45 protein-coding genes and 3 tRNA genes (2 of these 48 only partly in view) are annotated in these 57671 nt (G+C 48.5%); 27 read left to right on the top strand and 21 right to left on the bottom strand.

Annotated features, from left to right (window positions below; genetic code table 11):
- Together S7335_RS01305 and S7335_RS01300 are read right to left on the bottom strand one after the other, a co-directional pair.
- A protein-coding gene (locus S7335_RS01305) for a glycosyltransferase (protein ID WP_006456489.1) crosses the window boundary here: on the bottom strand, positions 1-856 show its 5' portion. It extends 434 nt beyond the left edge of the window; only the first 856 of its 1290 coding nucleotides appear in the window; its start codon is at positions 854-856; its stop codon lies off the left edge, out of view.
- Between the two features lie 28 nt (positions 857-884).
- On the bottom strand, positions 885-1895 hold the full coding sequence (locus S7335_RS01300; protein WP_227499931.1) for a glycosyltransferase family A protein: 1011 nt from the start codon (positions 1893-1895) through the stop codon (positions 885-887).
- Between the two features lie 243 nt (positions 1896-2138).
- Between S7335_RS01300 and S7335_RS01295 the strand changes: the two genes are divergently transcribed.
- Positions 2139-3674, top strand: coding sequence for a GMC oxidoreductase (locus tag S7335_RS01295; protein ID WP_006457173.1), 1536 nt, complete (start codon positions 2139-2141; stop codon positions 3672-3674).
- A gap of 68 nt (positions 3675-3742) precedes the next feature.
- On the opposite strand, the gene S7335_RS01290 is transcribed toward S7335_RS01295, so the two are convergent.
- A complete protein-coding gene (locus S7335_RS01290; protein WP_006453457.1) occupies positions 3743-4021 on the bottom strand; it encodes a DUF4404 family protein in 279 nt (92 codons plus the stop codon).
- A gap of 373 nt (positions 4022-4394) precedes the next feature.
- Between S7335_RS01290 and S7335_RS01285 the strand changes: the two genes are divergently transcribed.
- From S7335_RS01285 to pruA, 3 genes are all read left to right on the top strand, one after another.
- Positions 4395-5225, top strand: coding sequence for a cyanophycinase (locus S7335_RS01285; RefSeq protein WP_227499930.1), 831 nt, complete (start codon positions 4395-4397; stop codon positions 5223-5225).
- 478 nt (positions 5226-5703) lie between these two features.
- Positions 5704-8481 carry a cyanophycin synthetase gene (cphA, locus tag S7335_RS01280; RefSeq protein ID WP_006453792.1) on the top strand — a complete coding sequence of 926 codons (2778 nt, stop codon included), beginning with the start codon at positions 5704-5706 and terminating at the stop codon, positions 8479-8481.
- 386 nt (positions 8482-8867) lie between these two features.
- A complete protein-coding gene (gene pruA, locus S7335_RS01275) occupies positions 8868-11921 on the top strand; it encodes an L-glutamate gamma-semialdehyde dehydrogenase (protein ID WP_006454275.1) in 3054 nt (1017 codons plus the stop codon).
- A 79-nt stretch (positions 11922-12000) separates the two neighbouring features.
- On the opposite strand, the gene S7335_RS01270 is transcribed toward pruA, so the two are convergent.
- Together S7335_RS01270 and S7335_RS01265 are read right to left on the bottom strand one after the other, a co-directional pair.
- A complete protein-coding gene (locus S7335_RS01270) occupies positions 12001-13482 on the bottom strand; it encodes a pitrilysin family protein (RefSeq protein ID WP_006456341.1) in 1482 nt (493 codons plus the stop codon).
- A gap of 108 nt (positions 13483-13590) precedes the next feature.
- A complete protein-coding gene (locus S7335_RS01265; RefSeq protein ID WP_006456120.1) occupies positions 13591-15420 on the bottom strand; it encodes a pitrilysin family protein in 1830 nt (609 codons plus the stop codon).
- Positions 15421-15772: 352 nt separating this feature from the next.
- Between S7335_RS01265 and S7335_RS01260 the strand changes: the two genes are divergently transcribed.
- Both S7335_RS01260 and S7335_RS01255 read left to right on the top strand, forming a co-directional pair.
- On the top strand, positions 15773-16567 hold the full coding sequence (locus tag S7335_RS01260; protein ID WP_006455562.1) for an MlaE family lipid ABC transporter permease subunit: 795 nt from the start codon (positions 15773-15775) through the stop codon (positions 16565-16567).
- Between the two features lie 65 nt (positions 16568-16632).
- Positions 16633-17019, top strand: a complete 387-nt coding sequence (locus S7335_RS01255; RefSeq protein ID WP_038015379.1) for a DUF3119 family protein — start codon at positions 16633-16635, stop codon at positions 17017-17019.
- A 17-nt stretch (positions 17020-17036) separates the two neighbouring features.
- On the opposite strand, the gene plsY is transcribed toward S7335_RS01255, so the two are convergent.
- The 10 genes from plsY to S7335_RS01205 form a co-directional block, all read right to left on the bottom strand.
- Positions 17037-17690, bottom strand: a complete 654-nt coding sequence (gene plsY / locus S7335_RS01250) for a glycerol-3-phosphate 1-O-acyltransferase PlsY (protein WP_006456968.1) — start codon at positions 17688-17690, stop codon at positions 17037-17039.
- Positions 17691-17732: 42 nt separating this feature from the next.
- Positions 17733-18839, bottom strand: a complete 1107-nt coding sequence (locus S7335_RS01245; protein ID WP_006454604.1) for a DUF3086 domain-containing protein — start codon at positions 18837-18839, stop codon at positions 17733-17735.
- An 86-nt stretch (positions 18840-18925) separates the two neighbouring features.
- Positions 18926-19756 (bottom strand): pyrroline-5-carboxylate reductase, encoded by an 831-nt coding sequence (gene proC, locus S7335_RS01240; protein WP_038016718.1) that lies wholly within the window; start codon positions 19754-19756, stop codon positions 18926-18928.
- Between the two features lie 362 nt (positions 19757-20118).
- Positions 20119-20730 (bottom strand): cell division protein SepF, encoded by a 612-nt coding sequence (locus S7335_RS29410; RefSeq protein WP_006456850.1) that lies wholly within the window; start codon positions 20728-20730, stop codon positions 20119-20121.
- Between the two features lie 609 nt (positions 20731-21339).
- The gene (locus tag S7335_RS01230; RefSeq protein ID WP_006454074.1) at positions 21340-22032 is read right to left on the bottom strand and encodes a YggS family pyridoxal phosphate-dependent enzyme; all 693 of its coding nucleotides are present in this window, start codon (positions 22030-22032) and stop codon (positions 21340-21342) included.
- A gap of 2 nt (positions 22033-22034) precedes the next feature.
- A complete protein-coding gene (gene pipX / locus S7335_RS01225; protein WP_006455362.1) occupies positions 22035-22301 on the bottom strand; it encodes a transcriptional coactivator PipX in 267 nt (88 codons plus the stop codon).
- A gap of 324 nt (positions 22302-22625) precedes the next feature.
- Positions 22626-24245 (bottom strand): chorismate-binding protein, encoded by a 1620-nt coding sequence (locus tag S7335_RS28710; protein ID WP_006454329.1) that lies wholly within the window; start codon positions 24243-24245, stop codon positions 22626-22628.
- Positions 24246-24283: 38 nt separating this feature from the next.
- The gene (locus S7335_RS01215; RefSeq protein ID WP_006454989.1) at positions 24284-25234 is read right to left on the bottom strand and encodes an energy-coupling factor transporter transmembrane protein EcfT; all 951 of its coding nucleotides are present in this window, start codon (positions 25232-25234) and stop codon (positions 24284-24286) included.
- An 85-nt stretch (positions 25235-25319) separates the two neighbouring features.
- A complete protein-coding gene (gene der / locus S7335_RS01210) occupies positions 25320-26720 on the bottom strand; it encodes a ribosome biogenesis GTPase Der (RefSeq protein ID WP_038015372.1) in 1401 nt (466 codons plus the stop codon).
- Between the two features lie 184 nt (positions 26721-26904).
- Complete coding sequence (locus S7335_RS01205; RefSeq protein ID WP_038016714.1) at positions 26905-27615, bottom strand: J domain-containing protein; 711 nt, start codon at positions 27613-27615, stop codon at positions 26905-26907.
- 163 nt (positions 27616-27778) lie between these two features.
- Between S7335_RS01205 and S7335_RS01200 the strand changes: the two genes are divergently transcribed.
- Together S7335_RS01200 and S7335_RS01195 are read left to right on the top strand one after the other, a co-directional pair.
- Positions 27779-27863, top strand: a tRNA-Tyr gene (locus tag S7335_RS01200).
- A 41-nt stretch (positions 27864-27904) separates the two neighbouring features.
- Positions 27905-27976 (top strand) — tRNA-Thr (locus tag S7335_RS01195).
- Positions 27977-28077: 101 nt separating this feature from the next.
- On the opposite strand, the gene rpe is transcribed toward S7335_RS01195, so the two are convergent.
- Positions 28078-28779: a ribulose-phosphate 3-epimerase gene (gene rpe, locus S7335_RS01190; RefSeq protein ID WP_006455729.1), complete on the bottom strand. Its 702-nt coding sequence runs from the start codon at positions 28777-28779 to the stop codon at positions 28078-28080.
- A 429-nt stretch (positions 28780-29208) separates the two neighbouring features.
- On the opposite strand from rpe, the gene S7335_RS01185 reads away from it, so the two are divergent.
- Both S7335_RS01185 and S7335_RS01180 read left to right on the top strand, forming a co-directional pair.
- Positions 29209-30843 carry a S8 family serine peptidase gene (locus S7335_RS01185; protein ID WP_050765754.1) on the top strand — a complete coding sequence of 545 codons (1635 nt, stop codon included), beginning with the start codon at positions 29209-29211 and terminating at the stop codon, positions 30841-30843.
- A 353-nt stretch (positions 30844-31196) separates the two neighbouring features.
- Positions 31197-31439 carry a PepSY domain-containing protein gene (locus S7335_RS01180; RefSeq protein ID WP_227499928.1) on the top strand — a complete coding sequence of 81 codons (243 nt, stop codon included), beginning with the start codon at positions 31197-31199 and terminating at the stop codon, positions 31437-31439.
- Positions 31440-31654: 215 nt separating this feature from the next.
- Here the strand turns inward: S7335_RS01180 and S7335_RS01175 are convergent.
- Positions 31655-31727: transfer RNA gene (locus S7335_RS01175), tRNA-His, on the bottom strand.
- Positions 31728-32086: 359 nt separating this feature from the next.
- On the opposite strand from S7335_RS01175, the gene S7335_RS01170 reads away from it, so the two are divergent.
- From S7335_RS01170 to S7335_RS28700, 4 genes are all read left to right on the top strand, one after another.
- Positions 32087-32953, top strand: coding sequence for a sirohydrochlorin chelatase (locus S7335_RS01170; RefSeq protein WP_038015369.1), 867 nt, complete (start codon positions 32087-32089; stop codon positions 32951-32953).
- Between the two features lie 142 nt (positions 32954-33095).
- Positions 33096-33938, top strand: coding sequence for a uroporphyrinogen-III C-methyltransferase (gene cobA / locus S7335_RS01165; RefSeq protein ID WP_083785024.1), 843 nt, complete (start codon positions 33096-33098; stop codon positions 33936-33938).
- Between the two features lie 78 nt (positions 33939-34016).
- Entirely contained in the window at positions 34017-34946 is a 930-nt protein-coding gene (locus tag S7335_RS01160; protein WP_006455868.1) for an RluA family pseudouridine synthase, read from the top strand.
- A gap of 188 nt (positions 34947-35134) precedes the next feature.
- Positions 35135-36415, top strand: coding sequence for a LuxR C-terminal-related transcriptional regulator (locus tag S7335_RS28700; protein WP_227499927.1), 1281 nt, complete (start codon positions 35135-35137; stop codon positions 36413-36415).
- Between the two features lie 47 nt (positions 36416-36462).
- Here the strand turns inward: S7335_RS28700 and S7335_RS01150 are convergent, their stop codons facing one another.
- On the bottom strand, positions 36463-37779 hold the full coding sequence (locus S7335_RS01150; RefSeq protein WP_006456842.1) for an MSMEG_0569 family flavin-dependent oxidoreductase: 1317 nt from the start codon (positions 37777-37779) through the stop codon (positions 36463-36465).
- Between the two features lie 344 nt (positions 37780-38123).
- Between S7335_RS01150 and S7335_RS01145 the strand changes: the two genes are divergently transcribed.
- The 8 genes from S7335_RS01145 to S7335_RS01110 all read left to right on the top strand — a co-directional run bounded on the left by S7335_RS01145 (position 38124) and on the right by S7335_RS01110 (position 44724).
- The gene (locus S7335_RS01145) at positions 38124-38606 is read left to right on the top strand and encodes an MSMEG_0572/Sll0783 family nitrogen starvation response protein (protein WP_006457039.1); all 483 of its coding nucleotides are present in this window, start codon (positions 38124-38126) and stop codon (positions 38604-38606) included.
- A gap of 105 nt (positions 38607-38711) precedes the next feature.
- Positions 38712-39806 carry a Nit6803 family nitrilase gene (locus S7335_RS01140; protein WP_006457294.1) on the top strand — a complete coding sequence of 365 codons (1095 nt, stop codon included), beginning with the start codon at positions 38712-38714 and terminating at the stop codon, positions 39804-39806.
- A gap of 88 nt (positions 39807-39894) precedes the next feature.
- Positions 39895-41025 (top strand): MSMEG_0568 family radical SAM protein, encoded by a 1131-nt coding sequence (locus tag S7335_RS01135; protein WP_006454622.1) that lies wholly within the window; start codon positions 39895-39897, stop codon positions 41023-41025.
- A gap of 125 nt (positions 41026-41150) precedes the next feature.
- Positions 41151-41663 carry an MSMEG_0567/Sll0786 family nitrogen starvation N-acetyltransferase gene (locus S7335_RS01130; RefSeq protein ID WP_006455735.1) on the top strand — a complete coding sequence of 171 codons (513 nt, stop codon included), beginning with the start codon at positions 41151-41153 and terminating at the stop codon, positions 41661-41663.
- Positions 41664-41669: 6 nt separating this feature from the next.
- Positions 41670-42659 (top strand): sll0787 family AIR synthase-like protein, encoded by a 990-nt coding sequence (locus S7335_RS01125; protein ID WP_006455920.1) that lies wholly within the window; start codon positions 41670-41672, stop codon positions 42657-42659.
- 261 nt (positions 42660-42920) lie between these two features.
- Positions 42921-43739, top strand: coding sequence for a hypothetical protein (locus S7335_RS01120; RefSeq protein WP_006456337.1), 819 nt, complete (start codon positions 42921-42923; stop codon positions 43737-43739).
- A gap of 149 nt (positions 43740-43888) precedes the next feature.
- Positions 43889-44257 (top strand): YMGG-like glycine zipper-containing protein, encoded by a 369-nt coding sequence (locus S7335_RS01115; protein WP_198011337.1) that lies wholly within the window; start codon positions 43889-43891, stop codon positions 44255-44257.
- A 128-nt stretch (positions 44258-44385) separates the two neighbouring features.
- The gene (locus tag S7335_RS01110; protein ID WP_006456343.1) at positions 44386-44724 is read left to right on the top strand and encodes an HdeA/HdeB family chaperone; all 339 of its coding nucleotides are present in this window, start codon (positions 44386-44388) and stop codon (positions 44722-44724) included.
- A 327-nt stretch (positions 44725-45051) separates the two neighbouring features.
- On the opposite strand, the gene S7335_RS01105 is transcribed toward S7335_RS01110, so the two are convergent.
- Positions 45052-45537, bottom strand: a complete 486-nt coding sequence (locus S7335_RS01105) for a hypothetical protein (protein WP_006455086.1) — start codon at positions 45535-45537, stop codon at positions 45052-45054.
- Between the two features lie 503 nt (positions 45538-46040).
- Between S7335_RS01105 and S7335_RS01100 the strand changes: the two genes are divergently transcribed.
- The 4 genes from S7335_RS01100 to S7335_RS01085 all read left to right on the top strand — a co-directional run bounded on the left by S7335_RS01100 (position 46041) and on the right by S7335_RS01085 (position 52127).
- Positions 46041-46580 carry a potassium channel family protein gene (locus tag S7335_RS01100; RefSeq protein ID WP_227499925.1) on the top strand — a complete coding sequence of 180 codons (540 nt, stop codon included), beginning with the start codon at positions 46041-46043 and terminating at the stop codon, positions 46578-46580.
- 558 nt (positions 46581-47138) lie between these two features.
- Complete coding sequence (locus tag S7335_RS01095) at positions 47139-48482, top strand: efflux RND transporter periplasmic adaptor subunit (RefSeq protein ID WP_006456193.1); 1344 nt, start codon at positions 47139-47141, stop codon at positions 48480-48482.
- A gap of 103 nt (positions 48483-48585) precedes the next feature.
- Positions 48586-51864 (top strand): efflux RND transporter permease subunit, encoded by a 3279-nt coding sequence (locus S7335_RS01090; protein WP_006456889.1) that lies wholly within the window; start codon positions 48586-48588, stop codon positions 51862-51864.
- A gap of 29 nt (positions 51865-51893) precedes the next feature.
- Entirely contained in the window at positions 51894-52127 is a 234-nt protein-coding gene (locus S7335_RS01085; RefSeq protein ID WP_006453524.1) for a hypothetical protein, read from the top strand.
- Between the two features lie 209 nt (positions 52128-52336).
- On the opposite strand, the gene S7335_RS01080 is transcribed toward S7335_RS01085, so the two are convergent.
- The gene (locus tag S7335_RS01080; RefSeq protein ID WP_006453557.1) at positions 52337-54868 is read right to left on the bottom strand and encodes an alpha/beta hydrolase; all 2532 of its coding nucleotides are present in this window, start codon (positions 54866-54868) and stop codon (positions 52337-52339) included.
- A 212-nt stretch (positions 54869-55080) separates the two neighbouring features.
- A complete protein-coding gene (locus S7335_RS01075; RefSeq protein WP_050765753.1) occupies positions 55081-56814 on the bottom strand; it encodes an alpha/beta hydrolase in 1734 nt (577 codons plus the stop codon).
- Between the two features lie 704 nt (positions 56815-57518).
- Here S7335_RS01075 and S7335_RS01065 point away from each other — a divergent pair.
- Positions 57519-57671: the 5' end (the start) of an IS982 family transposase gene (locus tag S7335_RS01065; RefSeq protein WP_006455578.1), read on the top strand. The gene runs 726 nt beyond the window's last position; only the first 153 of its 879 coding nucleotides appear in the window; the start codon lies at positions 57519-57521; its stop codon lies off the right edge, out of view.

Below are 57671 nucleotides of genomic sequence, written 5' to 3'. Positions count from 1 at the left end.
TGGTTTCTCGCATATTCAACGACTTAATTAAGGCCGATAGCTCATTCCGCAAAGGCCCATCGCCGATGATGTCAAACGTGATATGGGGGTAGCGTTCTGCTACTTTTGCGACTGCTCGGATACTGTATTCAAATCCCTTCTTTTCGACCAGTCGACCGGTGGCCGCAATCCGAACTTTTTCTGAAGACGATTTAGATCGCGCGCTCGGCGTAAACTTGCTACAGTCTAAGCCAGAATAATGGACTCTTATCTTGTCGGGCGAACAGCCTAGGGCCAGTAGCCTTTGTCGAAAGAAATCACAGTTGGTCAAAAAGAAGTCCGCCTGTTTGAACAGCGAGCTGTAGACATTCGGGCCGTTCGCCTGCACCTGCTGAGAGATGTCAAACCCGCGAAACATCACGACTAACCGCGCATCCTTACTGAGATCTTTCAATAGCAGCGACCTAAAGCCGAGATTGCCAAACTGAGCATGGATGATGTCGTAACTAGGCAGATCTAATGGAGGCAGTTCGGTAAATAGTGACCATAGGGAGGCAGCTCGAATGCCTCGACGGAAAACGTTGAGCGATCGCGCTACTTTCCTAGGATATCGGTAGCCGTGTTTAGCAATGATTGCGATCGCCTTTATCACTCGTACCGCATAGTTTTGGGGCACAGCTGGTAGTACCCGAGTGCGATCTAGTAAGTCATATCGATGTATATCTGGATGCACCTTATCGGTATCACCCAAGCGGTCAGTGTAGATATCAACTTCGCAGCCTCTGTCGATCAGACCCGTTGCTTGATTGATAATAAATGTCTCCGATAGGACTGGAAACTCGTGAACGACAAACGCAACCTTTAGCTTCTTGTCCATTACCTCTCGTCCATGCCGCTTGCTTCCTCTAACCGCGATGCGGAACTCCGCCAAATTTCAGCCGTGCCTTTTCAACTGCACTGACACAGCGCACCCACACAAGCACCAATGGCACTACTGACTTTTGCCCAAAACCGCGTAGCCGATCGTCTCTAAAAGCACTAATCGCAAAATTGACAGGTGGTATCAAATCGGCTAAGAGCATCTTAGTGAATGTCCAATTGCGCTGTAAAACACTTTGCTCGGGCCGAATAAGCCGGCCGAAGGAACCGCCTGCTAGGCGAAGTGTTCGGTGGTGTAACTGTTGAAGCGTGTATCTAGCCGGGTGAGACACACACACATCCGCTGCATAAAGCTGTTGATAACCCGCTGCAAACACTCGCTGTCCCCACTCTAGATCGCCTTGAGAACGCAGCTCAGCATTGAATGGGCCGACTTCATCCATCACCGAGCTAAAAGTGAAAACATTGGCTGTCGCAGCTCCTTTCTGCTGCTCTAGCAATCGCTGCTGCGGGAACGCAGTCACACTTTCGTACAGCTCTATTGGATTTGCCTTAGCCCCTCGAAAAAACAATTTGATTTGACCGGCAACCAATCCGCAGTGAGGACTCTTGATGAGATAGCTAACACCCTTTTCTATCCAATCTTTTGCAGGGATACAATCAGCATCAGTAAACGCCAGAATATCGCCTTTTGCCAAGGCCACCCCGCGATTGCGCGCAGCATAAGAGCCAGGTAATGACTCGTAGGCATAGACAGCGCAAGGAAACTCAGCGACCACATCCGAAATGTTCTCACTCGCTGCCGAAGCGTTGTCTACTACGATTACCTCGTAATCAGCCTTTCGATCGACCTGATGGCCTTCTACTTGGCCACCTTCTGCTTGAGCGCCCTCTCCATAAGCTCCATAAGTTTGTGCTGCAAGTGCCTGTAGACACAGGCGTAGTCGCGCCGCATCATTAAACACGGGTACGATTACAGATACAAACCGATCATCTGAACGCTTTGGCATTCCTATCGCATCTAAGTGGGTAAGCATGGGACAGTCTCGATGGTATAAGGGATTCCTTGTAGGCTGCAGGCTGATGGCCTAGCTTCATCATTTCTTTGTAGATTTGTAAATGGCTGGATTTAATACTGTTTGACGGATGCAGGAGTGCTCAAAAGAGAATATTGAAAAAAAATGACAGAGATATGAAGGCGGCGTGAAGCCTAGGCTAGGGCAATGGCCAGTCTAGTGACGCCTGGAATAAGGTACATCCTATAAGGTTCTAGAGGCTGTATGTTTACCGATATTTTAGACATGGGCGAGCAGGCGACACTTCGTCGGCAGGTTGTCGTGGTCGGTTCTGGAATTGCTGGCGCTGAAGTATCGACTTATTTAGCGCGTCATGGCCTAGAAGTCGTGCTAGTAGAAAGCGGTCGCGAGCAGTTTGACCCGGCTATTCAGGCTCTTAATGACGTCGTGTTCTTGGGCAAGCGTCATCGTGAACTCAATCCGAATTCTTACTATCATCGATACTTACCACCGGCGTTGCGGGGTGTTAGTCGGGTGCGTCAGTTCGGTGGAACTAGCAACGTTTGGACGGGTAAGTGGAAATATCTACAGCCTTCTGATTTCGAGGGAAGAGAGTGGGTACCAAACAGTGGTTGGCCAATTACATTTGAAGATCTTTTAGAACACTATCGCTCTGCAGCTAAAGACTATGGATTTGGTGACCTAGAAGCAGAAGCGATTCGCCCAGAAATTATGGCGTTTCGCTCGAAGATTGCAGCAGCAGGGTTGAAGGTCAGCAGTTTCTACTGGGAGCAAACACCAACCCGCACGGCTAAGCGCTTCGGTAAGGAAATGCGTCAGTCGAAGAATCTTCAGGTGCTGATGGGGGCGACTGCTACTGAATTGCTATTAGATGAGTCTAAGCAGCATGTGAGTGCGGTTGCCTGTCGGTCATTAGAAGGAAAAGAGCTCATGGTCGAGGGCGAGACCGTTGTGCTGGCAATGGGGGCGCTAGAATCCGCGCGGCTGCTATTGGCCTCCGACCGACAGCTACCAGGTGGCATTGGGAACGAACACGATCTAGTTGGGCGGTTTTATACCGATCACCCCAAGCACCACACAGGCACACTGCGACCAGGTGCCCTCACTAGGAAATATGCAAGGGAATTGCAGTACGCGCCTAAGCCTCGCTTTTGTACGTGCTTTGCATTGGACGATCAGACGCAGGAAGCAGAAGAGCTGCTAGAACACGTTTTGTACTTAAAGCCGATTTATGAAACGCGATTAGGAAGCCTACGTAGAATTTTGACTTTGCGCCCGACCTGTCAAGATGGCAACGGCATCGTCGATTCCTACCGCGTCAAGTTTGTTGTTGAGCAAGTCCCGCACAAAGATAGCCGCATTACGCTAAGTTCCGAATACGATTCGCTAGGTAAGAGAAGAATAGCACTCGACTGGCGGTTTACTGAGCAAGACAAACGCTCTATGGCGAAAACACTGCAACTTTTGACAAAGCGGTTCGAACAATCAGGCCTTGGGACTTTTAACTTTGGTGATGATCCGCCGACGTTAGAGACTATGACTGATGCAGCTCACCAAATGGGCACCACCCGAATGGCCAATTGCCCTGAAGCAGGCGTTGTTGATACGAACTGCCGGGTTTTTGGTACTGATAATCTCTATATTGCAAGCTCGGCAGTGTTCCCAACCGGACCATCTTATTCGCCCACATTCACGATACTGGCGCTAGCCCGTCGGCTAGGTGAACATTTGCGCCAAACAATTTCGCTTCAGTCGGTAGCAAACGTAGCTGTTCGGTAGAGGAGTTGTTTAGTGAAAAGGCCAGCTCCAGCTTAAGTAGCCTTTTAGGGGTACGCATCTAGGAATCGTTATATGCCCATACTGCTGAGCGTATTGAGCAATCGACCTAGCGTATTCGTCACTTTCGGATGATCGGCTTCAAACTGCTCAATTAGCGCTGGCAACTGCTGTAGGGTAGCCTTTCTGCTCCCTTCGCTATCAACTTCCTTATCAGGTTCTTGCAGCTGTCTTTCGACATCAGTTATCAGCGCGAGCAGCTTATCCTTAGCAGCGATATCAGTTGTTGCAACTTTGTCTAACTCGGCTCGAAGCGCTTCTATGGACTGGTTAATGTCTGCTTTGCTCATTTCTTTCTCTACCTAGAACCACAGCACTTTGTAAGCAACTGTCTTAGCTTGATGTCTATTGTACGACTACGTAACTGAATAGAAGCTCGAGTTTTCCCCAAGATATCTCCTTGACTTTGTGTAGCCTGAGATACAAATATTAGATGATTGCTATTGATAAGTTAAATGTTGAGCGAAAGGTCTTGATTGTTTTCACACAGACTAAAAGCGTTGCCTGATGATGCGGGTTCTGACCTGATCCAAATCGCACTGCGATCTGGCTCGCATCATGCCATACACGTTGCGATAGCTAAGGCTTTTATGGTAATTGCCTTTAATAAATAGCGAGGATAGCTCTATGCTGGAAGTGCAACCACTTTTAGCTCACAAGCCTATGACAGTTTCTACCCAGTACCCAGTGATGATCATTGGCGGGGCAGAAGACAAGACTAACGGATGCACTATATTAAACGCATTTGTTAAAAGCGCAGGCGGAAGCGACGCGACTATCGGTATTATTCCATCTGCATCTAGGGAACCAGCCATTGTTGGTGATAGATACTACCAGCTCTTCACAGCAATGGGCGCCCTGCGGGTGCAGATCCTAGACATCCGCTATCGCAGTGAGTGCGAGGAGGCGCGTTGGATAGAAGTGTTGAACGACTGTAGTGGAATATTTATTACTGGTGGGGATCAGCTTAGACTACGCGATCTAATCGGGGGCACTCGCCTTTTGCAGCTAATCAAAGAGAAGCTCGCCAAGTCTGAACTTGTACTAGCCGGTACCAGTGCGGGCGCAGCCGTCATGGGTGAGCAGATGATCGCAGGCGGTAGTAGCGGTGAGTCTCCTAATCAGAGCTTAGTAGATTTGACAGATGGATTGGGGTTTGTGCCCGAATTGCTAGTCGATCAGCACTTTCACAATCGCAATCGGATGGCACGCTTGTTGAGTGCGATCGCTGCTCATCCCAATAGACTAGGCGTGGGTATCGACGAAGACACCTGCATAGCCATTGCTAACGACGGCATTTTTCAAGTCCTGGGTAAAGGCACAATCACCGTGATAGATCCTGGCAATTTAACTCATACTAGCTATCCTGAAAGTCTAGAGACGTCCCCGCTGAGTTTGCACAATCTCAAGGTACATGTGCTCAATCAAGGCGATCGCTATGACTATAAAGCCCGCGCACTGATGCAGCTTCAAAGCAAAGCTGATTGGAGTTGAGTTGGTAAAGTTGAGTTGATTCAACTTGAAGAAGTAATCAGGATTATTCAGCTAGCTTCAGACGTCTGATAACCCTATACCTAAATGGTTATACCTAATAAGTTTCAATCTTCTATCCACGCACCCGTAAAAAGACCGTCATTAGGGAACCACTGTCAGAAAATAAGGGATAAAAACATAGGAATATCGAGGATACTGTTTCTAAGCCCTAAGCTCAAAGCAACAATATTGGTTAATACATCAATTTCATTTGATAGTAGTCGCTTAGTTAAACGCTCAGTTTGCCCTGGGTTGACTGCTAGTTCTTTTTAAGTAACCTCGCAAACCTACCAAATAAGAGGATCTCCGTTACTTAAGTCTGTTGGGGCGGAGGTCAGAGAGCGTATAAAATGCTATTAGCTTAAGCTAAGTTTTATTTAGTTTTCCTAAGCGTATCAAGCTTCAGTTTCTGCCGACCCGGTTCAACACACCTGCCACCATGAAAGTTCTTAAAACTCAGACGCTGCGCGGACCAAATTATTGGAGTATTCGATATGGGAAGCTAATTGTCGTTCGCCTTGATTTAGAAGATCTCGCTGAGCGCCCTTCAGATACTATCGATGGTTTCTACGATGGTCTAGTTTCAGCTTTGCCTAGCCTTGTAGAGCATTTCTGCTCTCCGGGCGTGCGGGGTGGGTTTCTTAGTCGGCTGCAGACTGGCACGATGATGGGTCATATCGTCGAGCACGTTGCTTTAGAACTGCAGACACTAGCTGGTATGCGAGTTGGGTTTGGTCGTACTCGGGAGACCTCTGATCCAGGTGTGTATCAGGTTGTTTTCCAATACGAGAATGAGGCTGCTGGGCGCTATGCAGCTAGAGCCGCTTTGAGGTTGTGTGAGAGCATTATCGAAACTGGCTTTTATCCAGACTCCGAAATTCGCAAAGACCTGGAAGACCTAAAGGAGTTGCGTGCCGCTGCTGCTCTAGGACCTAGCACTGAAGCTTTGGTGCGTGCGGCCGAAGCACGAAACGTTCCTTGGCTAGAGCTAGACGTTCGCAATCTGTTGCAGTTTGGCTACGGCGTCCATCAAAAGCGAGTGCAGGCATCGCTGACTTCCCACAGCAATATCTTGAGTGTGGAGCTTGCCTGTGATAAGGAAGCGACCAAGCGGATGTTGGGCAATGCGGGTATTCCGGTTCCCAAAGGAACCGTGGTCTATTCTCTGCGTGAACTTGAAGAGTCGCTCGATTATTTGGGAGGCTATCCGATTGTGGTCAAACCGCTAGATGGTAACCACGGCCGGGGAATAACTCTAAACATCAGTTCTTGGGAGCAGGCAGAAGCCGCCTACGATTTAGCTCGTCAGGTCTCTGATGGCGTGATTGTTGAACATCACTATCAGGGCCGAGATCATCGCATTCTAGTAGTTGATAACAAGATGGTGGCAGTGGCTGAGCGGGTACCTGCTCATGTCGTGGGCAATGGGATCGATACGATTGAGGCGTTAGTTGATCGCGAGAACCAAGATCCGCGTCGGGGCGAAGGCCATGATAATCTCCTGACTCAAATTAGGCTGGATCGAACAAGCGATCAGCTAATGGAGTCTCAGGGCTACAACCTAGATACCGTGCTTAGAAAAGGCGAGATTTGCTATCTAAGGGCGACTGCAAATTTGAGCACCGGTGGCATTGCTATCGATCGAACCGACGAGATTCACCCAGAGACGATTTGGATCGCCGAGCGAGCGGCTCGGTTGCTGGGTCTAGATGTGGCGGGCATTGATGTGGTGACAACAGATATTTCTAAGACCCTGGCGGTAGCTGATGGCGTAATTGTCGAAGTGAATGCCGCGCCTGGTTTGCGGATGCATGTTTCGCCTAGTCAGGGACTTGCTCGTAACGTTGGCGCACCTATCTTGGATATGCTGATACCGCCTGATCAGCCCAGTCGAATTCCAATTGTGGCGATTACTGGAACGAACGGAAAGACAACGACAACTCGGTTAACGGCGCATATTTTCCGCCAGGTCTACAGTATGGTCGGCTACACGACGACTGACGGTATCTATATTGGTAATCACTTAGTTGAAAAGGGCGATACGACTGGTCCACAGAGCGCGCGGTTGATCTTAGAAGATCCCACAGTCGAGATGGCTGTATTAGAGACCGCTAGGGGAGGGCTGCTCCGTTCTGGGCTTGCCTTCGATCAAAGCGATGTGGGTATTGTGCTAAACGTAGCAGCGGATCACTTGGGTATCGGAGACATTGATACGATCGACCAGCTAGCAAAGTTGAAGGCGGTAGTTGCTGAGTCGGTTGCTGGCAGTGGCTATGTGGTTCTGAACGCGGACGATCACCGAGTAGCTGCGATGGCAGAGCGGGTGAAGGCTGCAAAGGTAGCCTATTTCTCGATGGATTCAAAGAATCCTTTGGTGCGATCGCATCTTGCCAATGGTGGTATCGCTGCTGTGTATGAGGAGGGTTATCTCTCGATTATTCAGCAGGATTGGCTGCATCGCATTATCAAGGCCGAGAGGGTGCCATTGACGATGGGCGGACGTGCGCCTTTCATGATCGCTAATGCGTTAGCGGCTAGTTTGGCTGGTTTCGTCCAAGGCGTGAAGATTGAACAGATTCGAGCAGCCTTGCATAGTTTTCAGCCATCGGCTAGCCAGATTCCAGGGCGGATGAATTTGTTCGATATGGGCAACTATCACGCACTTGTGGACTACGCACACAATCCAGCTGGCTATGCGGCGATCGGCAGCTTTGTGAAGAACTGGCCAGGCCCTGCGATTGGGGTTGTTGGTGCACCGGGCGATCGCCGAGATGAAGATCTCATTGAGCTAGGTCAGCTCTCGGTCGATATCTTCGATCAAGTCATTATCAAAGAAGATAAAGATAGACGCGGTCGCTCACCGGGGGCGGTGGCAGCGCTGATTGAACAAGGGATTCTTCAGACCGATGAGAGCCAGCGTTCTACTGACTTTTCCTATCACATTGAGCTAGATGAATCTGAAGCCGTTAACCATGCTTTAGACAGCGCGCCGGACAATTGCCTAGTGGTGATTTTGCCAGAAAGTATCAGTCGAGCGATTTCCTTGATTTCGGCAAAAGGTCCCGTTTCTGAAGGATTTAGCCCCGCCAATTCATCTGGGCCAATTTTGAAGTCGGATTCTGACACTTCAGGGGCAGAGCCTGCCGAAGATCTAGATAATACTTCTAGAAAAGAGCTTCAGCTCTTTAACGGTGCGACTGCTTCTTCTATTTTGTAGCCTTTTTCTAGCCCATAGTTTTCATCGATAATCGGTACGCTACTAGAAACTACCAAGCGTTCGGCTTTGCCAGCTTTCGGCTTGGATTTAGACGAAGCTGGTCTGTCTTCCCCTACGCTATTAGTTTGAAGGTCTTTCCCTAGTTGTAGGCAATAGTTGTAGGAAACGTTTCCTTTAGCTCGTGTCGGTTCTAAGCGCTGTTACTGTACTTACCTCTACAGTCTTGTTTGCGTGACTTTTGCTATAGTTGCGTATTACAGCGGCTTTTAGAATTCGCCGCTAGCAGCACCGATTTCCAGTAATCAGGTTGCTGAAGCTGTTTGGGTTTAGGTGCTTTCTTTAGCTTTAGTGCTCTTAACTTAGTTGAGAGCGGTAGGAGAGTTTTAATGGTTATCAATGCATCTCGCGCGGTTACAGAGTCTTCGGCCCAGGCTGATTATGAAGAAAAAACTCAGGCGATCGCGCGTCAGCTATTATCTGATAGCCGAGGCAAGGGATCGCTTTTCTCGTCCGTTGTCACCAAGATGCGTGATCAGCTTCGGTGGGATGACAAGCTGCTAGCTTGGACGATGGAGAATCCGGGCCTGCGAGTGCAGATGTTTCGTCTGATCGACTGTTTACCAGCACTGACGACTAAGGCCGAAATCGCTAGCCATTTTCAAGAGTATTTAGGTGATGCCAGCGTAGAGCTACCCCAGGCGCTAAAGAGTCTGCTCAACTTCGCAGATCCTAACTCTATGCCCGCACAGGTGGCTGCTACGACCCTATCTGGAGCGGTAGAGACACTCGCTCGTAAGTATATTGCTGGTGAGAATATCAAACAGGCACTCAAGAGTATTGAGCAACTGCGAAAGCAGTCTATGGCGTTCACAATGGATTTGCTAGGTGAGGCAGTCGTTACCGAGCGCGAAGCCGAAGCTTATTTGAATCAGTATTTAGAGCTGATGGCGCAGCTTACCGAGGCCGCTGAAAGCTGGAAACCCGTTGCTAAGCTAGATGCTGCTGAAGGAAAGCCTTTGGCAAAAGTGCAGGTCTCTGTCAAGCTAACGGCCTTTTACTCTCAGTTTGATCCGCTAGATGTAGAAGGCTCTAAAGCCAAAGTTGGTGAACGCGTTCGGACGCTGTTACGCAGAGCCGAAGCGTTGGGTGTGGCTGTTCACTTTGATATGGAGCAGTATCGCTACAAGGACGCAACGCTAGCGGCTTTAAAGCAGCTTCTGATGGAAGAAGAGTTCCGCTCTCGCTCTGATATTGGCATGACGCTACAGGCATACTTACGCGATAGCTATCGCGACCTTGAAGATCTCATTGGATGGGCCAAAAGCCGAGGAACCCCTATCACGCTGCGTCTAGTTAAAGGCGCCTATTGGGATCAAGAAACCATCACAGCGCGGCAGAACTACTGGCCGACGCCAGTTTACAATCACAAATCTTCGACCGATGCCAACTTCGAGCGGATGACTCGGCTGCTGTTAGAGAATCATCAGTATCTGTATGCAGCTATTGGTAGCCATAACGTGCGATCGCAAGCGCTGGCTATGGCGATCACCCAAACGCTTGATATTCCTGCTCGCAATGTCGAGTTTCAAGTGCTGTACGGCATGGCCGATAGCCTTGCAAACGCGCTGGTAAAACAAGGTCATCGTGTCCGAGTTTACTGTCCCTATGGTGAGCTGATTCCCGGTATGGCTTACCTAATTCGCCGCCTTCTAGAAAATACGGCGAATAGTTCCTTCTTGCGACAAAACTTGGAAGAGCGCCCTGCTGAGGAGCTACTGGCGATTCCGCAGTGGGGGCCAGGCGATGCCGATAGCGATGCTGATAGTACGAGCGGCCTGACCCCAATCGCGCTGTCGGATTCTCCTGTGACCCGAATCAATCCTGCTGCTGATACAGACTACGCAGTCGCTCAAAAAAGAAGCGCTGCTGATGCTGCTCTAGAAGCGATTCAAAAACAGATTGGCAAAACCTACAGACCCCTGATTGACGGGGAGTATGTGCAGACTTCTGAAACAGTTCAGTCGGTGAATCCTTCTCGTCCAGCGCAGTTGGTAGGGACGGTAGGTCAAATCGATATTGAACAGGCAAATAGTGCGATCGCGTCGGCTAAAACGGCTTTTGAGACTTGGAAGCGTACGCCTGTAAAAGAGCGAGCGGCTATTATTAACCGGGCTGCGGATTTGCTAGAAGAGCGTCGTCATGAGCTGAATGCTTGGATGGTATTAGAAGGTGGAAAGCCTCTACAGCAGGCAGATGCAGAAGTATCAGAGGCCGCGGATTTCTGTCGGTATTACGCCGCCGAAATGGAGCGCCTAGACCAAGAGATTGACTACGATGTGGCAGGAGAGCGCGATCGCTACTTCTATCGGCCCAAAGGCATCGTGCTAGTCATCTCTCCCTGGAACTTTCCACTAGCGATTCCAACTGGTATGACCGTTGCCGCATTAGTTACTGGCAACTGTGCTCTGCTGAAGCCAGCAGCCGTCACTTCTGTGATTGCGGCTAAGCTGAGCGAGATATTTGTCGATGCGGGCATTCCTAAAGGGGTTTTCCAATACGTCCCTGGGCGGGGATCAACTGTGGGATCGCACATGGTCAAGCATCCTGATGTTCACATGATTGTGTTCACGGGTTCACAAGAAGTGGGCTGTCAAATCTATGCAGATGCGGCCATTTTGCAGCCAGGGCAGAAACACCTAAAGCGAGTCGTCGCGGAGATGGGGGGTAAGAACGCCATTATCGTGGACGAAAGCGCCGATCTTGATCAAGCCGTTCAAGGCGTTGTGTATTCTGCCTTTGGATACAGTGGACAAAAGTGTTCTGCGTGCTCTCGGGTGATTGTTGTTGCTTCTATTTACGAGACTTTTGTTGCCAGGGTGATCGAAGCGACAAAGTCTTTGAACGTAGGTGATGCGGTTCTGCCGAGTACCAAAGTAGGACCAGTGATTGATGCCGCTGCGCAGCAGCAGATTCGAGACTACATTGAGAAAGGCAAATCCGAGGCAACGCTTGCACTAGAACTCCCTTCGCCTGAGCCTGGATATTTTGTCGGTCCAGTGATTTTTACCGATGTCGATCCCCAATCAACGATTGCTCAAGAAGAAATCTTTGGACCGGTGCTAGCGGTGATCAAGGCGGACAGTTTTGAAGCGGGACTGGCGATCGCTAACAATACCAACTATGCCTTAACGGGTGGACTCTACTCTCGCACTCCCTCTCATATTGAGCGAGCATACGCCGACTTCGAAGTCGGCAATCTATACATCAACCGCACTATCACCGGTGCTATTGTTGCTCGCCAACCCTTTGGCGGCTTCAAACTCTCTGGGGTCGGTTCCAAAGCAGGCGGCCCAGACTATCTACTGCAGTTCCTTGATCCCCGCACTGTGACAGAAAATGTCCAGCGGCAGGGCTTTGCCCCCATTGAAGGCATGGATTAAAAATCCTACTAAGCAACTAAGTAGTAGGTGAGCTGGAACTATGTGCTGGAACTATGTAAGTTGAACCTGTGTCGGTCAACTATGTTGTTGGGTTTGGAATCGTCACATCAATTGCGACAGGGTCCATACCTAAGGTAGCTAGATCTGGTTCAATCTCTGCAGTGTTGCCTACCACAATCGTAATCAACTTCTGCGGATCTAAATTTACCTGAGCCGCCTCCAACACACTTGCTGTTGTTGCCTGTTCTACCCCCTCTCTAAACTGAAAAACAAAGTCAGTAGGATAGTCGTAATACTCGTAGCGAATCAACCGTGATAGGGTTTGGTTTGGCGTTTGGAAGTTAAAGACAAAGCTATTGAGCACAGAATCTTTGGCAAAGGCTAGTTCTGTCTCGCTAATGAGTTCTTTCTGTACTTTTTCCAGTTCTTGATACATTGACTGGATAAAAGGAACGGTGGCTTCTGAGCGCGTCGAGCCGCCACCAATAAAAATGCCGTTGTAGTCAAATCTAGGGCTCCAGAAAGCATACACACTGTAGGCTAGCCCTTGCCGCGAGCGGATTTCGTTGAAAAGACGTCCGCCGAAACCGTTAAGCACTTCATTGAGCACCGTCATTGAAGCGTGGTAGGGGTTACGCAGTTCACCGCCGATATGACCGATATGAATGGTGCTTTGGGTTAGCTGCGGCTGGTTAACAAAGAACAATCCTGTTTTTTGCTGCAGGCCTTCTGGAGGTGGGGCGATCACACTTCCATCCCCCGCTTGCCAATTCCCCAATGTCTGGGCGATTAGCGTCTTCATCTGGTCCGGATCAAAGTCACCTACAATCCCCAAAATTGTATTTTCAGGGGTGATGGTTCGCTCATAAAAGCTAACGATGTCCTCGTGGCTAATGTTCTCTAAGCTTTCATACTCAACCGTGCGAGCATATGGACTTTCATCGCCATAGATCAGCTTGCGAAACTCTCGTGATGCGATATCTGCTGGATCGTCGTTACGACGAGAAATGCTCCCTTCCGTTCTGCCTTCTATCAAGGCTATTTGCGTCTCATCGAAAGCCGGCTGCATGATCACGTCTGCATACAGCTCAAACACGGCTTCTAAATCCTCTGTCAGCGTAGAAAATCCAGCCGTACCAGACGTATCACCAATTGAGGTTTCTACCGATGCAGCCCTTTGTTCTAAAAGCTGATTGAGCTCGTCAGGTGCATGATTAACCGTTCCCCCTAGGCGCATTGCTTGGCCGGTGATGCCTGCTAACCCTGTCTGCTCAAAACTCTCTAGATAAGCGCCTGTTCGAAATGTCGCCGAGCCACTCACTAGAGGCAGGTCATGATCTTCCATCAGATAGACCACCAGCCCGTTGTCTAGCTCATAGCGCTCGTATTCGGGAATTTGAATCTCCCCTAAAGTCGGAAACACTAGCTCTTCATAAGGCTTGGGCTCTATTGCTTGAGCAGGCCTTGGCCATGATAGTGTCAGTAGCGCCGCACAGGTTGCCACCGCCAAAAACAACAGAGGGATAAAACGTTCGCGCGATCGCCCTGAGAATAAACCCATGAATTCCTCGAATAACCTTCAGATGACTATCAGAATAAAGTGAACAAACAGCTAGGGATAGACAACTCAAAAAGACCTACCCAACCGTGATGAAGCAATCATGCCAAACTACCAAAGTCCTCTAACTGGAGCTACTGGTGCTGTAGCTGAACGAGTAGCCGTGTCTTCGGCACTTGCCTCTTCAGCAACCTCCGAAGCAGCTTCATCATCCTCCAGCCCAGATGTCTCCGTTTCTGGTGTGAGTTCAGGGGTTGAAGTTTCAGATGATGTAGAACTTTGTGGTGCTGCCTCTTCAGCCGGGATCAGCTTGCCTACAGTTCGATTTTCAAGGCGAAATGTCTGTCTAGCAACCCGCTGTACATCCGAGGCCTCGACCGCTTCTATCAGCTGAAGCTCACGAAACACATTCCGCCAGTCACCAGTCTTGGCCTCATATTCTGTTAGCAGGCTAGCCATTCCTTGATTAGAATCTAGCTGCCGCAACAGTCCAGCGCGTGCCTGAGTCTTTACTCGATCTAGCGTCATGGTATCTACGGGCTCTTGCTGCAAACGCAATAGCTCGGCATCTAATCCCGCTGCTAACTCCTCTACCGTGTGGTTTGGCGCAGTCAACCCATAGAGCAGCATGATAGAAGATAGCTTGTCTCCAGGGAAGCCATTAGCGCTGCCGACATCCAGTGCGATTTGTGGCTCTACCAATGCCTTGTAGAGCCTAGCTGTGCGTCCACCTGTCAAGATGCTGTTGATAATTGCATACACCACATGGTCAGGATCGTTGATTCCCGGTCGGTGATAGCCTTCTAGATACCATGGCTGAGAAGCCAGTTGGAGGGTGAACGAACGAGGCTCGATCTGCTCAGGCTCATTGGCAACCAGCTCTGGCGGTTCTACCCTAGACTCGAAGCGGCCAAAGTAAGCGTCTGCTAGCTGCTTGATCTGCTCAGGATCTACATCGCCTACTACTGCTGCAATGAGATTGCTCGGACCATAGTAAGTATTAAAGAACGCTCGAACGTCAGCACGAGTTGCTTTGCGAAGGTCTTCTTGGTAGCCAATGACTGGACGACGATAAGGACTCTCACTGTAGGCAACCTCGGAAAATCGCTCGACCATCTGACCGATAGGGGAATTATCTACTCGGCTACGACGCTCTTCTAAGATCACCTCTTTCTCTTTGTAAAATTCTCTAAAAACCGGATCTAGGAAACGTTCGGACTCCAACGAGAACCACAGCTCTATCTTGTTCGAAGGTAGGTTGTAGAAATAGCGCGTGGCATCAGCGGAAGTCGTTGCGTTTAGTCCAGTACCGCCTGACTGCTCAATAATTTGACCAAACTTATTTTGCTCTACATAGGTGGCAGCCTCTTGTTGTAGCTGTGCAAACTGTTCAGTCAGTTCGCTTACCCTTTCCGCCTCTCCTGCAGCTTCAGCGGCAATCAGCTGATCGAAAACGTTGTCTAGCTGGTCTAGTACTACTCTTTCAGCTGCGTAGTCGCGAGTACCGATTCGAGTTGTTCCCTTAAAGGCCAGATGCTCTAGATAATGGGCAACTCCTGTCTTTCCATCTTCTTCATACGAAGCGCCGACGTTGGCATAGAGCATGACCGACGCAACAGGAGCATCATGCTGCTCTAGCACAATGAACTTCATACCGTTTGGTAGTGTAAACTCGGTTACCGCATCAGCTACTCTGTCTAAGTAGGGCTGGATGGAGTTCGTTGAGACATTAGCTTGCGCGATGACGCCAGATTGAGCAATAGGGTGAGTGTTCGTCCGAGCGCCTTGATACGTAATCGACGGTGCTACATACGGTGCCACATTGAGATTGAACGAACTTGCCAGAGCGGGTGAAGGAGAGGTACTAAAACTAAAGCCAACAATGAGCGCGATCGCAACTAGCCGAAGCCACACCGTGCGGCGTTGAACCCAAAAACCCATAGCACCTGAACTACCCTACTAAAAAAACACTGTTTACTAGCATAGTTTTTTTTGAAAAAATCAGGGACATTTAGCGACTTTGCTAGCAGGCACATTGGGTTATATCACTGAGCATTCATATCGGTTCTCGCCTACATCCGTATGTAGAGAGTTTTGATACATCGACGTACCTGAGCGAAAAATGTAATAAGGTAGCGTTGGATAGCTATACATTGCATCTGTCGTATCAGTTGGGACACTATCTCTGGCTAGAACCGCTGTAGGACAGCAGCCGAGATGGTTAGCGAAAACAGCCTTTAAGGCTTTGATTTTCATACAATGGTGATTACAACCGTCGCCAGCATCACAGCCTATGGCCCCCTCTCTTGTTCCGCAGAATCTTGCGATTTGGTTTCAGCGACTGCTCTCGGCTATTTTACTAGGTGGGCAGGTGATTATTCATGTCATCTCTAAACCCATTCATCGCCGCAACACAATAGAGCAAATGTCGGCAGTTGGTCCAGAGTCACTGCTGATTGCGCTAGTCACCTCTGTGTTTGTGGGGATGGTCTTTACTATTCAGGTTACTCGCGAATTTATTACATTTGGAGCGACTACAGCTATCGGCGGCGTGCTAGCGATCACGCTTTCTAGAGAGCTAGCACCCGTTCTTACCGCGGTGGTACTCGCTGGTCGGGTCGGCTCAGCCTTTGCTGCAGAGATTGGCACAATGAGAGTGACTGAGCAAATCGACGCGCTGCAAATGCTCAGAAGCGACCCAGTAGATTACTTAGTCATTCCTCGAGTCATCGCCTGCGCCCTGATGGTGCCAATGCTCAATGTGCTAGCTATTATCACTGGCTTACTAGGGGGCTTGGTTGTGGCTACGACGCTCTATGCCATTCCCTTTGCAGTGTTTCTCAATTCGGCTCGCAACTTCCTGACTATCTGGGACTTAGCCGCTTCTCTTATCAAATCATTGATTTTTGGCGTATTGATTGCTGTTATTGGCTCTAGCTGGGGATTGACAACAACAGGAGGCGCTAAGGGTGTTGGACAGTCAACAACGACAGCGGTGGTCACTTCGCTGCTGGCTATCTTTGTCAGCAATTTCTTTTTGTCCTGGATGATGTTCCAGGGTATGGGCGCAGCTTTCGTCGGTAATTAGTGAGCTATTAAATAAAGAGCCATTAAACTGAATTAAAAGCTCCTTACGTTCAGGATTTTTTCTCAGTGACTAGTACGACTAATGCCAATATCACGACAACACTAAGCCCTAGCTACAAACTACCAATCGCGATGGTTTTACTCTCTCTACCGCTGTTGTTTATCCAGCTAGCCGTCGGAGTCGTTTGGGCTTTGTTTAGTCTGTTTCTGCTTTACCAAACGAAAGTGATTCGGCTCTCGTTTACACCCACAGCACTAGATATCAGCCGTAACGAAAATCTGCTTAAAACCTTTCCCTATGCCGACTGGGAAAGTTGGAAAATCTTTTGGCCTACTGTTCCCATTTTGTTCTATTTCAAAGAGGTCAATAGTATTCACTTTCTACCGGTGCTGTATGATCCTCAACAGCTCAAAGAACAATTAGAGCTACGTAGCCCTGATTGCGCTGTTTGAAGATACGCTAGCTATCACTAGCTACCAAAGGTTTTAGGCTCAGTGCCTTCTAGCAGTCTGACGATGTTGCTACGATGACGAAGCACAACATATAGGCCACCTGCGATCGCTAGCCAAACATACGCTATCGGCTGACCGGTCAGCCACATAAACACTACCACGGACATTGCCGCTGCAATCGAGCCTACGGACACCGTTCGCGAAATGCCTACTGCAACGCCAAATACCGATGCAACACTCAAGGCTACAGGCCAGGTCAGCGCTAACAGCACACCTAATCCAGTTGCTGCCGACTTACCGCCTGTAAACCCTAACCAAACTGACTTACTATGACCAAGCACTGCCAGCGCTGCTGCTAAAACATAGGCCCAAGCCGCTGCTTGATCAGAGATCTCGCTTAGCCTAGAGCCGAATAGATCAGAATGAGTCACCAGCCAGCGCATCAATAGAACTGCTGTGATACCTTTTGATAAATCGATCACTAATGCTGCAATCCCAGCGCCTTTGCCCATCACCCTAAAGACATTGGTCGCACCTGTATTACCCGAACCGTGCTCTCGAATATCAATGCCTCGTAGTGCCTTAGCCAGCAAGAAGCCGGTTGGAATAGAGCCCAAAAGGTAGGCGATTAGCGAAGCTAGCGATAGGAGCGCAATCGTTGAGCCTGACATAATACTTTGCCCAGGTACGGGTGTAGAAATCATCAGCAGTCATTAGTAATAGTCATAATCGGTAGAGGAATTAGCAGGATCGGGCGCGAACCCAAGCCAAAGGGGATACTGCAACAAAGAAAAACTTACTTTTCTTTCTGCTTCATCCATGATCAAAAAAGGCAGTCTACCGTTGTCTATTAGCCGCTCAGCTCGCTGTGCCATTGGCTCTGCAGATTCAAATAGCATCACCCCTCGGTTCGTACCAAAATCGGCACGGGCAATACCCAAGCAGTCTTGCAGCCAGCGTCGCCACTCTCCTAAACGCTCAGGTGTTGTCGCCAGCACCAGTACGCATAGTCGCCGGTCGTACAGGGCATACAAACAAGAAATTGCAGCCGAAGCTACCAACACATTTTGCAGACGGCTACTCATACTTTTAACCGCGCCGCGTCCCCCTTGGGTGAAAAACCAGTTAGCAGTGCGTTCAGCGTGAATCGGCTCAAAGGTGCGCCTGAGCTGCCAGGGAGGGCCGTAATAATCAGGGCGAGTGCGGTATTGGTCTAACAAGCTATGAATGCGATCGCGCTGTTCAGCAAATCGCTGCGCTGCCAGAGGGATCACAGTCCCTTCCTGGGTAGCTTCTGGTATAGCAGCCGATGATATCTCAGCACTAGGCGCCGGTGGCTCTACTACGGGCTGAGAGACCAAATTGATCTGCTCAGCGGCCGTTGCCAAATCTTGTAGGCTGCCAATTAGGTAATCTTTGAAGCCTTGAACTCGAATAGCGATATCTTGAGATGAACCAGCGAAGCTAGAGCGCATTTCTTCTTCTAGTTCGGCCTTTTGTCGCTCTAACTGCTCAATCTCATACTGCAAAGCGCCTCGCCGTTTTTCTAGCTCGCGCAAACCCTGACGGACCATTTGGTCAATGGCTACTTGGCTATCAAATGGCTGAGTGCTTGATAGCTTAGCTCCTGTAGCTGACCCGCTAGAGGCTGGGGTGCGGCTGCTACGGATGCCTCGATCAGAGCGTTTAAGACCTAGCGGTGTACTGGCAGTAGGTGTCGGTGTCGATGAAGCCGAACTAGGTGCTTCTGAAGTAGCCTCATCAGAAGCACTGTCAATATTCTCTGTCTCTTCGTAAGGAGTAGTGTCTTCTGTGGGCACGGTCTCAGGCCAATTATCTTTACACTTTCGGATGGGTTTTGATCAGACTGTCTTCTTAAGCTAGCGTTTTATTTGCTCGGTGACTTTTAGCTAAGTGGCTTTCCATTCGCAGGCTTACCTAGCTCACGCGATCGCGAACTGGCTGTTCGTACCGCCTCGATCAAAGCAGAGCGCAATCCTAATTCCTCTAGACAGGCAATGCCCGCAATTGTTGTTCCACCAGGACTTGTTACCCGGTCTTTCAACTCAGCTGGATGCATCCCTGTTTTCTGAATCAGCTCAGCGGTCCCTAGTACAGTCTGCAATGCGAGCTGATTGGCAATAGCCCGGGGTAAGCCAGCAGCTACCCCGCCATCTGCTAGTGCTTCGATCACGATTGCCACATAGCCAGGGCCAGAGCCAGAGAGTCCGGTGACCGCATCTAACATGGCTTCGGGTACCTTCACCACTTGTCCCATCGCCGCGAAGATTTTCTGAGCGAGATCACCGTGTTCGGTAAGCGTACGAGTCCCGAGCGCGATCGCTGTCATCCCACGGCCTACTGTAGCAGGTGTATTCGGCATCGCTCGCACGACAGGCCAGCCAGGCATTGCCGATTCCAGCTTAGACAGGGGCACCCCAGCTAGAATAGAAAGGACCAAAGGCGGTATCTCACAGCGCACACCTTGAAAGTCCTTAGAAACTATGTCAAAAACTTGGGGCTTGATAGCAAGTAACACAACATTACTCGCCTCAAGGACTTCTCGATTGTTATCTGTTGTCTTGATTGAATGCTGCTCGAAGAGTACCTGCCGGCGTTCGGGCGAAGGCTCACTAAGTACCACTTCTTCAGCGGTATACAGGCCCTGACCAAGAAGGCGGGATAACAGGGCTTCGCCCATCACCCCGCCACCGATAATGCCAAGTCTTACAGACAAGAACACAGCCCTCACCAAATTTCATCCATAGCATACCGCGAATAGCCACTACATCAGGAGAAGTCATCCTATTGGTAACAGCGCTTTTCGAAGTATCTAAGAAATAAAGTGATAAAGCTCTTTGCTTTGCCAGACTGTGTTGGTTTGGTTTTGTCAGCTTATAAGCTAGCCTCTATGAAATCTCAATGCCTATTAGGCCTATTATCTATGAGCCTAATCTTAGAGTGACTTTAGCTTCACTCTGTGATACTAGAGTGAAGATACTGAAGTTAACCAAGCACTGGACAAACCTATTTTTTAGCTAGTTTGTTAGCTAGCCTAGCGAGCAGTCAGCGCTAGGCTGGCCATAGTACTATGCCAGTCTATGCCATCCGAACGATTTGCTCAGTTGCAGTTGCCCATGCAGGCGTCGGTATAGCCTCGTGAGAGTCGTTCTCAGTTTCTTGGTCGATAAAACTATCTTCGCTTCTGGTCGGCATACTGACTTGAACACAGCTAGGCGTGAAGAGGAAGATACTCTCGCCGATACGTTCCTGATGGCCATCCATAGCGTAGGTACCTCCTGCGACGAAGTCAACAGCGCGTTGAGCTTGGTCAGGATCTATGATAGTCAAGTTGAGCACGACAGACTTACGCTCGCGCAAAGCCCGAATGGCTTGTGGTACTTCTTCAAACGTGCGTGGTTCCATCACCATCACTTCGGACATTCCATTTGTTGTACCGGGCATACCAATCACGTTGTTCATTGACACCATTCCAGATTCAGTAGATAGCACTCTTTCACGAATACGTCGACGGGCAGGACGCTCCATCTCCTCAATAGGCATTGGGGGTACGTGGGCTTCAGACTCAGTATTCTCTTCTTCGTAGAGGTTTTGATACTCATCGCCTTCTACTTCTTCGTACTCATACTCGTAGTCTGCTAGACCATTCAATCCAACAAAATCCTTAATCTTCCCAACTAGACCACTCATTAACTTTTGCTCCAACACGATTATTGATGACCTGGCATGACCCTACGCGGTAACTAGGTTATTAAAAGCGCTACGTAGAATTGTGTCAATAAAACTAAGTTCTTCTGAATGGAATTCCCTCTTTACTAGCAGAATGTAGTCCATTCATCGCTAACAATAGTTGTTAACGTGGCCTACCAACGAGCCTCTAGCTACTAAGGTCAGCTAACAAGAAGACCGCTGTGTCCAAGTGAGAATTCGTAAATGACAGAAGTTTTGATTTATAGCCAAAGGTAGTCATCAAAGTTGAGCTAAAAATAAATTATTAGGAATAAAGTCCTGGATTTCTTTCTACTTTGACTACTTTGGCTTATAAAATTTTTTCCTACATACGACTGTGACATTTACATGCCAAAACGTATTAGAGGATACCGGAGTTAGCTACTTAGTTTTCTAGAACACTCAATTTTAGAGTCATCAGCATTACGCCATGGTTTTGATAATATGTCAAGAGTTTTTTGTGCGTTCTTTGCCACGTTTAGAAAAGAGACGTTAGCCGAAGTGCTATAAGGCGAAGTGCTATAAAGCTAAGAGAGTTTAGAGAAGCGTAGTCACAAAGTGTAGTCAATTTTATCGCTGCCCAAACAGCCCGCGGCCAATCCGAATCATAGTGGCACCAGCTGCGATCGCCTGCTCAAAATCGCCAGACATTCCCATCGAGAGCTGATCCATCTTTATATTGACTAGCGATCGCCCAGCAATCTCTTGTGCCAACGCTGCACCTTTTTCAAAGATTGCTCGAACTTGCACATTGGTTAGTCCGTATGGCGGAATCACCATTAGCCCGCGAATATCAAGCGCCGATAGCTGATCTAGATCGGCTAGTCCAGACAAGAGTGTTTCTATTTCAAATCCAGTTTTAGCTGGGTCCGGGGCTAGCTTAACTTGTAGACAGCAGCTAGGTCGCTTACCCAAAGACTTCGCCTGTCGATTGAGCCGTGCTGCTAGCTTTAGACTATCTACCGAGTGAATCCAGTCGAAGTTTTCGACTACTTTCAACGCTTTGTTCGACTGGATATGGCCGATGAAGTGCCAAGTGATATCCGTAAGATCACTTAGCTTAGCCTGTTTAGCTATTCCTTCTTGCACTTTGTTTTCCGCAAATTCTCTGAAGCCAGCGTCATAGGCTTGGCGAACAATATCAGACGAGAAAGTTTTGGTAACACCAATGATTCGCACAGAAGGGGGAACCTGCTGCCGAATGTGAGCTAACCGAGCAGATAACTCGTCTTTTGATCCTAAATGAGACGGCCCAAGGGACATACTTAGAAAGTCTGCTTATATGTTTTTTGTAGGTGCTCGTATTCTGTCTGATGGCCCGTACGACGAATAAGCCGTAATCGCTGCTCAATTATTTGCTTTGACTCAACTCGGCCAATCGGCTCGAATGATAGTCCACTCCTATCGTTTCTCACGATAAAAAACAGCCGATGGGCATATAGTGTCGCAAATAGCTCTTGTCCCTCACCAGCTATGCAAACTCTAAACAGTAGGCCAAAGTTTGGATGGTTTAGGTAGTTTTCGGTACTCATTCAAGCTTCGGGAGGTAGTGAGAACAAAGAAATGTTGAAATTTATTCTTCTAAGGTTGTCTCTATATGGCTTACGTAGCGTTGCTAAGGACATGCTCATGGCTAACCCGTTACAGGGCAACTGGCAACTTTACTGGCAAAGTAAGCATTCTTCTTTACTTTCCTATACTGCCCGTCGATGTTGTGTCGGTAGGCAGCTAATTGTATAGCTGTATCTTTGCATGAGTGGAGTTTACAGCGTTTTCCCCAGAATTTTGTAGAAATTACGTTACTAGCTAGCTTGACTGTGTCATTTAAGTCTCTTTAAAGGGTCTTCCTATGGTATCTACAGCCCTAGTGCCAGCAGTTGAGCTTTGGCTTTTTGCAAAGACTCAACCCACTCTTTTTCAGGCTCGCTGTCTGCGACGATGCCAGCCCCCACCTGTCCCCAAACGGTCGTTGCGCTATCTGGGCTATCCGATTTATCTAAGGTTGATAGTAACAGCGTCCGAATCAAGATATTGAGATCTAGCCGCCCCCGCCGATCCAAGTAACCACATGAGCCATAAAAGAGGCTGCGTCTGACAGGTTCTAGTGCCTCAATGATTTCCATACAGCGAACCTTCGGACAGCCTGTAATTGTCCCACCAGGGAACAGTGCCACAATAAGCTGTGCCATTGAACACTCCGGCGTTAGTTTGCCGACTATGTTGCTGACCAAATGCATCACATGGCTATAGCGTTCTATGGTCATCAGCTCTTCTACCTGTACCGTTCCCCACTGGCATACTCGGCCGAGGTCGTTGCGCTCTAGGTCAACTAGCATGATGTGCTCAGCCTGTTCTTTGCGATCGCCCCGTAGCTGCTTTGCATAGTTCTCATCCTCATATCGATGCTGCCCTCGAGGGCGCGTTCCCGCAATCGGCCTGGTCTGCGCTCTACCCCCTTCTGCCTGCACTAACCTTTCAGGAGAGCAGCTTACTACCGATCCCCACGGAGTATGCCAGTAGCTGGCAAAAGGTGAAGGATTGATAGTATGCAACGCCTGATACACACTCCAGCTATCAGCCGTTGTCTGCGCCTGAAACCGCAAAGAGTGATTAACTTGAAAAACATCGCCCGCTTTGATGTGAGCCTTTGCTTTGGCCACAGCCGCCATAAATTCTGCTTTTTGGGTCTCAAGTCTTAAACTTTGCGTCCTTTGCCCGCTCTGGTTGCGATCTTTGTTCTCTGCGTTTATATATTTCCAGCCTATGCCTTTATCTCTATCCCCTCTTCTATATCCCTCATATATAGATCCCTCATATATAGATGATGGGGATACTGGCGGCGAGGTCTTACCAAAGTCATCCTGCTCAGGAATCGAGCTGACTATAGATCCAGTTGATCCCACCTTGGTTGGCAACTTCGCATTGAGAAACTTTGTACTTAGATCAAAGAGCTGATCGATACTTTCCGCGGCTAACCACACTCGCTGCAATTGGTGATCAACCACAGCAAATTCAGTCGGTTCGTACCAAAAGGCAACAGGAAAGGGAAGGGCGTCTTCTTTTAGCCACGGTAGCTGCTCAATCTCCCAAGCTAAGTCATAGCCTAGCCATCCTAGCCATCCTCCGATGAAAGGCAACTGTTCTGGTAGGACATCTTTCGCTAATTTTTTCTCAATCAAGACAGCAGAGCGAGGTGCCTCTACCGTACCCAACTGTTCTAAGAAGGGAACAATATGCCCAATTTGAGGTGTCCAAAGCTGAGTTTGGCTATCTACGCTTCGAGGGGGGCCTGCACAGATTGAATAGCGAGCGAGCTTAGCTACTTGACTAGATACAGATTGATTGGATGAAAAATCATCTGGTAGCGGATGGGGACTTTCTAATAGAGTTGCGATGCCAGCAGGTCCTGGCTGAGCTGTTTGAGGCTCAAAAAGAACAGCAAAAACATCCGAACCCGTTCTTTCTTCTAGTGGCAAAGATTGCCAGTAATATATGGAGCAAGGAGATAGTCCTCTCAAGCTACGCCTCCGTAGGCTAGCCGGCTCCACCAAAATAATCCTAGTCCACTTAGCACCAGCCAATCCCGCCAGCTCAAACGCATTTGGTGCCAGACCACTCTGTGCGTATTCGGACTTGTGAACCCCCGGACCTGCATGGCACTAGAGATCTGTTCTGCCCGCAGCAGCAAATTTTGGATCAGCCGCTCGGCTACCATCAGCCAAATCTGCATCGCTCCTCGAACACCTAGCTTTTGCCATTTGATCGCTCTAGTGCGAATAGAACGGACTAGATTCTGCACTTCTTCTAAAACCAGCGGAATAAAGCGCAGGGCAAGCGTCAGCGTGAGGGCGATTTCAGTGACCGGTAGCTTGAATACTCGCAGTGGCCGCATCAGCAGTTCAAAGGCCTCCGTGATCTCTTCGGGGGCGGTGGTCAATAAAAACAAGGTAGTGGAGTAGAGCAGCGTGAATAGTAAGGTGCTGATTTTGATGGCGATTCGACGTGATCGCTGCGTGATCTGAATCGAAAAACTAAAGGGGGGAAGCTGAGTCAGCTGCCAATCGAAGAGATCGTATCGATAGTTAGTCGCAGTCGGCATCTCTGGCAATAGCTCAGGGGCCGCTAGCGGCTCTGGCCAAGCTTGAATCATCTGCTCGGTGGGAAGCCTTGGCTGCTGAGACACTGCAATACCATCAGGCATAATCAGCAGTAGGCCAGTCACTAACGCGCCTAATAATAGCAGCCATCCCATCTGCTGACGCCAGACCCGTAAAGGAATTCGAGCGCTGATGGTCAGTAATACCAAAAAAGCGACGATGGCCACTCGACAAGCTGAATTGGCCAAGATCGGCGCTAGCAGTATGCTCAGCAGCCAAGCTACTTTGACCCTAGGATCAAGCCTATGTAGCCAGGTGATTGGCTGTTCTAAATACAGACCAATAGGGAGCGATCGCAGTAAATCCATTTAGAACTCTTACTCACTCAAATCCTCAAGACTTAGCCGTTGATAACCCTTGGTTCTGATCAAACCGACTCTGCTGATCTAGCGACTAGCCTAGATAGCGAACCTTTGTCGCTCGGTTCGCCCCATTGCTAGAACTATGGGCGCGCTCTACATCACGCACGCTCTTGCCCCGCCACAGTAATCGAATCGGTGTACCGTCATACCCTAAGTTCTGGCGAAACTGCTTTTCAATGTATCGACGATAGCTTTCACCAAACAGTTTAGGATCGTTCACAAACAGTGCAAAAGAAGGCGGTTGCGATCGCACCTGCGTTCCATAGTAAATTCGTCCCTGTCGGCCTTGCCGGGTTGTCGGTGGCGTATGCCAGCTTACCGCATCTTCTAAAACTTCGTTGACTACAGACGTACTTACCCGGCGACGATGCTCGCTAACTGCCATATCTACCGCATCCAAAATCTTGGGCAGACGCTGTCCGGTCAACGCGCTGACATACAGCCGCTTCGCCCAGCCTAAAAAGTGAATCTTAGCCTCAATCTTTTTATCAAACTCATAGATAGTATGAGAGTCCTTGTCGATTGCGTCCCACTTATTGACCACAATCACGCAGGCTCGCCCTTCTTCTTCTATGCGGCCAGCTAATTTTTGGTCTTGCTCTGTAACCCCGTCTAAGGCATCGATAACGAGCAACACCACGTCCGCTCGTTTAATCGCTTTGAACGCTCGGTTGATGCCAAAATATTCTGGGCCAAAATCTACATTCTTTTTCTTGCGAATCCCGGCTGTATCGATCAATCGATAGCGTTTCTGGTCATCGCCGTCACCGCGAGTGACTACCATGTCGATCGCATCGCGCGTGGTGCCAGAAATAGGGCTAACGATCGACCGGTTTTCCCCGACAAAGGCATTAAGAATACTGGACTTGCCAACGTTAGGACGTCCGACGATAGCTACTCGGTATTCGTCTACCGTCTCGATCTGATCGGCAGGGGGCAGATGTTCTACTAGCGCATCAAGCAGCTCGCCCGTGCCGCTACCATGAATGGCTGAAACAGCGTAGGGTTCACCTAGGCCTAATTCCCAAAACTGAGCAGCCTGGATAATGCCTTCATCAGGCGATTCGCATTTGTTAACTGCTAATACGACCGGAATATTTTGCGATCGCATCCAAGAGGCAATCTCTTGATCGCCTTCTGTCGGTCCAATCTGCCCATCCACCACAAATAGCGCCGCGGCTGCTTCACTCAGCGCAGTCATCGCCTGCTCACGAATGTAGGGCAAAAATTCAGTGTCGTCATCAAACACCAGTCCGCCTGTATCTACCGCTAAGAATTCGCGGTCTTTCCAAAAGGCAGGTTGATAAGTGCGATCACGAGTCACACCCGGCTGATCAAATACAATCGACTGCCGCCCCCCAGCAAACCGATTCACCAGCATAGATTTTCCGACGTTCGGGCGACCAATAATTGCGACAACAGGAAGAGCCATGATAGGAAAGGCCCAACAGCGGCCAAACAATACGAACGGATATTGTAGCAACTTCGCGCTGACTAGGAACAGTCGGGTTTTGTTCCTTCGCTGTCGCTTAGCACAGCGCTGATTGTCATTCTAAGGGCTAACTTTAAGTGCAAACTAAGTCCCAACACCTTCCGGTAGCTGAGTGGCGGCGAAGTCAGAGTGCTGCTTTAACATCCGCCTTTGCCTCCTTGCGCAACCCGGCTGAGATGCGAAACAGCTCTTGCCCTGTATGTAAATAGTGCTCGTCATAGGTATAGGTAAATCGCTCTATCTCTTCTATACCGTCTTCTAGCTGATTCAAGCAGTAATACATATTTGCCGCTGCTCCTGCTACACCCGCTGGGTTAGGCATCGATTTGAAGGCTGTTTGAGCCTTTTCTAGATTCTCTCGGCAAGTCTCCACATAGGTTTGAAAAGCTTCCATTAGCTCATCGTCAAAGGGGTCCGCAGAGAGCGATCGCACTTCTGCTTTCAAAGGCTTAATAATCTTGTCAATTAGCCGATCGGTTGGGTTGAAAACGTGACGAAGCCACTGTTCAATTGTCGCCGAGTCTACGCGAGTTGTTTTTCGCTTTCGATACTGATTTTGAGACTCTACCGTCCTAGAAGTCCGCTCTCGCTGCTTGGACTTTGCGACTAGCTGCCGTTCCACGTCGTACTGCTGGCGCGCATCAACATCGCCTAATACCTCATAAGCTGCATTCACCAATGCAATCTTTTCGTTAGTTGCCCCTCGGTTTTGACTATCGGGGTGGAACTGCTTAGCTAGCTGGCGATACGCTTGTTTTACCTGAGTCTGACTCGCACTTTCAGTGATACCCAGGGTTTTGTAGTGATTAATATTGGCGCGCGTTAGATCTCTCATAGGCGACATTTTAACCTGTACGCCGTTCTTAATGCTGTTCTCAATCGGGTCTTCTCCGCTTCAGCACGCTCACTATCAGCCCTTTAGCAGACATTCATACTTTGAAAGAGTGGCCCTCCCATCTAGGCGCATCGTGTGATACATTTTATAGGCTGCAGCGCGAGGGTCAGTGCCCGAGTGGTTAATGGGGGTGGACTGTAAATCCACTAGCTATGCTTACGCTGGTTCGAATCCAGCCTGGCCCACCACCTCGTTATAGTGGTTTGTTGTAGTGTTTTTATGTAGTGATGCCCATGTGGCTCAGTGGTAGAGCACACCCTTGGTAAGGGTGAGGTCACGAGTTCAATCCTCGTCATGGGCTTTATCGGAAAACTTAGAATCTAAAAAGCCCTGCCTTCTCTATAGAGAAAGCAGGGCTTTTTATCCACAAGGCCATTCTACGAAAGGTCTGGTAAACGGTGCTTAGACAGCAGCCAGCTCAGGACGGCGGCTATTGCGAATGCTTTCAATCGCCTCAGCATAGTCATCTGCTTTGAAGACAGCTGAGCCGGCAACGATCGCGTTCGCACCAGCTTCAAGCACTTGCCAAGTGTTGTGACTCTTCAATCCACCGTCTACTTCGATCCAAGGGTCGAGGCCACGCTCATCGCACATAGCTCTTAGCTTTTGAACCTTAGAAACCATGCCTGGAATAAAGCTCTGGCCACCGAAGCCAGGGTTTACACTCATGATCAAGATTAAGTCGCATAGCTCTAGGCTGTACTCAATCATATCCAGGTTAGTTCCAGGGTTCAAAACGACGCCTGCTTGCTTACCTAATTCCTTGATCTGACCGAGCGTTCGGTGCAGGTGGGGTGAGGCGTTGTGCTCGCAGTGAACGGAGATAATATCTGCGCCTGCTTTGGCAAAGTCTTCTACATACTTCTCGGGTTCAACAATCATCAGGTGAACATCGAGGGGCTTTTCTGTATGGGGGCGAACCGCATCCACAATCATTGGGCCAATAGTGATGTTAGGCACAAAGCGACCGTCCATGACATCAACATGAATCCAGTCTGCACCAGCTTTGTCGACTGCACGGATTTCTTCGCCTAGGCGACTGAAATCCGCAGACAAAATCGATGGTGAAATGACAACGGGTTTATCAGATTGAGTTCTTGCCATAGGGAACAGCCTCCTAAGAAGTGAATGTTTGATATAGATGAGGATCTATCTTCGGCTGTAGCTATTGTAACAAAACATTTCGCTTCACCGATAGTTTAACGGTAGTTGATTCTGCTATTTTGAGCCGATAGGCGATCGCATCTTCACCTTAAAGTGACATTTCTGGTACACACAGTCTAAAGGTCCATCATCAAAATTAAGCTAAAGTTGCTCTATGACGCTCGGATAAAGTGCCACGTGTTGTAGGTAACTTCGTACAAACCGATGGGCTTGGATGACTGGTTTGAATGACTAAAGCTGTATGCAATAGTCTTGTGTGTATCCTCGAAGGTACTACTCCATGAGGGTGAACCCTTCCTCATGAAGTCATGCATCCGCGCGCTGCAATCATCACGCCGAAATGTTCACTTTCTATAAACCTGACACAATATGACCTCGGATAAAGTAGCAAATTCGAACGATAACCTTAAACGTCGTTTCGGCTCGCGTCTTAGTGGACTGGGGTTGAGTTTGAGTGCTTTAATTGCGGGTGTTCCGGCGCTGGCGTTGTCTTCGTCTGTGGGGAGTGACGGCATTGATGCCCGCCGTTTGCAAGCAGCACCCTATAACCTGACCGGTCGTAAGATTGCGATTGGCCAAGTAGAAATCGGTCGACCTAGCCAGTTCGGAATTGACAAAATCGCAGTTGAAAATTCTACTGTGAGGGTAGCAAGAGTGTTTGAGCTAGACGGGCCTGCGATCGCAGATGAATCCATTGATGGTCATGCGGCCAACGTTGCTAGCGTCATGATCAGTCAAGACAAGACTTTTAAAGGGGTCGCTCCTAATGCCGTTTTGTACTCAGATGCTATCGGGACGCTAACAGAATTCATCGGCCAAAACGAAGAATGCTTGGCTTCCCAGCACATCGCTCTTCAAAACAGTGGCGATGTCCGGGCGATGAACTTTAGCTTTGGTGAGCCCCTTGGCCGTGATCCTAGGCCTAGAGCGTCTCTAGATGGAAATGCGCTACTCACTCAGTGCATCGACTGGTCTTCTCGTGTACATAAACTGCTGTACGTGGTTGCAGGGAACCAGGGACGCGGCGGCATCCCTATTCCTACTGACAACTTCAATGGGATTAATGTTGCCTACTCTCGGCGGATGAATGGTCGCTTCGTTCGGCTAGATCGAGCTAACTTGACTAGCGAGCCACCTGCTAGTGCTACCCCAGGACCGGAGGTAGAGTCAAATGTAGGCGCTCGCCGGTCAATCAATTTGGTCGCACCGGGTAGAGACATCGAGATGTTCGATCCCGACGGCCAACGAAATGTTAGTAGTGGCACTAGCTTCGCCGCTCCACATGTCGTTGCGACTATTGCTCTATTGCAAGAGTTTGGCGATCGCCAATTTCGCGCCGGAGCCCCGCGTTGGAGCTTAGATTATAGAGAACCGCTGGTGATGAAATCGGTGCTGCTTAACGCTGCTGATAAGATCCAAGACCCGGGCGATGGATCGCTGCTCGGCATGTCCCGCACCCTGCTCGATGAAGGTGGCAAAGATTGGCTTCAGTCTGATGCCTACAGCAGTCAAAACATTCCGCTCCATACTGAACTAGGGACTGGCCACCTGAATGCCTTTAGAGCCTATGAGCAGCTAGAGGGCGGTCAGTGGCAACCCGGTGACGCTATTCCCGAAAAAGGTTGGAGCTATAGCAGTCTGGCCACAGCAGGCAGCGCGGAAGACTACATATTTGAACAGCCCCTGAAAGGTGGCAGCTATCTTAATGCAACGCTTAGCTGGGAGCGGATAGTAGAGCTCAACTCCACTGATGAGTACTTCGATGTGGGTGAAAGCTTTAGAGGACAGCCTATCAGTAACCTAGATCTCTACCTCTTGCCTGCTGATACAGACGATATCAACAACAGCGTTTGGTCTTCAGTGAGTACTGAAGATAGCCTAGAGCACATCTTTATCCCCATTCCCGAAACAGGACGCTACAAACTTAGAGTCATCCAGAAGCAGACTACTCTTCAAGAGGCGCAGCCCTATTCCCTAGCCTGGTGGGCACAAACTGCTGACTAGCTGCTCCTAACTTAACGGCCTAACTTATTAACAGTAATGACAACCGAGGCCGGCTATTCTTTACATTATTCCAACAACCCATGCGGCTCTATATAGCTCTATATAAAAGTGTTCAAAGCAGTTTATCCCAATAAGCTGGCGCTGAACTGTGCCTGTGTGGGCAGTAACTCTAGAGCGCCATCAGGTGTAGTGAGCTTTGCATAAAATGCCAGTGTGATTGTGATGGGACTGGGGCGCCTCGTGAGCTTAAGGAATCGCTTACACTCTGGATACTTGCTGCTCCAACAAGCTTGCGCTTGAGTAATATGATGAACCTTAATCCAATCCGTCTACGTCAACTACATAGAACCCTTGTGCCTTTTCTGGTTGTGCCGCTGCTCATCACGCTAGTAACTGGTACACTTTTCCAGATAGCGGCAGTGAGTAGTAAAGCTGGCGATTTCCTGTGGCTACTAGAGTTACATAAAGGTAAGTTTGGAAACATTGACCTGACGTGGATCTACCCTTTCTTAAATGCGCTAGGGCTTTTGACCATGATAATCACAGGGTTTTTGATGTGGCTGCGCTCGCCCAACCGGCGCAGGAGAATTCAGTGAATACATCAGTGAATACAAAATCCAACCGAAGTTTTGCTGAGCTGGCACATAGCGTAAGACAAACGCATAATCGCCTACCACCTCATTTTTTAGGCAAAGATACAGCGCTACAGCGACCTATTAGGCCCTTCTGAATTGACATTAAGCGCATTACGGATCGCTAAATTTCGGGCTGCCCCGAAATTAAACTAATAGGGAGAGGTTATTAAGAAGAGGGCGAACGACGGGACTTGAACCCGCGAATGGTGGAATCACAATCCACTGCCTTAACCACTTGGCCACGCTCGCCATGATAATCGGTACTCAGTATAGCACTGCTTCTTGACCAAACTCCACTCTTCAAAGCGTTTGTGTTTCACGCCGACCTTTTGGCTACCTGTCGCTTTTGTGGAGTTGTTTAGAACAGTCTCATTAGCTGAAAAAGATGGTGTTAATCAGACTGCTTTCCATACTTATCTATTGGCTGCGCATCCGCATCTATGGCTAGCCGCTAGCGTGCCGGTTGCCAAAGTGAGAAGAAAAAGTAAAAATGCAACCTCTGATACACCACTTTGTAAATTAAATCTTCAATAATTTATATTCATGGGTCACAGCTTCAAAAAGTCGATATCAATGAAATCAAGCATCTACACACACAGGGGTTTGCTTTGAAACCAGTCGTTGCTTCAACTGCATACTTACTTATTTCGCATGGTAGCCGTGACCCTCGCCCACAAGAGGCGATGAACCGCTTGGCAGACTTGGTGCGATCGCAACTGGAAGCTGCTTTGAGACGAAATTCTACGAGCTTCGATGCTGACAATTCAGTAGACCAGGCGGTTGAGCAATCTATTCCTTCTCAGGGCACTACTTCTTTGCTGGCCCGGCCCCGCTTGGATAAGCTAACTCAGCTCAGTTCAGAGGTTATCGTAGGGACTGCCTGTTTGGAATTGGCGGCGCTGCCGTTGAGTGAGCAGATCTACGAATTTGGGCTGCGGCTGCGGGCGGCAGGGGTAAAGGAGCTGAAGCTGCTACCTGTTTTTTTGATGTCTGGTGTCCATGTGATGGAGGATATTCCCCACGAGATTGAGATAGCAAGAGAAAGGCTAGGAGAGTCTTTGCAGCTCACGCTATGTCCTCATTTAGGTAGCCACGAAGATATTTCTTTAGTATTGGAAAACAAGCTGACTTCAGTAGATGCAGAAGGGTCTTTGCTAGTAGCTCACGGTAGTCGTAGAAAGAAGGGCAACAGAGCTATTCAAGGCCTGGCTAGGCGGATCGATGTGAAGATGAAAGTCGCGTATTGGGCGACGCCGCCTGATCTTGAGACACAGGTGATTGAGCTGATGCAGCAGGGCTGTCAGCGACTGACGATTCTGCCTTACTTTCTATTTTCAGGGGGGATTACAGATGCGATCGCCCACCGTACAGAAGAGCTAGCCGAACGCTTTCCAAAGATACAGTTCCGGCTATTGCCGACGCTAGGAGCAACTCGTGAGGTTGCCAACCTAATTGTCAATCTTGTTAGCACCTGATCTCGTTGGCGCCTGGAGAATTGATAGATAAGGAGAAGATCTGAAGATCTATAGAATTTATAGAGCGTATCATAGATGTCAGCTTGCTCTAAGTAAGTTTGCTTAACTACGCGTAGCCTCCATCACGCAACTGCTCTCGACTATGCCTTGTGATCTTTCGAACTTGAATGCTTCATCCTTACAAGACTATCCCCCCGCGCAACCGCCGGTAGGAAAAGTATATCTAGTGGGTGCTGGTCCGGGCGATCCGGGCCTGATGACCGTGAAGGCAAAGACGCTGATAGAATGCGCTGATGTTGTCGTGTTTGACGCGCTAGTAAGCCAACCGATTCTAAGTTGGATCAACCCTAGCGCTGAGCGGATTCATGCGGGTAAACGGCGGGGTAGACACTCGATGTCTCAAACGCAGATTACTCAACTCCTACTACAAAAGGCGCAGGAGCAAGCGGTTATCGTCCGTCTAAAAGGTGGCGATCCGTTTGTCTTTGGTCGTGGTGGCGAAGAGATGGCCGATTTGATGGCCGCAGGTGTGCCAGTAGAGGTGGTGCCAGGAATTACAGCAGGGATTGCAGCGCCTGCCTATGCTGGGATTCCAGTGACGCATCGAGGCTACAGCTCTTCGGTGACGTTTGTAACGGGCCATGAATCTGCGGGCAAGTATCGACCTGATGTTAACTGGGGGGCGATCGCTCAGTCCTCGGAGACGATTGTTGTTTATATGGGCGTCCACAATTTGCCGAACATTACGAAGGCATTGATCGAAGCAGGGCTGTCAAAAACGACAGCGGTTGCACTGGTGCGCTGGGGGACCCGGCCAGAGCAAGCGCAGCTAATAGGCACACTGGACGATATCGTTGATCAGGTGGCTAAAACTGGATTCGAAGCACCGGCGATCGCCGTGATTGGCAAGGTAGTTGAGCTGCAGCCACTATTATCGCCCGCATCGCCTGTGAATGGAGAGCACTGGAATGCCATACAAAGTTGACGATACTAGGGTGCTAAGAGCTGAAGAAAGCTGAGGAGCTAAAAAGCTGAGGAACTAAAAGCTGAGGAACTAAGAGTATTGGGGATTGAGCGAACAGTTGAAGCCGGCGCGCCTGAGCGTTTGGACCGATGGCTAGCAGACAATGTTGAAGCGTTTTCTCGCAACCGAGTGCAGCAGCTCATAGAGCAGGGCGCAGTCTCTGTGAATGGGGAGGTATGCGATCGCAAGAAAGAACTGGTTACAGCAGGTGATTATATTATCTTGAGCGTTCCTGAAGCTCAGCCTTACGAACTGACCCCTGAAGATATTCCGCTCGATATTCTCTATGAAGACGATCAGCTCTTGATCGTCAACAAGCCTGCTGGTATGGTGGTTCACCCTGCGCCTGGTCACGCGACGGGTACGCTGGTTCATGCTTTGCTCTTTTACTGTGGTGAGCAGCTTACAGGGGTGGGAGGCGTTCAGCGCCCAGGCATTGTGCATCGGCTAGATAAGAACACAACTGGCGCGATGGTCGTCGCGAAAACTGAAACCGCGCTGTGTAACCTTCAGCAACAGATTCAGGCAAAAACTGCCAAACGTGAGTATCTAGGCATCGTCAACGGCGCACCGAAAGCAGAACAAGGAACGATTGATCAACCTATTGGTCGTCATCCAAAGCACCGCAAGAAAATGTCGATTCTGCCAGTAGAATCGGGCGGGCGCACTGCCATTACCCACTGGAAAACGGTGGAGCGACTAGGCAACTACACACTCATACATTTCCAGCTAGAAACCGGACGCACCCATCAGATTCGCGTTCATAGTGCCTATCTAGGCTTGCCAATAATTGGTGATCCAGACTATGGGTCCACTAGGTTCCCTGGCGTAAAGTTGCCAGGTCAGGCTTTGCATGCCTTTCGACTGACGCTAAGCCATCCGATAACGCAAGCAGTCGTGTCGGCTGAAGCGCCATTACCAGATCAATGGAAGATCCTATTGGGCCAGTTGCGATCGCGCCTGCGCTGAACACTAACCGCTGCCATAGCAAGCAAGTCTTCTGGGCCAAATCTTCTGGGCCAAGTCTTTGCGCCTAGATCTTCGCGCCTAGATCTTTGCCCTGCCGAGCTGAACGTATTGAAAGCTACAGTCGCTGTTGATACTTTTGACGTTTGATGGATGGTGATATAGAGCCGTATGCCGATGACTGAGTGCCTGTGACTGATACTGCATCCCGTCAAAATTTGGATGCGTCTAGGTTGCTGTTCGATCTCAAGCGATGCGGCGAGCTGGTAAATCGCTTTACCGGATGGCTAGATGCAGAGGCGATCGCCGCTTGCACAACAGATGGCCTGATTGAAATCTTTGACTGTGCCTTTGCTAGGATTTGGCTAGTTGAAGATAATCGCAAGGCTTTACGGCTAGTTGCCTCTTCTGGACTGTATACCCGGTTAGATGGCTCATTCGCTCAGGTCCCTATGGGTGCTTTTAAAGTTGGAAAAATCGCCCAGCACTGCATTCCATTTTTGAGCAACGCGCTTTCTGAAGAAGATTGGGTGAAGGATAGAGAATGGGCGATCAAAAACAGAATTCAAGGATTTGCGGGACTGCCACTGATCGCCAAGCAGCAGGCAATTGGCGTACTTGCTATTTTTAGTCACAACGTAATGGCACCTGAATTACTAGAGGTATTTCAGATAATGAGTCTATCGGTTGCAGGTACCCTAGCTAGTGCACTCAATCATCAAGAGGCGATGCGATTAATGCAGCCTCATGAACAGTCTCAAAGACTGCTGCCCTCTGTTTATCTATCAGAACAAATAGCAGCAATCCTGGGGCCGCAAAGGCTGAGCCTATTAGGGGTGGAACATCCGCTAGAACCCGAAATTAGTCAGGTACTGCTTCTAGTTGTCAGACATCTCAATCAACAAACTTGCCAGTATTGTCGTTTGGTTTATGAAAGTGAGAGTGTCTTTCTAGAGGCAATGCTGTCAGTTGAAGCCAGTGGTGATGTGATTGAACAGAACAACCAGCCCTTAATTCTTTTGAGTCGAGAACTTAGAGCGCTTTCTATTGAAATTGAACGCTTGGGGGGAAGGGTACGAACTCAGATCGGTCACGATAGAACGGTAGCAGAGGTACGATGGCAAATACCACGCTCAAAGCAGTCCGCAGAACGGTTTGCTGAACTATCGTTTGAACAGGCGTTTGGACAGGCGTTTGCGCAGGCTGCGCCTTTGAAGGTGTCTACTCTAAATAATTCCTCACCTCAACATAATTCCTCACCTCAACCGCTGTCGAAGGAGTCGCCTTTGTCTGCTAGAGAGCAGGAGGTGATTATGTTGTTAGCTCAGGGGTTGCGCGATCGCGAAATCTCCAAACAGCTATTTATCAGTGAGCGCACTGTCAAGTTTCACACCAGAAACATGTTGGGAAAGCTAGGCGTTAGAACTCGAACCCAGGCCGTTTTCAGGGCTACCAAACAAGGCTGGCTATAGCTGGCTATGAAAGTGCGAGTCGCTAGAAAGAGTGGACTAAGCGCGGTCTATGATCCAATCGCCACTTCATTAATTGCCTCATAACGACCCGGTTGTGAGAGTTTTAATCCACGATGTCTAAGCTCAATGCAGTGTTCGATACAGTCAGCAAGGTGCTCGGCATCGTGAGCTACCCCAGAAAAACGCCCCGACCCCCAGGTGTACAGCCAGGGCAGTCCAATAAAATACAGCCCCTCTACTGTCGTTACACCCCGCTGATGCGTCGGGTAGCCTTTCCCATCAAACGCAGGAATCTCTATCCAGCTAAAATCCATATGATAGCCGGTTGCCCAAATGACGGTATTGATGCCAGCGGCTTCAAGATCGATCAAGGTCGGTGTGTCATTCGGTTGCCACACGGGTTCATAGGGAGGATCAACCACAGCTTCTATGTTGTTCTTCTCTATGTACTGATCGATGGTTCTTTTAATACTTTCGGCTACTTCATCTGCTTGATCAAGATTCTTTTTTAGATCGTCTTTTAAAGTCAGCCGAGTTCCCTCAATAGATTTCAGTTTGCCGTAGAGTCGCATTCCTTCTGTTGCAAACTGCCGCAGATCGATCTCTCTACCCCCGCCACGCCCTGTGACATAGTGATTTGTCTTTTTCCGAACGGCTTCCTTTTGCGGGTGTTCATCTACAGTAATGTCGTAGTAGCCTAGCTGATCTAGCCACTCGACGACATCTTTACCTCTATATTGCCGGGGCGATCGCGGTGCTCCACCAACACACAGATGTACCTGCCTACCCGCTAGATGCAGATCTTCTGCAATCTGACATCCCGACTGACCCGTGCCTACGACTAGCACATCTCCTGCCGGTAGATCCGCTGGCTTCTTATATGCTGAAGAATGAAGCTGTAAAACACTTTCAGGTAAAGCCTCACTTATAGTCGGAATCTTAGGAATATGATATCCACCTGTCGCAACGACAACCTGATCAGCTGTATATATTCCTGCCGAGGTCGTTACCTTGAAAACAGCATTGCTGGGTTCTTCCTCAACTTTCTCTACCGCAACCCCTTCTCTAATGTTAGCTTCAAAAAACTGGGCATAATCTTGAACATATTGAACAATCTTACGCTTTCCCATGAAGCCATCAGGGTCGTCACCTGAATACGCATACCCTGGTAGTACGCACTGCCAATTAGGCGTAACTAGACAGAAAGAATCCCATCGCTTAGCTTCCCAAGAATGAGCAACGCTATGCTTCTCAAAGATGATATTTTCAATGCCTCGCTGCTTTAGGCAGTAGCTGACAGATAGCCCTGCTTGGCCACCGCCAACAATAACAACTGGATAGTGCGTAGTCGTTGATAAGCTCATAAGCAGTTAGGCAAACGCTGTGTGAGAACAAGCACCTCAAAACAGATGCCATAGAAGCAGAAAAGATTATTTCACTGAAGACTATTTATCAACCATAGAAAGACCTTTAGAATAGCCTTGTATCAGACGTTACAGAATCGAAAAGCCTCACTCTTTTAACAGTGTCGCTTTGAAGAATTACCTGTCTTTTCGTGCAGGCTGATGTCTTCAATAAGTCGTAAGCGACTATCTTGAAGTAGTTTGTCCTGTCTCAATAGTCAGACTCTATCTATCTGTAGCAATAGATACTGGAAAAGGTGCTTCGACCACTTACGGTGTGGACAGATATTTGGGAGTAATGACATATGCCAGCTGTAACAACGCCAGCGCATCAGAGTGGTGACTTTTTTGTAGATTATGAAGAGAAAGTATTTCCTGATGTTCAGGCAGAACCTGGCGAAAAGGCACTAGTAACCTTTCATACGGTTGCGTTTGAAGGTTCTATTGGACTAGTGAATCTGTTGCAAGTTAGCCGTCTGATTAGCAAAGGATTCGAGACTTCTGTATTGTTGTACGGGCCTGGGGTAACGCTAGGTGTACAGCGCGGCTTTCCTAAGTTGGGGGATGAGGCCTTCCCTGGACATATGGCCATGAACAATCGGGTTGAAAAGGTGATTGCAGATGGGGCTAAGGTCTATGCCTGTCGGTTCGCGCTGCAGGCATTGTACGGGCACGGTGAGCCTTCTTTGATTCCTGGCATTACGCCCATTAACCCCAAAGATGTTTTAGATATCGTACTCATGCATCGTAAAGAAGGTGCGTTTATATTAGATACTTGGACGATGTAGGACTGTGGCTCAATACCCACTCTAGTCCGCTGTAGAAGGGGTATTAACGTTAGAGAAGCAACGCCACAATTATCAAGAGAGCCTGTTCACTAAGCAGCATTTACTATGGATTACTCTAAAACAGTAAAAGCTGCCGCCGTACAGCTTTCACCTGTGTTACATAGTCAGTCGGGTACGGTAGAAAAAGTGCTCAAGGCGATTGGTGAAGCTGCCAAAGAAGGCGTAGATCTGATTGTTTTTCCTGAGACCTTTATCCCTTACTATCCTTACTTCTCTTTTGTGCTGCCGCCCGTGCTGATGGGCAAAGAACATATGAGACTCTATGAGGAGGCAGTAGTTGTCCCGGGTCCTGTGACTGACGCAGTTGGTCAGGCAGCTCGCGTACATCAGATGGTAATTGTTCTAGGCGTGAACGAAAGGGATAAGGGCTCACTTTACAACACTCAGCTCGTTTTCGACGCAACAGGTGAGTGTGTGTTGAAGCGCCGGAAGCTAACACCGACCTATCACGAACGGATGGTATGGGGACAGGGCGATGGGTCTGGGTTGCAGGTGTGTGAGACAGCAGTTGGACGATTGGGTACGTTGGCCTGTTGGGAGCATTACAATCCGCTTGCCCGCTATAGTCTGATGACAGGGCATGAACAAATTCACTGCGGCCAGTTTCCTGGCTCAATGGTGGGTGATATTTTCAGTGAACAAACTGAAGTGACAATGCGTCATCACGCTCTAGAGTCAGGCTGTTTTGTTGTGAATTCGACGGGCTGGCTATCGCCTGCGCAGGTAGAACAGATTGCGCCGACTGAGGCGTTACAAAAGGTACTGCAAGGTGGGTGCTATACGACGATTATTAGTCCGGAAGGGGTCCATTTAGCAGAGCCGATTCGAGAAGGAGAGGGCATGGCGATCGCTAGCCTAGATTTCTCTTTGATCACCAAACGTAAGCGTATGATGGATTCTGTGGGTCACTATGCGAGACCCGATCTGCTCCAGCTCAAGATCAATACATCTGCCTACTCAGCTATCAACCAGGTTACTCATGAGAAGAGGGACTCGCAGCCTTTAGACTCTTCTGCAGTAGAAGGACTTGAAGGTCTTCAAGAAGACGCTGACTATTCTGTTGGAATCCCTATTTCTTCAAATAGTTCCGATTCTTCTACCCGTCGCCTAGAGCGGCTCTCTTCAAAGAGCAACGACTAAATCAACTAGGCGTCTCTTCTTTATTCTCAGATTATTCCTATTTATTCTCAGATTATTTTGTCGACCTATGTCCAAATCAGTTCCCTACATGCGAAGTAGTCTGCTATCCGCTGAGCCATTAAACGCACAACATATCATTACTGACCTGCAATCTAGAGGGCTCAACCTAGCGACATCTGAGATAGGGGCAGCCGGACGAAAAGGCGGTGCGGGTCCTTCTGATCATAAAGCGGTAACGATTGGCCGGACAACTGTAATGGTGCCTGTTTACACTGATGGTGCAGCCCAGTCTCCCTACCGAGTAGATATTGATTCCTCAACCGGTCAGTCTTATTTAGCAAAGAACAATCAAGTGATTAGTCCGCTTGACTTTCCACGTCAGCCTAAGTTTTACGGTTTGCACACCGCTGATGGCATCCCCTACTCGAAGATCGCGCTGTTGCATAGCAACAATGTACTAGCAACAACAGTTTTGCAAGCCTGCATTCGATACGAGAATCGTAAAACGGCCTGTCAGTTTTGTGCGATTGGTCAGTCTTTAGAAAGCGATCGCACGATTGCTAAGAAAACGCCTGAGCAACTAGCCGAAGTTGCTGAAGCTGCTGTTCGTCTTGACCAGGTAGAGCACATGATTATGACGACAGGCACCCCAAATACAACAGATAGAGGTGCCGCCTATCTAACCGACTGTGCTCAAGCCATCAAAGCAAAAGTCTCTTTGCCTATTCAGGCACAGTGCGAGCCGCCCGATGATTTTCGATGGTTTGATCGAATGCACTCGGCTGGGATAGATAGCTTAGGAATGCATCTAGAAGCCGCAGATCCGACAGTTCGAGCAAGAATCATGCCCGGAAAGGCAAAGGTGCCACTTAGCTACTATTTTGAAGCATTCTCGGCGGCTGTCAAAGTCTTTGGTCGAGGACAGGTAAGTACTTACTTGCTTGCAGGATTAGGTGATAGTAAGGATACTTTGCTTTCGGTGAGTGAGCGACTGATTCAGTTAGGCGTCTATCCATTTGTAGTGCCGTTTGTTCCGATTGTAGGCACGCCCTTGGCACAAACGCCTCCACCGGATAGTGGACTAATGTTTGAGCTTTATCAGCGCATTGCACAGATGCTGAGAGATGCGAATCTATTATCTAGCGAGATGAAAGCAGGGTGTGCGAAATGTGGGGCCTGCTCGGCTCTCTCTAACTTTGAGCAGTCTAACTTTGAGTAGTCTGGCTTTGAATGGTCTGGCTTCGAATAGTCTGGCTTTGGGCCGGATAGCTTAAATCGAAACATGTATGAGCTAAAGCGGTACGAGAATTGAAGCGTTGCTAGCAGTAGAGGAAGGCAAGAGAAGTGGCTAAACGAACTTACAGCTTTGAATTAGCGCTATCAACCGACGAGATAGATAGTTACTTTGACCTACGATCGCAGATTTTCTGTAAAGAACAAGAACTGTTTGAACAAACAGATCGCGATGCTATCGATCAGAAGTCTTATCCCATTGTGGCGATCGCCCATGAAGAGGACAAACCCAACCAAATCGTCGGCGTTGTCAGAATCTATGAGCAGTCTCCTCGCCTTTGGTACGGTGGGCGACTCGGCGTGCATCCTGACTTTCGCCGGGTTGGTCGCATTGGTAAAGGATTAATCCAAAAAGCAGTCACGACCGCGAATACCTGGGGTTGCGATCGCTTTCTGGCCACGGTTCAGTTGCAGAACGTTCGTTTCTTTACTCGCCTACACTGGGAGAGCCTAGAAACGCTAGAAATCCTAGAGCGCCCTCATCACCTCATGCAAGCCGATTTAGACTATTACCCTCCCACCGACCAGCCACGCCCTGCCTTACCGATCCTAAACGTAGCGTAGTCTCTTATGCAGCAAACGCTTTCGCAGATTGTTCATTTGCTTCAGTCGGCTGCCAGCATCTTGAATAAACAAGATATTCAAACGGCAGCCACTGCAATCGGACAGTATGTACCTGGCGTAGATGGCTCACAGATTCGACTAGGGGATGATTGCGCAGCGATTTTCGATGGGGACGGCTATTTGCTGCTAGCAGCAGAAGGCATCTGGCCGCAGCTAGTTTTGAGCGATCCGTGGTTTGCCGGGTGGTGTGCGGTGATGGTTAATCTATCGGATATCGCGGCTATGGGAGGAAGCGCGATCGCTGTTGTAGATGCGCTATGGAGTCGTTCGCAAGAAGAAACTCAACAGATATGGGCAGGTATGCGAGCAGCCGCAACTGCCTACGGCGTTCCCATCGTAGGTGGACATACAAACTGTCATAGCGAGTACAGCGGTTTGGCCGTAGCGGTATTAGGACGGGCAAGTCAGCTGATCACCAGCTTCGAGGCTAGTCCGGGGGATACGCTGATGATGGTGATCAATATGGCAGGGGTCTATTACGGCGACTATCCCTTTTGGAACGCAGCGACTATGGCAGAACCGGCTATGTTGCGATCACACCTATCAAAGTTAACCGATCTAGCTAATGCCAATCTATGCAGCGCCGGTAAAGACATTAGTATGGGTGGTTTGGCGGGCACGTTGTTGATGCTGTGCGAGGCTTCTGGCTGTGGGGCTTTGCTAGATTTGAACAGAGTGCCGCGCCCGGTTGGTGTGCCATGGACTAAGTGGCTGACGAGCTTTCCTAGCTATGGATTTCTATTAAGCGTACCGCCAAACAATGTTGCAGCAGTTAAGAGACTATTTGCTTCTAATCAGGTTGTTTGTCAGACAGTTGGAGAAATCACTCCGATGACTAGCGTCGTGCTGCAGTTGCAAGATGAGCGGCGGCTACTATGGGATTTGACGCGATCGCTCACAGGGTTCGGCAATACACAGATTCAACAGAATGATTAAAGTGCATAGTCGGCAATGACAACTCGCTCACAATTGCGGCTTCTGAAAGGGAAGATTGTCAGCACTAATAAGCCAACATCTAAGCCAAGATCTTTTTGTTACCTTGTTCCTTAGGTCAAATTACGAACTATGAAGAAAGTAATTTAAGCATTTTTCTCACGCTCTACCGCCAGGTATTGTAATAGAGATAAATTTGTTTACGGCATTATTGCGCTGTATGCCTCAACCTAATCATTCTAAAAGTTAGAAAGGGATTCACTTGTGACCAAAGGTTCATTCTCAAAGCAATACAGCACGCTTGTTAGGCGCTCCTGCTCCAGGATACTGCTGGTTAGTAGTTTAGTTGCAGGCGGGATTACTGGCACAGGTGAAATTCTTCCTAGTCATGCTCAGCAACTTACTCAAAGCAATATTGAAGAGGAGCTGCTGAACGAAGTTTTAGACGAACCACCAGCAGAGATTCTAGAGGCCATTCGTGAAGCGCCTTTCAGTGAAGTGTTTACTCTCTCTATTCCTGATAGAGGACTTGGCTATGCAGTCAAAGATAGAGACTACGATCCTAAGCACAAGAGAGTAGGACTATACACTCTCTGGGGAGACATTCCTTCTTCGAACGTGTTACAGGTCTCTATGTTCTATTGCTTCCGTAATCAAGCCATAGCTAATGCCCAGCTTGAGAAGATTACGTTGCTTGATGGCGATCAGGTCTTGGTAACGATTGATCAAAAAATAGTAGCGACTCAGGCCCAAGCTGTTGAAGTCGCTCCGGCCTATTACGAAACGACTACCTTGCTTGCAGACCCTTTTAGCAGTCCCTACTGGGGAGGTGGTTATTATGGTAGTCTTGGCACGCCCTTCCCTACTACAACTGTTGAGTCTATCTACGTTCCTGCTGAAAACTGCAGCGTTGGTGGTAGCCGCTTTGATCTGACTCCCGTGCAAGCTGAAATTGCCCAGTTGCCGAATAAAACACTCGATGTCAGAATGGACTTCGACAATGGCAGCGTCGAAACCTGGCGTTTGGGCCGTGGCACCGTAGAGGAGATAAAGACGTTTCCTTCGTTTAATACAAACAGTTAGTAAGCTGTATTTTAGAGTAATTACGGTCTTTCATTGTTGTTCTAGTAGCGCCATGATTTATCTAGCGATTGTTCAATATCCAGCTACGTTTATCGTGTAGAATAAACACTCGCTTGATGTATATGTAGTTTTACTGAGAGATAAGGCTTGTGGGAATAAAGTTAGGCAAGCAGATGGTCCTAAGCGTGATCATTCTGTCTGGTTGCGCTTTCGCAACGGCCAGTGCTGCGAAAGCGCAGCCACGGAGCTACAGCTATGATTCTGTTTCTCGCTACTGCGACGATGTATCGCGAGACGCTGCCGACCGCCAATTCTCTGGTCACCCCATCGTTGGGCAGGCCGCCCGCGGTGCCACTAGAGGATTTGTTCTGGGTTCAGTTTTTGGTGACGATGGTGGCAAAGGTGCGCTTGTAGGCGCGTCTCTAGGCACTGTGGGTGGACTCAGTGCGCAGAGCGACGACTGGGACGATTATCGCAGAGCTGAGTACGAGCGCTGTATGGACCGAAATGGTTACTAAGTTGTTTTAGCGGATCATCTAGAAACCTTAGTCTTACTAGAAACCTTAGTCTTAACAGTTGATTTCAATCTATCTGGTCTGCAAGACTTGTAAATGAAGAAAAGGAAATGTATAAGCGAGAAAAATCCATGAAAAAGCTTAGTTGGTTTATTTTGTCTGCTTCTGTTGCAACACTGGGTATCACAGCCTATGGAAATTCTCAGGTGATCGCTCAAGAAGAGACTACTGTACCCGCCGCTACCGTAGATCAGATTGATTTGGAAGCTCTCACTTGCCGCGACTTTCTCAAAACACCTGGTGATGAGCAAACAAATTTGATGATATTCATGCATGGCTACATGAGTGGTGTCTCTGAGACTACAACGATTGATGCACCTGCGTTAGTCGCTGCCTCAGACAGTATTGTCGATGGCTGCATAGATGATCCCGAAGGAACGCTGCTCAGTCAATTTGAAGCCAACCGCTAGAGCTTTACAAACAGCGTGATGTATCTCCTGCACACGTGACTGAAACTTAGCGCGGTTCGACCATAGAACTAGTCCAGATTGACTTCTAAGGTATATCAAAAGTCAATCTGGATTCCTATCCTTGAAATACTCAGCTCAGTCTAATCCAGTAATTTTCTCCACAATTGGTCATCCGTAGTCATCATTGTGATAAGGCTACACCTTCTCAATTCGTTGTAGAGAGGGTGTGCCTCAAACAAAAACGCATATTAACAGGCTACTAATAAACGACCCACAGACCTACGTACGCGTACATGTAGTGTCGGCATGTCTTTGAACTGCCTGTGACTATAGAATATAAACCAAGCCGGCTTCGTCTACGCGGATAACCCTTGCCTCGCCAGAAACTCCTGGCTCGGCAAGTATAGTGATGATAATCTCATTGTCTTCTACAGCTAGCGTCAGGTTATCCAAACTGATGTCCCTATCTACTGCAACAATCTCTAACTCCAGCGGTGGTGGTAAAAAGCTAGTATGCAATCGACCAAAGGTTACTGATTCACCAGGCGCAGCTACTCGATCATCTGAAGGGGGATCCAAAAGCGCTGCAGAGATATCCGCATCTATCGTAGATTCGTTGACGACTCTAAGCTGGATAGGCGCTGTGGCGACGACAGAGTCAACAGGGGGGCGATTCTCAGGAGGTTCTGCGTCTTGAGTGATAAGTAAAGATTCTCTCATCACAAAATCGGAATCTGCAATTGCAGGTAGTGTACAAAAAGCTGTCCCTAATGCAAGCAGGCCAGATAGAGAGAAAATACCACGATATTTCATAAGTTCCTTTGAATTTGCGAACAAAGTATACTAGCTAAATTTATTAGCGTTCAAGGTAGAGGGTGGGGAGCTGTTACTCTCATACCTGTATTTGATTGTACCGATAGTTGGTATCAATCCATAGAAATAATGCTCACTGATTTTCCATAGATTATGTCTTCTATCGCTGTAGCGCTATAGAAGTCCGATATCCCAACAGAATATAAGGTCGACCGCAATTGACCCTCAGTGACTCCGGCCCCGCGATCGCTTTTGGATAAGAATCAGATTCTATAAAGGGTATTGTGCTTCTTATGCATCAAGGTACTTTCTGAAAGTATAGATAGTAATAGGATGAATCAGAGTAAACTAGATGAGCTTGAAGCAGTATGAATCGTCGTTATATTCCTCATAGAGATAAGTACACGCTTCTGCTTATTAGTTTGCTTGTAACTTTTTTTGCCTCTCCCTTTCTCGAAGGTCGTTTGAGTAGTATATTTTTCCCTCTGTTGCTACTCAGCACCATGATCTTGCTCACTAAGAGCCTCTCGCTACCCAGAGCTTTGCTCTCCGTCTACACAGCCATTGCTGTGCTAGCGTATCTACTCATCCTCGGCGCGAACTTAGGCTGGATGGGTGATGCTTTGTCTATCCGTTATGCTCTGATCGCTCAGAGTGTTTATGCCATTTATCTTGGAGGAGCAGCCTACTGGATTGGTAAAGATATCTTCACCGCTGCTGAAGTCACGGCAGACACCATTCGAGGAGGTATCAGTGTCTATTTGCTGATTGGCTTTGTCTGGGCGCTGTTTTATGGCATGGTTGCTGTGCTCAATCCTGAAGCCTTCTCTCAGCCTATGTTTGATGCTGGTGGGGTAGAAGGTGCCTACCAAAAGACGTTTCACTTCAGCTTTACAACGCTCACTACCCTAGGCTACGGCGATATCGTTCCAATAAGTGATATCGCTCTAGTTTTGACGAACTTAGAAGCGATTATTGGCCAAATGTATTCAACAGTATTCATCGCCATTCTAGTAGGCGGCTATCTTGCACGTCGTGAGTAAAGCTTTTGCTAGTATTCTTTTGATACAGAACACATTTAAATCATTAGCCAGATGCACGAATAAATTATTAGCCAGATGCACGAAAACAATAGGCGCGGTTTAGCCCTCTCGAAGATCACTCCTTTGTTAGATATCTTTTGCTGGATATTAGGATCATCGCGACTAGCTGACCAAAGCGGCTAAGGCTGTTCATCTAGGTATAACGTGTAAAAATCAATACAAGTATCTTTTTCCTCTGACATTTTCTCTAATACACATTTTCTTTGATACATTTGATCGCGGTGAGTTCTATCACAACGCTGTGGTGTCGATAAAGTATTTGGGGCAGAGGCTATGCTTGTCAATTTTCTAATAGTGAATAAAGTTTAATGTTTTTTTGCCTATTGCATTCAACGTATCGTTGAATTTCGATGTAATAATTTTAGGGCTGCCATAGGGTTTTCCCGGTATATTCATGAGCCTAGAAGTTTGTTGAGAATTAAGGAGCAAAATGCTTCTTCCTAAGGCCTTCTCCTACTACACTTTTTCTAGCCTCCTATTCATCCTCTAGGAATTCCGATGCTTGCTGAAAATAAAATAAGCTCTCAAAGCCCTCAAAGAAGCTGGCTATCGCCTTTTGTATTAGGAACAGCTCTTTCTATTTCACTTCTAAGTTTAGGCTGTCGGCGTACCCCTGATGCAGATGTGGTTTCGCCAGGTATACCCGCACAGGTAGAAGAGTTAGCGTCTGATACGGTGCGCGATAGTACGACGTTTGTCGGTACGCTTGAAGCCGTTGAAATCGTTGACGTACGCTCGGAAATCCAGGGACGAATAGAAACCGTCTTTGTCTCACCTGGAGAGTTTGTTGGTCCAGGGCAGTCGATAGTATCCCTAAGGCCAGATCAAACGGCACCTCAGTATGAAGGCGATCTAGCTGGTGTCGAAGTTGCTAGGACGAATTTAGCTAGTGCAAGAGCGCAACTAGGGATTGCTCAAGCTCAGCGAACAAATGCGCTCTCGGAACTGAATGTGGCTACCGAGTATGAGCCGAGGCTGCGCACCTTATATGAGCAGGGGGCGATCGCAGAGCTACGCTTAGATGAGGGATTACTTGAGGTAGAAGCCGCTAAGAATAACTTTGCTGCTGCTGAAGAAAAAGTGACCGCTGCGCAGAGTGCAATCATTCAAGCGGAGAGTTCCATTCGCCAGGCTCAGGCCCGGGCTGACGCCTCTTTAGTCAGTTTTCAATCTAAAGAAGTTGTATCTCCTATCTCTGGGGTGGTGGGCGACTTAAACGTAAAGCGAGGCGAATATATAGGAACAGGTGATCAGATTGTCCAAATCACCCAAACTGAAAACCTAGTCTTGAATCTGCAAGTGCCGTCTACTCGCTCTTCTCAGCTAAAAGAAGGGCTGACTGTACAGCTAATTGACCCAGCAACAGACGAACTACTGACCAATGGAACAGTCGACTTTATTTCTCCTACTGTAAATTCGGAAGGGCAAACCATCTTAGTGAAGGCGCTCTTCAACAATGTAGGCCGCAAGCTTAAAGATAGCCAATATGTAGAGGCCAAGGTTATTTGGAACACAGAGCCAGGTTTGCTGATTCCGTCAGCAGCGATCAGCCGCTCGGGAAGTAAAAATTTCGTATATGTGGTGGGTGAAGAACCCAATGAGTCTGGACAGGAGATTGTCAACCTCAAGCCTGTAGAGCTAGGAGATATCCAAGGCGGTCGCTATCGCGTGATGTCTGGGTTAGAAGAAGGCGATCGCATTGCTGTCTCTAATATCCTCAAGCTCCAAGACGGTGCACCGATTGTTCCAGAAGTAGTTAGCAAACAGCCCTTTACTGAAAGTGAAGCGAACAGTGAAGTCGACTCTAGTGCAGATAGTGCGCAAAGAGACACTAACTCCTGATGCTGAGTAGTTTACAGCTTGTGTCTACTTAGTCCACTTAGCTATCTGATCTACTTTAACCTTCTGACCCACTTTCTGACCCCCTTGAGAACAACGTCACACTATGTCTGTTTCTGGAAACTTTATCAAACGACCGGTACTCACCACCGTTTGTACCATCGTGATTATGTTGATTGGTGGCGTATGTATTCCACTGCTGCCGATTAATTACCTACCAGATATTTCTCCCGTCCAGATTCGGGTGTCCAGTTTCTATACCGGAGCCGATGTGCAAACCGTGGAGAATACGGTCACCACCATTCTAGAACGCGAGATTAATGGGGTGGCTGGGATGGACTACATCAGTTCAGAAACCTATGCCGGAACTAGTAATATTTCGGTCTACTTTCCTCCCGGCAGTGATAAAGATATCAGTCAAGTAAACGTTCAAAACCGAGTGGCTCAGGCATTGCCCAAGCTGCCGAGTACGGTACAACAGTTGGGGGTAACAACCAAAGCAACCTCTAGTAGCATCTTGATGGTCTACGGCATATATGGAGAAAACGGTGAGTATGACGACATTTTCATTAGTGACTACGTCGATGCCAATATTGTCGACACCCTCAAGCGAATAAAGGGAGTGGGTGATGTTACGGTTTTTGGCAGTAAGCAAAATGCTATGCGTTTATGGCTCGATCCTAGCGCGCTCGCAGCTCGCGGACTGACCATTTTGGATGTCTCTAATGCCTTGAGAACCCAAAGTGTGGTAGTTGGTGCCGGTGCCATTGGTCAAGCGCCTGTGCCGGAGGGTCAGAATTTTGAGCTGCCAATTCGGATTCAAGGTCGATTTACAGACACCGCTGAGTTCGAGAACCTGGTAGTTAAAACGCTACCTGATGGAGGATTGGTGCGTTTGCGAGACGTAGGGTATGCCAAAATCGGTGGTGAGAACTATGCTACCAATGCTCTGATTAATGGTCAGCAAGGTGTCGCCATAGCGGTCTCCCAGTTGCCAGGCAGTAATGCCTTAGATGTAGGCAACAATACAAAAGCTGTGATAGCTGAATTGAGTAAGAAATTTCCCCCTGGGATGACGGCTTCATTGGTGTACGACACCACTGAGTTTATCCAGGTTTCTATTCAAGAAGTGTTGATCACTCTCATGCAGGCGATTGGCCTAGTTATTTTGGTGATCTTTATCTTTTTACAAGACTGGCGCACCACGATTATTCCTGCAGTTGCGATTCCAGTAGCCCTAGTTGGCGCGCTGGGTTTCGCCTTCGCCTTTGGCTTTTCGCTCAACAGTTTGACTTTGTTTGGCTTGATTTTGGCAACAGGTCTGGTAGTAGACGACGCGATCGTAATTGTGGAAGCGGTCACGACCAAGATCAATGAGGGACTGCTGCCAAAACAAGCTTCTCTAGCCGTAATGGATGAGATCGCTGGTGCGGTAGTATCCACTTCATTGGTTTTGATGGCAGTGTTTATTCCGGTGGCTTTTTTCCCTGGAACAACAGGCGCACTCTATCAGCAGTTTGCCCTGATCATTGCTTTTTCGGTGGCTGTTTCTACCTTCAACGCCCTCAGCTTTAGCCCGAGCATGGCCGCTATTTTACTAAAGCCAAAAAGCACAGAAGCGGCAACTAACCACAGTGGCCGCGTCAATCCCCTACAGTGGTTCTTCAACAAATTCAACCAGGCTCAAGATTGGCTCATAGCGAAATATAGAAGCGTTGTTGCTCTGTTTGTTCGAATGCGCTACATCATCATTGGGGTGTTCGTACTTGGCCTAATTGCTACCTATCAAATGTTCATGATAGTGCCCAGTGGCTTCGTCCCGAATGAAGACCAAGGGATTCTTCTAGGTATTGTGCAAGGGCCAGACGGGGTTTCTCTAGGCTACACAGACGATGTGATCGAGTCGGTAGGAGAAACCATCAGCAGCATTCCCGAAGTAGAAGGCTATTTTGCTGCGAGTGGCGCTTCGCTAGAGGGCGCAGGCCCGAACCGAGGCATGTTTTTTGCCAAGCTCAAACCTTGGGACGAGCGCGCTGGCGAAGGCGAAGATGTCGATAGTATCTTACAGAAAATCAACGGCACATTCTATCAAAATCAAGAAGCTATTGCCGCCGGGTTTAACCCACCACCGATTCCCGGATTTAGTGCCACCGGAGGGATCGAACTTCAGTTTCAAGATCAGACAGGGGGTGACTACAGCATTGATGATTTCTTAGGTAGTGCCCGTGAGGTGCTAGCGCGTGCGAATGCGGAAGAAGCGATTGGTTCGGCCAGTACTCAGTTCACAGCGGGCGCGCCACAGTTGGAAATCAATCTCGATCGAAACCAGCTCGAAGCATTAAATATTGACTTTCAACAGGCCCTGCAAACGATTGGTGCCACGATTGGATCGCAGTACGTTAACGATTTCACGTTAGGGGCCCGAGGTTATAAGGTATTTGTGCAGGCGCAAGGTGATTTCCGAAATTCGCCAGAAGATCTGCAAAGCTTGTACGTGCGATCGCGTGATAATCAGATGATTCCTCTAGGTGCGATCGCTCAAGTGAACTCAGTAACGGGTCCGCAGATTATCTATCACTACAACGGTTTTCGTACGATTAAGTTTCAAGCACAGCCAGCCGATGGATTCTCTAGTGGTCAGGCGATCGCCGCCCTAAATGAATCTTTAGCAGAAGTCTCTTTCCCTGGTTTAGAATCAGACTGGATTGGTCTTGCTAAGGAAGAGATAGCTGCTGGCAACCTAGGGCTGCTGGTCTTCGCTTTCGGTATCATCATGGTGTTTCTCACACTATCGGCTCAGTACGAAAGCTATATCGACCCGATCATTATTCTGCTTACGGTACCACTAGCACTGCTCGGAGCCCTGAGCTTTGTCGCTGTGCGAGACATGCAAAACGATGTGTATGTGCAGGTAGCTTTGGTGATGCTGATCGGACTAGCTAGTAAAAACGCCATTCTGATTGTTGAATTCGCAAACCAGGAAAAGGAAGCCGGTGCAACAATTGTAGAGGCTGCTAAGAGAGCTGGCGAGGCTAGATTCAGAGCTATTTTGATGACTGCCGTATCGTCTTTAGTAGGCTTCTTCCCATTGGTGATTTCGACCGGTGCAGGCTCAGCCTCACGCCGGGTCATTGGAACTGCACTCTTTGGCGGACTACTGGTCTCAACAGTGCTTAGCTTTTTGGTTGTGCCGGTACTGTACGTGGTGATCAAAAGTTTAGAAGCAAACTTCTTGAAGGATGAATCTTCTTCAGGTGGGTCTGATACTCTTGATGGGGGTAGTAAAGGTGGCGGTATAGAACTCGCGGCGGCAGGTACTGGCAATGTAGGAAGCCCTGAAGTTGTGTTCCCACCTGTCAAGATTGAAGGTGAAGACTTGATTTAGGAGATCTCTAGAACAGAGGAAGAAATGCCATGAATCAACGAAAAATCTGGTTTGCTGGCATTGTTACGAGCGCCATTGGAGTCTTCATTGGCTTAGTGTTATCTAGAATCGTAGAGACACCCTATACCAGTGCAAACTATCAGCGACTAGGACGGATCTACATGCTGGTATGTGGTACGGGTGGTTTTGTGGTAGGCACCACGCAAGAGGCATTGAGACAGATGCAAGCACAGCGTGATCGCGAAGAAGACCAGGACTATTGAAGTCCATGATGCTAAAGGTATCCCAGCTATAGCAAAGTGCGGATGCATTCGCACTTTGCGAGTCACTTAGCCTATTGAAATATAAGGGTCGTAGCCGATGACTATACCGTAAGCTAAGTGACCAAAGCTATAGATCAAATTCATACTTCTCAACCTAGGCGAGAGAATTAGCGATAGTAGATGGACCGTTCTATAGTCCTATGATTACTCTAGTCTGGAGCTCGATTTAGACAATAATCTAACGTTTCAATCTGTCCTGCTAGCAGAGGCGTAGGAACTTCTTGCTCTAGTCGTTCTATATGAGTATCTCTTAGAAAATTGTTGATCATGGTTTGCCACTCTTGATCGTTATTTGGCAGCGCCAAACCGTAGAATTCACAGGTCAAAGGACGTTCGGGAACAACAGCATAGTCCGCCAAAGATAAATTTTGGCGGAGAAGTTCGCTTATAGAGAGAATACCGTCACTAGCAACAACATCGACCTCACCCATCCCAAGAGCACTGATAGCTTCACTTCTCCCAATAGGGCCTGGGAAAGAAACGACATTCGCCTGTGGAAATGTCTCTTCAACGAACTGCGCTGTAGTGGTGTTGGACAAAACCGCTACGCGCAGACCATCTAAGCGAGGATTAGCATCTTCACTATCGATTGTTCCTCTCGGGACTAGAAACTGTGTACCCGATACAGCTAAAGGAGACGAAAAATTAACACCTTCAATATCTTCTCGAATAGTATTAGGACCACACTCGACATGGGCAGTCTCATCTTGCACTAGTGAAAAGCGACTATCTAAAGTCGAAGAGATTCTCACCAACTCTACCTCAACTTGCGAACCGACTGTCTGGTCTACATGAGCCTGCAAGTCGGTAGCAAAACGGTGACAGTAGCCTACCCAGTTATCATCGCTATCAATGTAGCCGAAAGGTGAAGCATCTTTTCTCAGCGCCACCTTCAGCACTCCCGTACGCTCAATCTCAGCAAGAACAGATTCTTCTCTAGGACGCCGCAGAACGCTATCGCTCGGTTCGGGAATGATCGCAGTAGGTGGCGCTTGCCCATAGGCAGTGGTTAAGGCCTCTGGGCTAAGCGAGCCGATAATATCTAGCAGTAGCGGTTCACCTTCACTGATTTGTTTGCCATAGCGGGCGCTGAGGTATGGCAGAAACTCTGTTTGTTCTTTGAGATAAGTATTCCAAAATACAATGTTGAGTTCCTTAAAATAGCGAGATCCAATATCGCGGTTCTCTCCTACTAACGCGGTAATAAACCCTTCTACGCCTTCGCGTCCCGGCTTGACCGTAAAGTGGGTGCCTCTTGTCAGGAGCGCTAAATATTTATCTTGTGAACCTGTCCAGATAAAGGGATGGACCTGTTCTGTCACCATTGTTGCAACAATATCGTTTGATCCTGAAAACGTCATTGTCGGAATGTTTATCTGGCCCATTCCTTCCGGGCCGTAGAGTCCACCTCCTAGCGGATGAGAGGCAATGACGGCTTTGATTCGATCATCTACTAACCGTAGATTTTGCGGTGGCAAAAACCGGGCCTGACACTGCAAATACATAGATAAATTTAGAATGACCTGCTCGTCCGTACAAAGAGCTGATATGCGATCGTAGTCAATATCTGCCCCTGCTAGCGCTAAGACGGTTGAGCCACCTAGCGAGTCGCCTACCATGCCAATGCGATCTAGGTCTAGCGTAGCGGCCCAGTCCGTAGAGGTTTCAGCTAACCGTTCTAGCTCATTGATCACCAGGGATACTTCTTGAGGACGACTGACAAACTCTGAAGGGCTCAAAATAGTGTCGACAGAGCCCCGGAGAAAGCTCTGTCGTACGCTAAGGTCACTGCCCACATGGTCAGGCAACATCACCACATAGCCGTAGGAAGCCAGGTGAGAAGCAATAAAGTCAAAGCTTTCTTGTACATCGCCAAACCCGTGCGAAATCAAAATAACGGGGGCAGGTTGAGTCAACCCTTGGGGTACATAAGTTTCAACAGAGAAATCGTAATTGACCTGAAGTCCATCTCTGGTTTGGCGGATTGCGGATGGGGAAAGAGTGAAGCTGCCACGCTCGTATTGATAGGGGCCTAGCTGAGAGAAGTCTTGAGACGGGTTGAGTGCAGACTGTTGGGCGGCTTCAGCAGCAGACTGACGCTGAATGGCTTCTACAACCGCCTCGTTATATCCTAAATATACTGACAGACTCCGGCGCAAAGTCAGCAAGTCACCTATTTCAATATCAATCGAGTGGGTCGGGAACTGTCGTAAAACGTCTATTGCAGTCCAGCCTTCTGGACCTGCTTGAGCAGCCGCTGTGAGTAAAGCGCCTCGTAAGGCCTGACCACCATTAATATCACGATGCACCTTAAAGACTTTCCCAAGGTTCTGCAGAAAATCACCCCCTAGCTTTGAGTAAACTAAGTTATCTGTCTGGACAACACTTAGTGCAACAGGTCTCTGCAAGGCTTGGCGAATTCGCTGCAATTCATTTTCGTTTAGGAACCGCGTGATTAGACGAAGATCTGATCCAATCTCACCACTTTCGGCAAAGGTCTCTAGCGAATCTATCGAGACAGAGACTAAGATAGGGCCGCCGACGTTGAGTCGAATTTCTTCAGCAGCACTGGCTGTCTTTGGTAAAGCGAAATCAACCAGCGTGCCTGTAGCTGCGAAGAGACTTGCAATAGCAAAGCTACTAGATGCAATTCTAAGAAAAGACTCGAAGCTGTATTTCATAATCTGTAAGAGCAACTTAGAACTATAGTAATGTACAGACTACCGTACGGAAAATCAGCAAAAAGTGAGTGATCCTCAACCTCAGCGTCGCCTATAGCCAAAAATAAGATCAGCTAGCGCCAACTGAGCCAAAAGATTTCATTGAGATAGATGTCTAGTTGTGAGAGTGGGAAAATTAAGTCATGTGATTTGCTCGCCCTGAGCTTTCTCTACTAGTTGTTCGATGTATTTAACTGCTCAGGCTGACTCGCTTCGACTATGTTTAGTGAAGGGATGTAATCAGCACTGAGTTGTTGTGCATAGCGATCGCTTAGATAGGGTAAGTACGTTGAGTCCTTCTGAAGATATACCTGCCAAAAAGCTAGATTCAGCGCGTTGAGGTATCTAGACCCGATATCGCGGTATTGTCCTAACACGATATTAATCAGCGCTTCTGCCCCTGGCTGCGTCAGGGGAGAAACTACACCAGTATCTCCTCCTGATGTTAATGAGAAGTGACTCGCATCCGACATCACTGCTAGATATTTTGAGTCAGACTCTACCCAAGAAAACGGCCAGATCTGTTCTGGAACAGCCGGAGCAATGACGTCATTCGCTGCCGATGCTATCAATATGGGTAGATCAATCTCTCCAAAGCCTTCAGGACCATACAGGGCAGACCCAATACCATTAGCTGCAATAACAGCTTTGATACGAGGATCTTTCAAATTGTTTTCCTGAGCGGGCAAGAACCGTGCAAGACACTGTAGATACAGCGCAGGACTAATGTTGACAGACGTACTCTCACAGCTAGCAACCAAGCGGTCAGAGTCGATCTCAGCACCTGCTAGCGCATAAGCTGTAGCCGCACCCAGAGAATGACCAACCATACCAATTCGCTCTAAGTCAATTTGCGTAGCCCAAGTAGATGACGTGGCTACTAGCGTCTCGAGGTGATCGATTAAATAGGAGATTTCTTGAGGTCGGCTGATATATTCTGTTGGATTCATACCCGTATTAAGACGGCCTTCGGTGTAGCTTAACCGGAATCTTAAGTCACTACCGACATGCTCAGGAATGAGAACAACAAATCCGTGTGACGCGAGATGTCGGCCGATGTACCCAAAGTTTTCTTTAGTGTCGCTATAGCCGTGGGAGACGATGATGACAGGGGCAGGATGGTCTAACTCTTGTGGCATATATGTATCGACATCAAAGCTGTAGCGAGATTGGATGCCTAATTGAGTTTGCCTTATAGCATCTCTCGTAAGCGTAAAGGTGTTGGTTTCAAAAGCATAGGAGCCCAGTGCGGCTAGATCTTGTGCGAGCAGTGGTTGACTTGTGCCGTTTTGGGCGCTGTCGGTGGTGGCTTGTGCTCGGATGGTGGCGATCGCCTGCTGATTATCACTCAACGCCGAACTCGCAGATTGACGCAGTGCCCGCAAGTCTTGCCATCGAACATCAATGCTTTGGCTAGGATATTGCCTCATCACGTCTATAGCAGTCCATTCGACGGGTTCATCTGCCTTACTAGTGTCTGACTGCGTTCTGGCATGGGCTGCTGCGCTGATAATAGCTCCGCGTAAGGCGCGATCGCCATTCAAGCTAGGATGCGGGCGAATCACCTTACCCAGATTAAATAAGATATCTTGACCAAGAACGGAATAGCCTAAGTTATCTATCTGCTGAGCGCTAAGTGGGATACTAGCTTGCAAGGCCTGACGCAATCCGATAAGTGCTTGCTCATCAGCGAAGCGTGTAAACAGCCGCAGATCATTAGCAATCTCGCTCGTTTGTGCAAACGCTTCTAACGAGTCCACCGAGACTGAAAAGATTAAGGGGCCGCCCACCAAAAGACGAATTTCTTCAGCCGCATACGCTGACCGGGACCTGATGGTCTCAGTCAGCGTAGCTGTAAGTAAAATCAAACAAGGGGACAAAACCCGAAGTAGATATCGCCAGCCCATTGCCACTACCCATAAACGCTACAAGACATTCTACGGAGAATTCTTCACGTATCTATCTAATGGACACTAGATAATAGACATTAGTATCTCCAAGCTCTGAAATATTGTTCGGTAACCGATACACAGTGCGCCGCCGAATCAAAATCATTTCTATCCCAGGCGCTACTTCAAGCTTCTCGTTTTTTGACTCGCGGGCTAAGGAATCAGCTAAAACTCTATTCTTAGATCTCTTCACCTGCAAGTTCATAGAACGTCGTCGTCAGGCTATATCCCTTTAGATCTGCTGCGATTACTTCTGCTGGTAGATGATGAGGAACAACATGAATGGTCGCGCTAAGCATTCAATCATGGTTATAGGCTACCTCCTGCAAAATCCAAGACTGAACGTCTAGACATAGGTGTCTAGGTCTGAACGTCTAGGACACTACCAGCTGTATCTGATCATTTAACCTGACTCATGCGATTAGATACACAGCAGTTCACCTTCAGCTTGTTCATATGCCGGTTTAGATAGCTCGATGCGACCTTTTCACCAAAGTTTTTACAAAAAGCAGTATTGAGAAAGAGCATCGAAGTCTCAGCCACCGAAAGACGGCGATAGCTAATCAACCGTTCCTAATAACGTCAGTTCGGGATAAGGAAAGCTCGAAGAAAGGAGGATAGGTAAGCTGAAGTTGTAAAACCCATCAGCCCTATCCTCCACTATGTTCAGCTTAGAAGAACTGTTCTGCCACGTCGATGACTTCTGCCAAGTGTTTGAACCCCTCTGGCAGCGTCAACTGCTAAGCCACCATCTAAAGACGCGACAACGCGCTCGTTCGCTGAGCCTAAGCGAAGTGATGACGATACTCATCGGC

Origin of the sequence: Synechococcus sp. PCC 7335, assembly GCF_000155595.1 — a bacterium.
GTDB lineage: Bacteria > Cyanobacteriota > Cyanobacteriia > Phormidesmidales > Phormidesmidaceae > Phormidesmis.
The sequence above is the reverse complement of the archived record's forward strand: the minus strand, read 5'-3'. Positions and strand labels throughout refer to the sequence as shown.

Bases quoted from the DNA above. Each gene is read 5' to 3' on its own strand.
- S7335_RS01300 (WP_227499931.1), bottom strand. From the start codon at position 1,895: ATGCTTACCCACTTAGATGCGATAGGAATGCCAAAGCGTTCAGATGAT.
- S7335_RS01295 (WP_006457173.1), top strand. From the start codon at position 2,139: ATGTTTACCGATATTTTAGACATGGGCGAGCAGGCGACACTTCGTCGG.
- S7335_RS01290 (WP_006453457.1), bottom strand. From the start codon at position 4,021: ATGAGCAAAGCAGACATTAACCAGTCCATAGAAGCGCTTCGAGCCGAG.
- S7335_RS01285 (WP_227499930.1), top strand. From the start codon at position 4,395: ATGACAGTTTCTACCCAGTACCCAGTGATGATCATTGGCGGGGCAGAA.
- cphA (WP_006453792.1), top strand. From the start codon at position 5,704: ATGAAAGTTCTTAAAACTCAGACGCTGCGCGGACCAAATTATTGGAGT.
- pruA (WP_006454275.1), top strand. From the start codon at position 8,868: ATGGTTATCAATGCATCTCGCGCGGTTACAGAGTCTTCGGCCCAGGCT.
- S7335_RS01270 (WP_006456341.1), bottom strand. From the start codon at position 13,482: ATGGGTTTATTCTCAGGGCGATCGCGCGAACGTTTTATCCCTCTGTTG.
- S7335_RS01265 (WP_006456120.1), bottom strand. From the start codon at position 15,420: ATGGGTTTTTGGGTTCAACGCCGCACGGTGTGGCTTCGGCTAGTTGCG.
- S7335_RS01260 (WP_006455562.1), top strand. From the start codon at position 15,773: ATGGCCCCCTCTCTTGTTCCGCAGAATCTTGCGATTTGGTTTCAGCGA.
- plsY (WP_006456968.1), bottom strand. From the start codon at position 17,690: ATGTCAGGCTCAACGATTGCGCTCCTATCGCTAGCTTCGCTAATCGCC.
- S7335_RS29410 (WP_006456850.1), bottom strand. From the start codon at position 20,730: ATGAGTGGTCTAGTTGGGAAGATTAAGGATTTTGTTGGATTGAATGGT.
- S7335_RS01230 (WP_006454074.1), bottom strand. From the start codon at position 22,032: ATGTCCCTTGGGCCGTCTCATTTAGGATCAAAAGACGAGTTATCTGCT.
- pipX (WP_006455362.1), bottom strand. From the start codon at position 22,301: ATGAGTACCGAAAACTACCTAAACCATCCAAACTTTGGCCTACTGTTT.
- S7335_RS01215 (WP_006454989.1), bottom strand. From the start codon at position 25,234: ATGGATTTACTGCGATCGCTCCCTATTGGTCTGTATTTAGAACAGCCA.
- der (WP_038015372.1), bottom strand. From the start codon at position 26,720: ATGGCTCTTCCTGTTGTCGCAATTATTGGTCGCCCGAACGTCGGAAAA.
- S7335_RS01205 (WP_038016714.1), bottom strand. From the start codon at position 27,615: ATGAGAGATCTAACGCGCGCCAATATTAATCACTACAAAACCCTGGGT.
- rpe (WP_006455729.1), bottom strand. From the start codon at position 28,779: ATGGCAAGAACTCAATCTGATAAACCCGTTGTCATTTCACCATCGATT.
- S7335_RS01185 (WP_050765754.1), top strand. From the start codon at position 29,209: ATGACCTCGGATAAAGTAGCAAATTCGAACGATAACCTTAAACGTCGT.
- cobA (WP_083785024.1), top strand. From the start codon at position 33,096: ATGCCTTGTGATCTTTCGAACTTGAATGCTTCATCCTTACAAGACTAT.
- S7335_RS01150 (WP_006456842.1), bottom strand. From the start codon at position 37,779: ATGAGCTTATCAACGACTACGCACTATCCAGTTGTTATTGTTGGCGGT.
- S7335_RS01145 (WP_006457039.1), top strand. From the start codon at position 38,124: ATGCCAGCTGTAACAACGCCAGCGCATCAGAGTGGTGACTTTTTTGTA.
- S7335_RS01140 (WP_006457294.1), top strand. From the start codon at position 38,712: ATGGATTACTCTAAAACAGTAAAAGCTGCCGCCGTACAGCTTTCACCT.
- S7335_RS01135 (WP_006454622.1), top strand. From the start codon at position 39,895: ATGCGAAGTAGTCTGCTATCCGCTGAGCCATTAAACGCACAACATATC.
- S7335_RS01125 (WP_006455920.1), top strand. From the start codon at position 41,670: ATGCAGCAAACGCTTTCGCAGATTGTTCATTTGCTTCAGTCGGCTGCC.
- S7335_RS01110 (WP_006456343.1), top strand. From the start codon at position 44,386: ATGAAAAAGCTTAGTTGGTTTATTTTGTCTGCTTCTGTTGCAACACTG.
- S7335_RS01105 (WP_006455086.1), bottom strand. From the start codon at position 45,537: ATGAAATATCGTGGTATTTTCTCTCTATCTGGCCTGCTTGCATTAGGG.
- S7335_RS01100 (WP_227499925.1), top strand. From the start codon at position 46,041: ATGATCTTGCTCACTAAGAGCCTCTCGCTACCCAGAGCTTTGCTCTCC.
- S7335_RS01095 (WP_006456193.1), top strand. From the start codon at position 47,139: ATGCTTGCTGAAAATAAAATAAGCTCTCAAAGCCCTCAAAGAAGCTGG.
- S7335_RS01090 (WP_006456889.1), top strand. From the start codon at position 48,586: ATGTCTGTTTCTGGAAACTTTATCAAACGACCGGTACTCACCACCGTT.
- S7335_RS01085 (WP_006453524.1), top strand. From the start codon at position 51,894: ATGAATCAACGAAAAATCTGGTTTGCTGGCATTGTTACGAGCGCCATT.
- S7335_RS01080 (WP_006453557.1), bottom strand. From the start codon at position 54,868: ATGAAATACAGCTTCGAGTCTTTTCTTAGAATTGCATCTAGTAGCTTT.
- S7335_RS01075 (WP_050765753.1), bottom strand. From the start codon at position 56,814: ATGGGCTGGCGATATCTACTTCGGGTTTTGTCCCCTTGTTTGATTTTA.